The following is a 54,844-nucleotide window of genomic DNA, read 5'->3' as shown; positions in this document are numbered from 1 at the left end:
ATGATGAACAAGAGCGACAGGATCACGCCAAGGCCCAGGAAAAGGATCACTGGCAGATAGTCGAGAGCAAACTGTTCAATCTCGGTCATGGAAGTCATGCTCCTCGAAGGACGGGGCGTCGAAAGCGTCGGGTTAGGACGCTTTCAGCGCGATGGCAACATGCCATGCCCATCATAACTAACCCGGATTGCGGAAATTTCTGCCCCCTCGTCTGCGGCGAGGCGACGCGCCGGCTGCAAAGCGCTTCCAGTTGAAAATGCGAGCAATTCGCAGGTGCAGCATTCGCCACCCGAGGCAGGCCTTAAAAACACCGCCCATGCACCCCGGATGCACCGCCGGAACACCGTGCCTGCACTGGCTTTGCACCAATAGTTTCCGCCCCCGCTCGCGCCCGGCCTAGTCTTGGCCCATGATCGCCCGCGACTGGATCCTCGATGTGCTCGCAAAGCTGGAGCTTCGCTACTGGCCGGTCTTCCTGTGGCAGCTCTGGTGGCTGGACCGCTATATGAAGGCCCGGCGCGCAGAGCATAGCTCCGGCCTCATCGGCTACAGCGTCTGCGCAAGAGGCCGCATCTACATCACCCTCCAGGCCTTCGGCGACAAACCGGACCCCAATGACTGGACAAGGTTCGCGCCGCGAACGCCCTGGGAAAAGCTCGCGCCCGGACGCGCGATGAACATGCTCGCTTCTGAGGGCCCTTCACATCGGGATGAAGAGCCTTCCGTCTCCACTCGCTTCGTATGGGGCGACACTGCCCTTGCCTCGCACGCTGCCCTTCATCCACCCTGAAGCTCTGAACCGCACAGCTCAAAGCGCTCATCCTGAGCGAAGTCGAAGGACGAGCGCGGGCACACAAGAGGCCCTTCTCCGAAAACGCCTGAAAAAGCTGGTCTTCAATAAACCGGGATCATGACCGCAGCCCCACCGGGCCTGCGGCCGCACCTGCTGGCTTTAGTCTTCTCGAGAGTCCCGGCCTCATCCTGAGCCTGTCGAAGGATGAAGCCCCAGCGCCCAAGCCCCCCCCACAAGCGCGATACGTCCGGCGCAGCCCTGAGCCCGATCCATCGCGCAGCAAAGCGAAGCGGGGATCAAAACGAAAAGCCCTGAGCACGCTTCATGTGAGGCGCGCAGCGACGATACGGAAGCAAGGAAAATGGTGCCCGGGGGCGGATTTGAACCACCGACACGCGGATTTTCAATCCGCTGCTCTACCCCTGAGCTACCCGGGCGGGTCACTGGGGAAACGGCGTCATAACGCCCAGTCCCTTTATTGTCCAATCCCCTGTTTGATCTTTTTGCAGCAGGGATGCGCGCGCCTCAGTTATAGCGCGGCTGGACGCTCTCTTTCGCCTCGCCGGCGGATGCGCGGACCGCCTCGCAGGCGGCATCGAGATCGCGCAGATAGGCGTCGATCATCTCGGCATGTTTGGGCGAAAGCATAAGGTGAAGGCTGCGCGGTTCCTTGGTGACCGACGTGAACCAGCCGCGCTTGTAGAGTTCGCCATAGACGGCGAAGGAATGAAGCTCGGGATGGCGAAAGGCGATGAGCCCCAGAAGCGGCTGGCCCAGAATCTCGAACCCGCGTGCGCGAAGGCCTGCCTCGACCTCCTCCCGCGCCGCGCAGACCTTGCCCTGCAGCCGCCGGTATCCCTCGATGCCAAGGTGATTCATCACCGCCCAGGCCGCAGAGATTGCCCCGCCAGGCCGCGTCCCCGCCAGCGTCGGCGTCTTCATCGGCGCGCCCGACCAGCCGGCAAATTCAAACGGCATATGCCGATAGAGATCGTCTGAACGAAACAGCACCGTCGAGGCGCCCTTTGCAGCATAGCCATATTTGTGAAGGTCCGCGCTCATCGACTGCACGCCCGGCAGCTCGAAATCGAAAGCCGGCACCGGCACGCCATTCATGCGGGCAAACGGCGCAAGAAAACCGCCGACACAGGCATCGACATGCAGCCAGACACCTTTTTCCAGGGCCACATCCGACAGCGCCGCGATCGGGTCTATAATGCCATGTGGGAAATTCGGGGCTGAGCCGACCATCATGACCGTATTCGAATCGAGCCGGCCCGCCATGGCGTCCGGATCGGCCTCAAAACTACCATCCGTTTTCAGCGGCACACGGCGCACCTCGATGTCCATCAGATGCGCAGCCTTGTCGAACGCCAGATGGGCCGATTGCGGAAGGACGATATTGGCTTGTCCCGACTGGCCTTTGGAGCGCGCATGATCGCGTGCGGTCTTCAGCGCCATCGTGATCGAATCGGTTCCGCCCGAGGTCATGGCACCGGTCGCGCCTTCAGGCCCGTGAAGGATATCCAGCGCCATGGAGATGACGTCCTTCTCCATCTGGGCCAGAGAGGGAAAGGCAAGCGGGCCGAGCCCATTCTCCGACATGAAGGCGGTAAAGGCTTCCTTCTGGACCTGCTCAACCTCGGGACCAGCATTGAAGACATAGACGGCCGTCTTGCCGTCACGCCATTTTGCGTCCCCTGCCCCGCGCTCGGACATCTCGGCTTTCAGCTGCGGCCACGGCGTTCCATTTTCCGGTAGTTTCATGCCTGTCTCCCTGACAGGCAGCATAATCGGTTCACCGGCTATGGCGACCCCTACAGGACTTGAACCTGTAACCGTCGGATTAGAAGTCCGGTGCTCTATCCAGTTGAGCTAAGGGGCCGAAGCAAGCGGGACTAATGCGTCCAGGGTTGTTTGCGGTCCGGTGAGAAATTCTGCGCGTAGGATTTCACCAGACGCTTGGGTTCGCGCGGCTCATCGACCGTAAACGTCAGCTTCTCGCGCTTTGCAAAATCGATGGCCTGCTCGCGGGTCTCGAAATGCATCCGGACCTGGCCCGTCGTATCATTGATACTTGTCCAGCCCATCAGCGGATCGGCAAAGCGGGCATTTTCAGAGCGAAACTCCAGAACCCATTCACGCGTCTTGCCACGGCCCGACTGCATCGCAGTCTTTCTTGGCTTGTAGATACGCGCGTCCATGTTCGCCTCCGTATTATCCGATGGTCGGAGCGAGAGGATTCGAACCTCCGACCCTCTGGTCCCAAACCAGATGCGCTACCAGGCTGCGCCACGCTCCGACATCGGAGTGCCCTTCTATGCAGAGCTGCTTTTCCCCGCAAGCCCTATTTCGCGGTTCGACGCAGCACGCGAAAAGTTGCGTCCGCCCTGGCGGCCAGCGTGGTATCAACTGTCATGTCGGCAGAGACATGAACAACACCATTATCGGCAGAAATAACGCGCGGATGGGCCTCCAGCCAGTTGCCGGGCCGGATCGTCCCATAGAAGCTGGTCGTCAGCTTCAGCGTCACGGACATCTTGCGGGTTTCATACCAGACAGCCCAGGCCAGCGCGCCATCGGCAAAGGAGCTCACCATGCCGCCATGCATGAAGCCCATACTGTTGCAGTGCCGCTCCAGGACCCAGATGCCGCTGCGAAGGTCCCCCTTGGCGGTGGCGCGGCAGACAGGGCCGTTGCGTGTCGTGAACGGACCTCTGGAACTGGAAACCTCAAAGCCTGGCGGTGGGTCGCGGTGGACGTCGCTACTCTGCGTCATCATTCCCGAAGATCTCATGCTGCACCGTATCGCCCGGCTCAATGCCGAGCTCGGCGGCCCGGCCGCCATTGATCTCGAGCACGCCCTTGACGGCTGTGCCCGGAGAAATGGTGCGAAGCGAGCCCGGCACGGTGTTGCGGGCAATCATGAGAACGGTCCCGTCACTGGTGATGAACAACATGTCCAGCGGGATGAGCGTATTCTTCATATACATGCCAGGTTCGCGCGGATTGCCGAAATCGAACAGCATGCCGGCATTCTCCCCCAGCGAGTCCCGGTTCATCAGGCCGTAGGAGATCTCATCGGCCTCATCGGCGATCTCGATATCGAAGGCATGACTTCCATTTGCCGACTGGATGGTCAGGCTGGAGGTTTCCAGCGCGTCACTGGGCGCGGACTGCGCGAAAACGGGCACAGGCGCCGAAATGAGCGAAACCGTGCTGAAGGCGACAATGGCGAGAAGTTTTTTCATGCAAAGTCCTCTAGCCCGCGCACCCGGCGCAGACAACAGGTCATGCATCATCGCGCTGGGCGATCCCCCTCCACGACCGCGCTGACATATTCGCCGCGTGTGCCATTTGATATTTTCGCGCACAAGGTCTCTCCGGGCTCCACGACCGACAGCCCGCTCTTTCGCAGAACCGAGATATGGATGAAGACATCGGCGTCATCCTCCAGCCGGTTGACGAAGCCAAAGCCGCGATCTGCGCTGAACCATTTGACCACGACGTCTTCAGGCTCCGGCAGGGTGCCCTTCTCGCGCGCCACGACTTCACGCGGGCGGTCCATCTCGATGATGTGCTCGACCTGCCAGCCGCGCTCGCTCTCGACCGCGTCACAGACAATGCGCGCGCCTTCATCGGCATCGGATTCGCCATAGGCCCGCAACGCAGAGATATGGATCATGATGTCGCCCGACAGCTCAGCGGACGTCACCGAATCCGGAACGACGAAGCCATAGCCCTTGGCCGGATCGAACCATTTGATGACGCCGATTACCCTTGCCGACGCAGACGGTCCGGCCTGTTCTATCTTGGAAGTCAAAGCGCTCATATACCCACCATTCCCTTCGGGAATAGTACGAGCGGTGATTCGCAATGTCATCCCTCAAGGGGACAACAAATCGTGTTTTACGCGAAATTGTGAAAAAACTGGCACTCCCTAGGGGAATCGAACCCCTCTTTCCAGGTTGAAAACCTGGCGTCCTAACCGATAGACGAAGGGAGCGCTCGGTTTGGAACGCGCGATATAGCTGCCAGTCGCGCCGCTTGCAAGCGGGTGTGTGAACACAAGCTGGTTTTTTGCAGTTGGCTCGAAAAAACCCCGATAGATATTGGGCTTGCAGGCGCTCGCAATTGCAGCGACGCCTGTCCTACTCGGCGACAGGGGCAGCATCGACCAGTTCAAACTGCGCGCGGCGGCGCCCATTCCAGACATCGCATTTAAGCCGGCCCACCAGATGGAATCGCCCATGTGCCTGCAGCGCGTCGCCCAGAGGGGTCCCGACACTGCGCCAGCTCAGCGCCTCGACCCTGCCGCCCGAACTTTCTGCCGTCACCCGCAGGTGATTGGCCCCGATCGGGCGGGTATAGGTGACATGCATGTCGGTCAGCGCGAAATAAGGCTCTGGGGCGCCCTGGCCGAAGGGTCCGATCTTGGCGATCTCATCAAATGTTTCCGGCGTCACCGCCCCAGCATCGAGAAGCGCGTCCACACGAAGCTCGCGCGCAGCATCGCGCTCGTTCACGAATTCGCTGAGATGGGCGTTCAGCCAGGCTGAAAAAGCAGCGATCTGTTCCGGCTTGAGGCTAAGCCCGCCCGCCATCGCGTGGCCACCTCCGGAGAGGATATGTCCTTCGCGCGCCGCCGCCGCAATGGCGTCCCCTATATTGACGCCATGAACCGAACGCGCCGACCCCTTGGCGACAGGACCCAGCTCATCGCCCCACCCGATGACGATGCTCGGCCTGTGAAATCGGTCTTTGATGCGCCCCGCCACGATCCCGATCACGCCGGGGTGCCAGCCCTCACCCGAGACGACGAGCACATGCCGATTCGGATCGGCTTCCAGCTGGCGCTCTGCCTGCGCCGTTGCGATTTCCAGTATGTGCGCCTCGACGGCCTTGCGCTCATCATTGAGGCCATGCAGCCGCTCAGCGAGTTCTATGGCTTCAGCCCGGTCATCGGTCGCCAGCAGCTTTGCCGCAAGCCAGGGATCTCCAACGCGGCCGCCCGCATTTAGCCGCGGACCCAGCACAAAAGTGGCGTGATAAACGCTTTCGACCCGGCCGATCCCGGCCACATCCGCCAGCGCCCGAAGCCCCGGATTGCCGTCCCGCGCCATGATCTTGAGCCCTTGGTGGACAAAGGCCCGGTTCGCATCGCGCAGAGGCGACATATCGCAAAGCGTGCCCAGCGCACAAAGATCGAGCCAGTCAAGAATGTTCGGCAAGCCGCTAGCGGGCGCGATACCGCGCCGGCGCGCCTCTGCATTCAGGGCAGCCAGCATCACATAGACGACACCGGCGGCGGCCAGATGGCCATGGCCTGACGTGTCATCGGGACGGTTCGGATTAACGAGGGCCGCGACCTCCGGCCACTCATGTCCCATGAGGTGGTGATCGATCACGATGACCGGCAGGCCGATCCGGCCGGCTTCTTCCAGCGCCTCGGTCGCCGCTGCGCCGCAGTCCACTGTCACAACGAGGTCAGCGCCCTGCTCTTTCAGATAACGGAAGGCGGCCGGCGAGGGGCCATAACCTTCGGTCAGGCGGTCGGGAACATAAAGGCCGAGGTCCCGGCCCCAGGCCCGGAAATACCTGGCCAGCAAGGCAGAGGAGGTTCCACCGTCAACATCATAGTCCGCGAAAACCGTAACTTTCCGCCCCTCGGCAATCGCGTCGAGAACAAGCCCTGCGGCCTTCTCCATATCCTGAAAGGCCGAAGGATCGGGAAAGGAGTCACGCAGTTTGGGCGACAGAAAACCCGGCGCCGCTTCAGCGTTCACGCCGCGAAGGGACAGAAGCCGTGAGATGAAGTCAGGCGTGCCGAGCGACAGGCTGAGCTGGCGGACGCTGTTTTCATCCGTGTCCGCCAGCGACCAGAACCGGCCACCAAGAGACTCACTGACATCAAACAGATATCTGCCCGGCATTGCCCTAGGCTGTGCGGTAGCGCGACTGGATTTTCCGCACCATGCCGTCTGCCGAACTCATGACGAGGGTGTCGGTTATTGTGACACCGGGGCGGACCACAACACCATCAACGAGGCCGCCCTTGGTGACACCGGTCGCACAGAAGACCGTCTCTCCGCTGGCAAGCTCATCGAGATCATATTTGCGGTCGAGTTCCGTCACGCCGACACGTTTGGCGCGGGCACGCTCATCATCATTGCGGAAGAAAAGACGGCCCTGCATCTGTCCGCCCACACATTTGAGCGCCGCGGCAGCAAGCACGCCCTCCGGGGCACCGCCCTGGCCGATATAAAGGTCAATACCGGTGTCCGGATTGGTCGTGTTGATGACACCGGCCACGTCGCCGTCGGAAATGAGGCTGACCCGCGCACCGGCGCTGCGGATGCTCTCAATGATGTCGGCATGGCGCGGACGATCAAGCACGCAGACCGTCATCGACTCGACTGGGCGGCCCGAAGCCTTGGCCATCGCCTTGATATTGTCGGCCGGACTCTCATCGAGATCGATGACGCCTTTTTCATAGCCCGGGCCAATGGCGATCTTGTCCATATAGGTGTCAGGCGCATGAAGCAGACCCCCGCGCGGCGCGATGGCGAGAACCGCCAGCGCGTTCGCCATGGCTTTCGCCGTGAGCGTGGTGCCTTCCAGCGGGTCCAGCGCAATATCGATTTCAGGCCCCTGGCCCGTGCCGACCTCCTCACCGATATAGAGCATGGGCGCTTCGTCGCGCTCGCCCTCACCGATCACGATGCGGCCCTGGAAGTCGACCGAGTTGAACGCGGTTCGCATGGCATCAACGGCCGCCTGGTCGGCGGCCTTCTCATCGCCGAGACCAGCAAGTTTCTGTGCCGCGATAGCAGCGACTTCGGTGACGCGAACCATCGCATCGGCCAGATGCGGTACGAGAATACTGTTGCTCATTCTAACTCCTCACGGCCGCAGAGGGCCTCCCCCTACTCCGATGACGCTTCAATCGCCATGATTTGCGGTGTTCCTACATTGGACTCCAGCGACTGCAAGCGCTCTCGTGCACGTCCGATTTCCCGGCGCGAACAGATATGCGTGACGATCGCAATAGGCGCAGCCCCTTCCTCATCTGCCGAATCCTGTAGCAGCTTGTCGATCGAAACGTCAGCGTCAGCGAGCGCTTCGGTCAGTTCGGCAAGGGAGCCTGCCTTATCCATGAGCTTGATTCGCAGAAAATAGGCGGAGGTCTCTTCAGGCTCGGCGACAACGAATTTGCGGATTTCATGGTGATCGGCATGGCCGAACGCCGGCCGCGCAATCGGATTGAAGAGCTTGGCGACATCGCCCATCACCGCACTAGCGGTCGGTCCGGCCCCTGCGCCGGGCCCAGTCAGGGTCACAGCGCCCAGCGGCTCGCCTTCCACGCGGACGGTGTTCAGGCTGCCATTGATGCGGGCCAGCGGGTGGTGCTTTGGCAGTGCATAGGGCTCGACGCGGCACACAACGCCGTCGGGCGTCAACTTGCCTTCCGCGATCAGCTTGATGCGAAGCCCCAGGCGGTCGGCAAGGTCGAGATCGAGGAGTTCGACCCCATCAACACCGGAGACCGATACTTTGGAAAAGTCGAGATCCGCCGAGAAGGCAATCGCCGCGAGGATGGCCGCCTTGTGGGCGGCATCCATGCCCGACACGTCGAGCGTCGGGTCGGCTTCGGCGAAGCCGAGGCGCTGGGCTTCGGCCAGAACGGTCTCATACGGCTTGCCGGTATCGAGCATCTCGCTCAGCAGGAAATTGCAGGTGCCGTTAAGAATACCTGTCACGCGCTGGATTTCCACGCCGGCCAGCGAATCGCGAAGGACACGCACGATCGGCACACCGCCCGCCACAGCCGCTTCGAACAGAAGGTCAACACCGTGGTCGCGCGCAAGCTTTGCCAGCGCCTGACCATGCATGGCGATCAGGGCCTTGTTGGCGGTCACGACGGACTTGCCTGCCTTGATGGCCGTTTCGACAGCCACCTTGGCGGGGCCATCGGAGCCACCGATCAGCTCGACAAAGACATCGACCGACTCATCTTCAGCAAGACGCGCGGCATCGTCGAACCAGCGATAGGAGGAGGTATCGACCGGGCGGTTCTGGCTCTTGTTACGAGCTGTCACCCCGGCAATCTCAACCTTGCCAGGCAGACGAAGATTTTCCTGGCGCTGGACCAGATCAACCAGCCCGCACCCGACATTGCCGAGCCCTGCGATCCCGAGTTTCAACGTATTCAATTTGCCGCTCCTCCTGCCTGCATGGCGTCACCAGCGCTCCTGCTATCAGCTTCGCGGTTTTGAAGAAACCTCTTGATATTGCGCGCGGCCTGGCGAATGCGCTGCTCGTTTTCCACAAGCGCGATACGCACATAGCCTTCGCCGCGCTCGCCAAAGCCGGATCCCGGCGCAACGGCGACGCCAGCCTGATTGATGAGCGCCAACGAGAAATCGAGACTGCTCATGCCATTGCACTGCGGCGGGACGGGTGCCCAGCAGAACATGGAAGCAGACGGAACCGGCATATCCCATCCAGCACGCCCAAAGCTCTCGATCAGCGTATCGCGCCTTGCCCGATAGATACGCCGGGTGTCTTCAACACAGTCCTGCGGCCCGTCCAGCGCAGCCGTCGCAGCCACCTGGATCGGGGTATAGGCGCCATAGTCGAGATAGGATTTCACCCGGCCGAGCGCGGCAATCAGACGCTCATTGCCTGCGGCAAAACCAATGCGCCAGCCAGCCATCGAATAGGTCTTGGACATCGTCGTCGTCTCGATGGCGATATCGCGTGCCCCCTCGACCTGCAGGATGGAGGGCGGCGGGGCATCGAAATAGATCTCATTGTAGGCAAGATCCGACAGGATCCAGATATCGTGCTTCTTCGCGATGCGGACGGCTTCCTTATAGAAGTCGAGATCAGCCGTCGCCGCCGTCGGGTTTGATGGATAGCAAAGCACCATCGCGGTCGGTGGCGGCACGCTGTAACGGATCGCATGATCGATATTGGCAAGGTACTGTTCGGGCGTCTGCGCCGGCACACCCCGGATGGAGGCGCCTGCAATGATAAACCCGAAGGAATGAAGCGGATAGGACGGGTCAGGCGCGAGGATGACATCGCCCGGCGCTGAAATGGCCTGAGCCAGATTCGCAAAGCCTTCCTTTGAGCCCAGCGTGACGATGACTTCCCGGTCCTTGTCGAGCGTCACGTCAAATCGGCGCTTGTAATAATTGACCAGCGACCGGCGCAGACCGGCAATCCCGCGCGAGGCCGAATAGCCGTTCACGTCCGGCTTGCGGGCCGTTTCGCAAAGCTTGTCCACAATGTGCTTGGGCGTCGGCAGGTCCGGATTGCCCATGCCGAGATCGATAATGTCCGCGCCGTCCGCCCGCAGCGCGGCCTTGCGCCGGTTCACCTGCTCAAAAACATAGGGGGGCAAACGCCTGATCTTGTAAAACTCTCCGGCCATAACCGAACTCCACACGGGAAAATTGACACTGGACTGAACTCTTATTCTAGGCTCAACGACGCGCGCGCGGTCTGTCAAACCTGGCGCGCAGGGAGGCGACTTCCTGATCGGTCAGGAAATCCGCCTCGACATTGCGCGCCTCGATTCCCGCTCGCATCTTCTCGCCCCATGCCGCGATCTCCTGCGGCGTAAGATAAGTCGGCTCCGCGCGCGGATCGTTGAGGAGGGCCTTTTTCAGACCCACATTCTGCTTGGCGGTCGTCGCAAGCGCCGCGCGATTGCGTGCCGGATCTATCTGACTGCGCACTTCGCCGAGTTCAGGAAAGCCCTGACGGCGCAGCTCTGCGCGTCTTTCCTTGAACCATTCAGGCGGCGCGTCGGCACCCTTGCCCGCCCCGCCGGACATACATCCAGCCAGCGTGAGGACCGCAAACGCAAATGACCAGGCTTTTGCCAACACATCAGAACTCATCATTCTTCCAGAAACATTTCTTCCCTAACTAGGTTTGTGTAGAATGGCGATAGAGGGTGATGAAAAGCGACAGTCATGAATGAACCCGAACACCGCACCTTGAACGCGATCCTCGCCGAGCAATCGCCCGAGCAGCTGCATGCCATTGGCAAGGCGCTGGCCGAAGCTGCCGCGGAGTCGCAGGCGCTGCTGAGTGAGGTGATCTCGACCAGCCAGCCGGGCGAAGAGCTGGCCGGCAATCCCGACCCGTTCAACGTGACCGGTGTCTATGGACGGGTCGGCCAGTCGCTTGCCACGAACCCACAGGCCCTTCTGAATGCCAATCTGGAACTTTGGAGCGGCTGGATCAGCCTCTGGAAGGATTTCACGCTCGGCAATATCAGCGAGGCCAAGGACAAGCGGTTCTCAGACCCGGAATGGTCGTCCAACCCGGCGTTTGAGTTCATGCGCAAGGCTTATGAGCTTAATTCCACCTGGATGATGTCGCTGCTGGAGGCAGCCCCCGATCTCAGTCCCTCGGACAAGCGCAAGGCCCAGTTCTATACCCGCCAGACCATCGATGCGCTGTCTCCGACGAATTTCTTCGCGACCAACCCTGCTGCGCTGCGCGCCATGCTGAAGACGGGTGGCCAGAGCCTGGTAGACGGCCTTCGTAATGCCAGAGCCGATATCGCCAGGGGCGGTGGCAGACTGTCGATCAGCCAGTCCGACGAGTCGCCTTTCGAGATCGGCAAGAATATCGCCACGGCACCCGGCAAGGTGGTTTTCCGCAACAAGCTCATCGAGCTCCTTCAGTTCGAACCGTCCACGGAAAAGGTCCATGAGCGGCCGCTGCTCATCTTCCCGCCATGGATCAATAAATATTACATCATGGATCTTCGCGAGGAGAACTCGCTGATCCGCTGGCTCGTGGATAAGGGACTTACGGTCTTCGTCGTGTCCTGGCGGTCGGCCGACGAGGTCACCCGGAACTTTACCTGGGACGATTATGTCGAGCAGGGTATCTTCGCCGCCCTCAACGAAGTCCTCGCCCAGACTGGCGCCGACAAGGCCAATACGATCGGCTATTGTATCGGCGGCACGCTGCTGACCGGAGCGCTCGCCCATATGGCGAAGACAGGCGATGACCGTATCGCCTCCTCGACGTTCTTTGCCTCCCAGTCCGATTTCTCTGACGCCGGTGACCTCATGGTGTTCACCGACCCGGAGTCGCTGGACAGTATCGACGAGATCATCGAGCAGAATGACGGCATCATGCCGGGCGAGATGATGGGACAGACTTTCAACTGGCTTCGCCCGGTCGATCTGGTCTGGCGCTATGTGGTCGACAATTACATGCTGGGCAAGAAGCCGCGCCCGTTCGATCTTCTGTTCTGGAATGCCGACCAGACAAATATCCCCGGCAGGACTCATCTCACCTATCTGAAAAACCTCTATGGCAGGAACGAGCTTTCCGAAGGCCGGTTCGAGATTTTCGGCGCGCCGGTCTCAATGGGCGATATCAAGATTCCCGTCACCATTCAGGCCAGCCGGGAAGACCATATCTGCCCGTGGCATTCCATCTATCGCGGCGCCAAGAAATATGGCGGCGAGGTCAATTTCATCCTTGCGGGATCCGGACATATCGCAGGCGTGATCAATCACCCGCGCGCGGAGAAATACCAGCACTGGACGAAGGACGGCCTGGCCGAGACGCCCGAGAAATGGCTCTCGGGCGCCAAGGAGACAAAGGGGTCCTGGTGGCCAAGCTGGTGGGGATGGCTTGAGCCGAAGGCGGGCGACCTCAAGGACGCGGCGCCTGTGCCGGATAAGGGCCTGGGCGATGCGCCGGGAACATATGTGAAGATGCGGCTGTCGGACATCGCCAAGGGCGCCAAGCCGGCCGACACCTATTCCACCCCCTCGAAACCGGCAAAAGCCACCGCGGAAGGTAAGCCGGTCGCAAAAACCCCGGCCCCAGGGAAGAAAACGACGCCGAAGAAACCTGCCGCTTCTGCGGCGAAAAAGGCTTCGGCGAAGTCCTCAAAGCCTCAGGGGAAAGCCGGCAAGAGCACATCCAGTCCCAAGGCCTGATCCCAGCCCATCATCAGGTTGAGGTTCTGGATGGCCTGTCCGCTGGAGCCTTTGACCAGATTGTCGATGACACCGAGAATAACCACCCGGCCCGAAGCGCGGTCCGGATAGACGGCGATCCGGCAATCATTGGTCCCGCGCACATGCCGCGTATCGGGCGGCGGAGAGCCCAGGGGCAGAACATGCACGAAGGGCTGGTCCGCATAAGCGGCTTCAAGGGCGCCGTGGATAGCATCGACATCGCCGCGCACATGACAGGTAACGAGCTCACCGCGCGTCATCGGCAGGAGGTGCGGGGTGAAGGTCACCTCGATTGAGTCGTTGCCTGACTTGAGACGCAGCTCCTGTTCGATCTCCGGCGTGTGCCGGTGGGTCCCGATTCCATAGGCGTGCACCCCTTCGGCCGCCTCGCAGAAGAGATTGCCTTCCTTGAGGCCGCGCCCTGCCCCGGACACGCCAGTCTTGGCATCAATAATGATGGCATCCGGGTCGAGAAGCTGCGGGTTCATCAACGGCAGCAAGACAAGGAGCACGGCTGTCGGATAGCAGCCGGGACAGGCCACGAGATCTGCGCCTTTCATCTGGTCTGCATAGATTTCGCTGAGCCCGTAGACGGCATTTGCCGTTCGCTCCGGCGAGAGATGGTCGCGGCCATAGGCGCCAGCATAGGTTTTCGCATCGCGGAAGCGATAATCGGCCGACAGGTCCACGACCTTTACATGAGAGGGCAGCGTCTCGATCAGATCCTGGCTGGTGCCGTGCGGCAGGCAGCCAAAGGCGACATCGACGTCGTCCCAATTCACGTCTTCCGCCTTGATCACGTCGAGATCATACTTGCCGCGAAGATGGGGAAAGATGTCAGACAGCGTCTTTCCGGCGAGCGAGTTACCGGTCGCCGCGACGGGGGTCACCCGCGGATGATTGCGAAGAAGTCGGACGGTCTCTGCGCCCGTATAGCCGGAGGCACCGAGGACGGCGGCTTTGAGGATATGGTCTGTCATAACGCCTATTCTTTCATGGCGGCAGGCAAAGAAAAAGGGCGCCTCGAACCCGAAGCGCCCTTTCGAAAATAGATTCTGATCGCGAACCTAGCGCTTCGAGAACTGGAAGCTGCGGCGTGCTTTTGCACGGCCATACTTCTTACGCTCAACCGTACGCGGGTCGCGGGTCAGGTAGCCGAACGGCTTCAGAACAGAGCGAAGGCCCGGCTCATAGTTGACGAGTGCGCGCGCAATGCCGTGACGCACAGCACCGGCCTGACCGGAGAGGCCAGAGCCCTTTACGGTGCAGATCACGTCGAATTCGGTGCGGCGGTCAGCCTCGATGAGCGGCTGCTCGATCACCATGCGAAGAACCGGGCGAGCAAAGTACTGCTCCTGATCCTTGCCGTTGACGGTGATCTTGCCGGTGCCCGGCTTGACCCAGACGCGGGCCGTGGCCGACTTACGGCGGCCGGTGCCATAGGCGCGGCCAAGCTCGTCGATCTTCGGCTCTACGGTGATGACCTCTTCAGCAGCGGTTTCACCACTGGTGACGGTCTTCAGGTCTTCGAGGGAATTGGCGGTATCGGACATATGATCAGTCGTCTCTCAGATTCTTGACGTTCATCGACGCGAAATCGACGGTTTCCGGCTTCTGTGCCTCATGCGGGTGCTCGGACCCGGCATAGACGCGAAGCTTGGAGAATTGCTGGCGGGCGAGCGGGCTTTCGCCCGGCATCATCCGCTTGACGGCGAGTTCAATGGCACGCTCTGGAAAGCGTCCGCCGAGAATTTTCTCAGCGGTGGTGTGCTTGATGCCGCCTGGGTATCCGGTGTGACGGTAATAGGTCTTGTCACGCAGCTTGTTGCCGGTGAATCGAGCCTTTTCCGCATTAATCACAACGATATGGTCGCCCGTATCGATGTGCGGAGTGTAATCAGCGCGGTGCTTGCCGCGCAGGCGTTTGGCGACATATGAAGCAAGGCGACCGACCACAACATCTGTTGCGTCGATAACGATCCATTTGTTCTCCACGTCAGCAGGTGCGTTATAAGTCTTCATTTGCTCCCCTGGAGCCTCTCAATCGGAGTGTTGGAATATGTTCAAGCGCCCGCGTTTAAGCGCGCAGACCTTCCCTGTCAACGCAGGGATCGCCGGTTTCCTGCTATTCTATGCTGCATCCTGTTCTGGTCCGCAAGAGCCCGCAGAAGAAGGTGAACCCGCCCCTGAAGAAGCCGTAGAGGAAGCAGAGCGCGCCGATCCCCTGCCAGCGAACGTTCTGCCAGCGGTCTGGTCGACACGCCAGCTCGATTCGGCGGTGACCAGTATCGGCATCGCAGGCGGCGCAGGCTCCACCTTTGCCGTGGCCTATGAAGGCGGCGGCGTCCAGATCTTCGACTTCGACGGCGAACGCATCACGGCCGAATCGGATGACGAGGCCATGGCCCTCGCCGAGGGCCGCTATGCGATGCTGTCAGGCACGCCTGTCACCTTCTTTCCCGGCCTCGACATGAATGGCAGCCTGAAGCTCTGGATCTATGGCGGCGGCGTCGCCGAGCCGCTCCAGTATGACCTGCAGGGTGAGCAGGCCGGAGCAGCAGCTGGCCTGTGCGCAGGTCCACCCCTGAGCGACGAAGACGGCCTGCACCGGATCGCCTACTGGACCGAGACCGAACCGTCCGTGCTCTATAGTGGCATTATAGAGGAGAGCGGCGGCGAGCTAGAATTTGTCTCCAGGGTCCGCGAGGATACTGGTGAGCCGATCCATGCCTGCGTGATCAGTGGAGAAGACGCGATCGCCTTCACCGATCCCGTCGATGGGGCCGCGAGCCTGCGGCGGCTTGGCCGCGAAACGCTGATTCTCTCCGAAGGCGACGGACGGCTCAGCCTTCAGATGGGTGATGATGAGGCGGCGGGCTATGAGATCCGTCGGGGTATCACCGTCGAAGTGCCGACCTCGTTCACATCACTGGCAGCAACTGGCGACGCCCGCGGCGGCGGCTATCCAGGTGGTGTCATCATTGTCGGCGGCACGATTGGCGCAGACGATCACCGCGCCGTTCTGATCGACCCGAGCATCGTTACGATGACGCCAATCCCGGTGCCCGCGGCGACCGAGTAATCCAGACCAGACGCACCGCGGCAATGAAGACGACGACGCCGAGGGCCTGATGGATGATGGCCAGCTCCAGCGGCGCAGTGTTCATCAGGGTCATGATGCCCCAGGCGGCCTGCAGCGTGACGAGTGTTGCCAGGATGGCAAAGTCTCGCGCTGCGGGTTTGCCGCGTGCAAGGAAAAGTGCGCCCAGTGAGACAGCCCAGAGGATATAGGCCAGAGAGCGGTGGTTGAACTGGGTGGCTGCCCTGCCCTCAAAAAGACTGCGCAGGCCAAGGCCCGGTTCGACATAGTCTGACGGGAAGGCTTCACCCGCCATGAGGGGCCAGTCGGTATAGCTGCGCCCGGCATCAAGCCCCGCCACAAGCGCACCTGATGCCATCTGGACAAAGACCAGGGCGAAGATGAGGACCGCGGCCATGCGCAAGAGTGCGGGCGTATCGACCCTCCGGCCGCGCCCGAGATCCAGCCAGAGCCACACCGTGTAGCCAATAATGACAAGCGCCAGCATGAAGTGCGTCATGAGCCGGTAAGGCGCGACGTCGATCCGGTCGGTCTCACCGATGCCGCTGGCGACCATCCACCAGCCGATTGCGCCCTGGAGTCCACCGAGGAGGATGAGGACTACAAGTCTGAGCGCAAGGGTGCGGCCCACCCATCTGCGTATCAGAAAGACAGCAAGCCCGCCCATCGCAACGAGGCCTATCAGTCGGCCAAACAGGCGATGGCCCCATTCCCACCAGTAGATGTACTGGAACTCCCCCATCGTCATATTGTAGTTCTGCTGCTGGAACTCGGCTGTCTGCTGGTATTTGCGGAACTCTTCAGCCCAGGCGTCTGCACCCAGCGGCGGCAGGGCCCCGCTGATGACATTCCATTCCGTGATCGACAGGCCGGAATCGGTCAGACGGGTCATCCCGCCGATCAGGATCATCGCATAGACCATAAGCCCGATCACGACGAGCCAGCGCCGGATCCAGGTGTTAGCGCTATCTGACTTTGCCATCTGTCTCATGGCGCCCTATCTGAAGCGGCACGCCAAAACCGCAAGTCGCCATGCGGTCGCAGGCACAGCTGAGGAATTGAGGACAAGGATATGCGCAAGGGGCTCGCAGCCATCGCCATTCTCGCTTTCATAGCGATCTGGATCTTCCTCATCGGCACGATTGGCAGCTACATCACCGATCAGCCGATCTGGATCCAGCTGCCCTTCTACATCTTCGCCGGTATCGCATGGATCCTGCCGCTTCGGCCTGTCCTGCGCTGGATGAACCGTCAGCCGGAGCGCCCTTAGCGGTTCTCGCTATCGTCATCCTCATCACCGGCCAGCCGGCGGGCCTGCTGACGCAGACGCTCAAACATGGAAGCGGGGTCACTATCCTCTTCCGGTGAGGCGGAAGATGGCGTGCTCTCGGGGCCCGGATGAGCCGTCTCTTCAGCCACTTCTGGCGGGAGATTGTCTGTAATTGGCGGCTGCTCACTTTCCGGCGCCAGCCCACCAATTTCAGTTTCGACTTCCTCTTCGACTGAGGGCGGCACGACTTCAGGTGTCGGCTGCGGCTCGACCGGGTCGATACCAGAGAAATCAGTTGTCTCCGCTGCGCCGGTTGTCTCGCCGCTCGCGACCTCCGGCGGCATCGGATCGGGCGTAACCGCTGTTGCTGCGACAGCGGGCGCGGCAGGTTCCAGATCTGAGTATTGCGGCGCGGTAGGTTCAGGCTCACGTAAGTCATCCCTGGAAGGTTCAAACGGTGCCTCGGCCGCATTCATGTGAAGATCCCAGAGGATCGTCTCGCCGCCCACAAGGGTCCGGCCTGGCTCAACGACGGCGGCCCCCGGCGATCGTGCAGGCACATAGACGTCGCACCAGCCGCCCAGACGCCGGGTCGCCACGGTCTTGCCTTTCAGAATCCGATCGCCAGCGTCGGCTTTCACATCGAGACGAGGGCCGAGGGCGCCGGTCGCCAGCACGAAGCCGGTACGAAGCACATCACTGCTAAAGACCATGGAGAGACGCTCCAGCCCTTCGGTCTCAGCCTTCATGGCGGCAAAGGACTTGGGATCGCCTTCTTCGCGCTCGATCCGGTCAATGGCGCCGGCAATTGGCGCGTGGATATTGTTTGCCACAAAGGGAGAGGACGAAATCCTGATCCGGATCGCTGGGCCGGCCATGCGCAGGGCCGCAGGCGCTTCGGTCTCCACCATGGACACCACGACGCCATCACAGGGCGTCACCACGTGTTCTTCGGTCTGCGGCGTAACGCGCTCCACCGTGCGCGTGGCAAACAGAATCAGGATGCCCGGAATGAAGGCCAGCCAGAATAGCGGCTCCCACACCATGGCGAGCAGGATGCCGAGCAGCCAGGCTGCGAGGAACCCGACCACGCCCTCGAGATCGAAACCGCTGCGGAACCATGGGAATGTCTTGTGCGAAAGCGAAGTATCCCGGTCAGCCATGTTCATACCTTCCTATTCAGCCGCTGCTGCGAGCCGGTCTCGCGCAACCTGACGCGCCCACATCTGTGCATACTTGCCATCAGAGCGCAAAAGGTCTCCGTGCGTTCCGCGTTCCACGATCCGCCCATGCTCAAGCACGATGATTTCATCGGCGTTCTGCACAGTCGAGAGGCGGTGGGCGACCATAAGTGTCGTGCGCCCTTTCGAAGCTTCATCGAGGGCGTCCTGCACAGCCGCCTCAGTGGCACTGTCGAGGGCGGAAGTTGCCTCATCGAGAACCAGAATAGCCGGATTTGCGAGGATGACGCGCGCGATCCCCACACGCTGTTTCTCACCGCCCGAGAGTTTCAGGCCGCGTTCGCCGACGGGTGTATCCCAGCCATCCGGAAGCGCTTCGATGAACGGCAGAAGCTGGGCCCGGCGGGCCGCATCCTCCAGCGCCTCAAACGGGGCCTCGGGATTCGCATAGGCAATGTTCGCAGCGATCGTGTCATTGAACAGGACCACATCCTGGGGGACGAGGCCGAGCGATTTCCGGAGAGAGGCCTGCGTCAGGTCACGCACATCATGGCCGTCGACAAGCACCCGTCCGGAATCGACATCATAGAAACGGAAAAGAAGTTTCAGGAGGGTCGATTTGCCGGCCCCTGAAGTGCCCACGAAGGCCACCTTGCGGCCGGGCTCTACCTCGAAGTCGATATCCGCCACGCCGACAGTTCGCGCATCATGGGTGAAGCTCACCTTCTCAAAGGCGACCGCGCCCTGCGTCCCCTCAAGCAAGATGGCATCCGGCTTGTCAGCGACTTCCGGAGACATGGACAGAAGCCCATGGAGCTTCTCCAGATCGACGGCGCCCTGTTTGATCTCCCGCCAGGCCCAGCCAAGAATATTGAGCGGCGCGTAAAGGCTCAGCAGGACGAGCATGACGGCGGTGAGGTCACCGATCTCCATCGTGCCCTGGCTGTAATTCCAGGCTGAAAGGGCAAGCACAGCGAGAAGGCCGCCATTCATGATGAGCGCCTGAACACCGTTCAGGAGGTACATACTGCGCACCGCCTGCACGTACCGCTTGTTATAGCGGCGCATGGCCGTGTTGTAGCGGCCCGTCTCGCGCTCTTCTGCGGCAAAGGCCTTCACCGTTTCGAAGTTGGTAAGCGTATCGATACTGACCGCCCGCAATTCAGTGTCCGCCTTGTTCATCCGGCGGCGCTGGCGCACGCGCCATTCGGTGATGATCACCGTCGCAATGACATAGAGAATGATGGTGGCGATCGCGATAAGCGCGAGGCGATAGTCATACGCCGTACCAAGCGCGATGGAGGCCAGCGCAAGGCGCACAAACGTGGGACCTATATTGAAGGCGAGAAACCGGATGAGATAGTCGATGGCACTGGCACCGCGCTCGATCACGCGGTTGAGCGCACCCGAGCGACGCGTCTGATGAAAGCCGAGCGAGAGCGACTGGGCATGACCGAACGCATCGACACAGGCGATGCGCTGGGCATCCTGGCTGACGGGGCTGAACAGGGCGTCCCGCCCCTGTGGCAGCGCGGCCGCGAGGAACCTCAACCCGATTGCAAAAGCAATCCAGAGGATGGCCACACCGATGGGGGCCGCCTCAAAGCCCTCCTGTCCGGCAACCCGGTTGATCGCATTGCCGAGGATAATGGGCGAGAGCACTTCCAGGACCGCCGCACCGAGGGTCAGCACGATGGCGACCGCCATGACGGGCCGCCACTTCTTCATTTCATCTCTCGCCAGCAGTTTGAGGATCTTGATGATCGCGCCGCCGAGCCCGCCATCGGCGCTTTCGATCGTATCGCGGTCTGGTTTTGCTGTGGTTGCACCCTTCATGCACGCCATATGGGGCAAAATCTGTGCGGGCAACAGGGCAAGGCTGGAACGAATCCTCTCACTGCTCTAAACGCCGTCCCAAAGTCGAGAACGAGACCCCTATGGCGAAGCTGAAATCTATCTGTGTCTATTGCGGATCATCTGATGATGTACGCCCGGGCTATCTGACGCTGGCGCGCAATCTCGGCCGCACGCTCGCCGAGCAGGACCTTAAGCTGGTCTATGGCGGCGGCGGCGTGGGCCTGATGGGGGCCTGCGCCCGCGCGGCTCATGAAGCCGGTGGTGAAGTCCTGGGCATCATGCCGAGATTTCTGCTTCAGAAAGAACGCGTCTTTCAGGATGTCGAACACCGCCTGGTCGACGACATGCATACGCGGAAGCAGATGATGTTCGATGAGAGCGATGCCTTTATCGTCCTGCCGGGCGGCATTGGCACGCTCGAAGAAGCTGTGGAAATGCTGAGCTGGGCACGCCTCGGCCTCCATGCCAAGCCGATGGCGTTTCTGGACGAAGATGGCTTCTGGGCGCCCTTCTTCGAACTCATGGAGCACATCATCGAGGGCAAGTTCACACCGCAGAGCTTCCGCGCCAGCCTTGTGCATCAGAACACGCCGGAACTCGCCATCGCCGAGCTGCGTGACCGAATCGTCTCGATTTCAGAAAGCGACTAGGCGCGCGACAGCCGACGCGCTGCTACCTCGCGGCCAATCAGCGGGAAGAGCACCGCCATGTCGGGCCCGTGCTCCTGACCGGTCAGGGCCTTTCTCAGCGGCATGAAGAGACCCTTGCCCTTGCGGCCCGTCGCCTCTTTCAGCTCGGACGTCCAGGCCTTCCAGCTTTCGCTCGTCAGCTCGCCTTCCGGCAGGCGCTTTTGAGCCTCCGCAATGAAATCGGCATCTTCGTCATCAATGACTGATTTTATCGAGCCATAGGCAATGTCGGCAAAGGGCTTGGCGTCGTGAACGGTTTCGCAATTCTCACGAACCGCCAGCCAGAACGCCTCATTGGCCGCATCGGGAGCGATACGCTCAAGGTCGTCGCGCACGGCACTGAAGGAAAGATCGTGGACAAGCACGGCGTTGAGGCTGAGCAGGTCCTTCTCATCGAACTTGGCCGGCGCACGGCCGATCTTGGAGAAATCGAATTCCTTTGCCAGCATTCCCAGATCCTCACGGACCTCAATATTGTCGCTGGTGCCGAGCTTGGCGAGAAGCGACAGGATCGCCATGGGCAAAATGCCCCGCGCTTCCAGGGTGTCCATGCTGAGCGAACCGAGCCGTTTTGAGAAGGCGCCGCCTTCTGCATCGACCAGAAGCGGCGTGTGCGCCATGTCAGGGGCAGAACCGCCTAGCGCCTTGAAAATCTCGATCTGGGCGCCGGAATTGGTGACGTGATCCTCACCGCGCACAACATGGGTGATACCGGCCTCGACATCGTCGACCACAGACGGCAACGTGTAGAGATAGGACCCGTCCTCACGGATCAGCACCGGATCGGAGACGCTCGACGTGTCGATACTTTGCGGTCCGCGAACGAGGTCAGTCCACTCGACGCGGTCGCCCGACAGCTTGAAACGCCAGTGCGGCTTGCGGCCCTCGGCTTCGAGCTTTGCCTTTTCCTCATCGGTGAGGTTCAGGGCCGATCTGTCATAGACAGGCGGACGCCCGCGCGAGAGTGCGATCTTGCGCTTGCGGTCAAGTTCATCGGCCGTCTCGTAACAGGCATAGAGAAGCCCCATCTCGCGCAGCTTCGCCGCGGCTGCATCATATTTCTCGAAGCGGTGAGACTGGTTGAAGGAGTCGTCCCAGACGAGGCCCAGCCATTTTAGGTCGGCCCGGATCTGGTCTTCATATTCCTGCGTCGAACGCTCAGTGTCGGTGTCATCGACGCGCAGGATGAAACGGCCGCCCTGCCCTTTGGCGAACAACCAGTTGATAAGAGCTGTGCGGACATTGCCGACATGAAGCTTGCCAGTTGGCGAAGGCGCGAAACGGACGACAGGTGAGGTCATCAATCATCCCTGAAACGGTTGGTAATCGGATAGCGACGGTCGCGGCCGAAATTCTTGCCGCCGACTTTGACGCCGGGCGGCGCCTGCCTACGCTTGTACTCGGCAATGTACAAGAGATGCTCGATACGTCTTACAGTTGCTTCGTCATGACCGCGCCCCACGATGTCATCGATGTCTTCCTCCGCATCGACCAGTCCGCGCAGGATATCGTCAAGATCATCATAGGACGGCAGGGAGTCCTCATCCTTCTGGTCTTCACGCAATTCAGCCGAGGGCGGCTTGGTGATGATGCGTTCCGGGATCACCTCACCTGACGGACCAAGGGCGCCCTTTGGCAAATTGGCGTTGCGCCAGCGCGAAAGCTCAAAGACTTCGGTCTTGTAGAAGTCCTTGAGGGCATTGTAGCCCCCGCACATATCGCCATAGAGCGTTGCGTAGCCCACAGCCATCTCGGACTTGTTGCCCGTGGTTACGACCATATGACCGAACTTGTTGGACAGAGCCATAAGGGTCAGCCCGCGCAGGCGGGACTGGATGTTCTCTTCAGTTGTATCGCTCTCACGGCCTGCAAAGAGGTCTGCCAGCATCTCATCCATGGCGCCCACGCCAGGTGCGATATTGATGATGTCATAGCGTACACCGAGGGCCTCAGCGCATTTCTTCGCGTCCTCAAGGCTTTCCGAGGAGGTGTATCTGGACGGCATCATCACACACCAGACGCGGTCAGGTCCAAGGGCATCCACGGCAATCGCCGCAGTCAGTGCGCTGTCGATACCTCCGGACATGCCAAGGACCACGCCCGGGAACCTGTTCTTGTTCACATAGTCGCCAAGCGCCAAGGTCGCAGCGCGGTATTCCATATGCCAGCCGTCGGGATCCAGCTCGCACCCGGCATCAGGCAGACGCAGCTTCCGGCTTTCGAGATCGAACTCTACCACGGCCGTCCCGGTCTCAAACTGACCGACAAGTCCGCAACGTTCGGCATGGATGGAATTTGTCGCATACGACCCGCCATCGAAGACGAGCTCGTCCTGACCGCCAACCTGATTGATAAAGATATAAGGCAGGCCAAGCCGGCTCCACCGGTCGAATGCACCAGCGCGTTCGGCATGAATGCTGCGGCGCCAGGGTGAGCCGTTCGGGATCACCAGAAGCTCGGCGCCGGCTGCCTTCGCGGCATTCGGCACCCGGTCAAACCAGACATCTTCGCATATGGCGAGCGCGAGCTTGGCGCCCTTTACCTCGATGATGCAGGCGGGGGACTCGCCCCGGTCGAACAGTCGCTGTTCATCGAACACACCGTAATTGGGCAGTTCCTGCTTGTCATAACGCGCTTCAATGGCGCCGTTGCGGCAGAACAGGATGGAATTGAAGAGCTTGCCGTCTTCGCGCCAGGGCGCGCCGATGACAAAGGAGGGACCATCCGCCGCATCCCGGGCAAGCGTCTCGACCGCCTTCATGCAGAGCTCGACCGCACTTGGCTTGAGCACGAGGTCTTCGGGCGGATAGCCGAGAATGAACATTTCCGCGAACACGACAAGATCTGCGCCTTCATCGGCGCCGGTCTTCAAGGTGTCGCGGGCAAGGGCTGCATTCCCGTCGATGTCACCAACGACGGGGTTGAGCTGGGCAGCCAGTATTTTCAGGACGTCTGACATGGCGCTGACTTAAGACGAGTTGTCAGCGCTGCAAAGCCTTCAGAAGCGCATCGCAGACCCGATGGATCTGATTTTCCGACAGATAGGGGTGCATGGGCAGGCTGAGGACTTCGCGCGAAGCCTTTTCACATTCCGGCAAACCGCCGGGAGGCGCGAACTGGTCGAAGGCCGGCATCTGGTGGAGGGGGGTGTCGTAATAGATGGAGGTCGGGATGGCGCTCTCCTGAAGGCTGGCGCGCACCGCGTCCCGGTCCGGCACCCGCACGGTGTAGAGGCCAAAAGCAGATTCCTCGTCTGACCTGCCCTGCTGGCATTCCACCTTTCCAGACAGACGTTCATTATAGACCTCTGCGGCAGCGATGCGGCGTTTGCGCTCTTCCTCGAATATACCGAGTTTTTCAGAAACGACCGCGCACTGAATGGAATCGCAACGTCCATTGATACCAACGCGAATGGATTCCTTGCGATTGTCGCCCGTCCCATGCCACCGGATGGAACGCAGCAGGTCTCCGACTTCCTTGTCCCGCACGAGAATTGCCCCGCCATCGCCATAACCGCCCAGCGTCTTGGTCGGATAGAAGCTGGTGGCGGTGATCTCGGCGAGCGTTCCGACCCACTTGCCGTCCTGGCGTCCACCAAAGGACTGGGCCGCATCGGAGACGATGCGAAGCCCGTGAGCGTCGGCGACATCCTGAATACCGGCATAGTCGGCTGGCAGGCCATAAAGGTCTACAGGAATGACGGCGCGAGCACGAAGATTGCGATTGCCTTTGACCCGCTGGATTTTCCGCTCAAGATCTGCGGGATCCATGTTGAAGGTCTTCGGGTCGATGTCGACAAATACAGGCGTTGCACCCGCCAGAAGAACTGCGTTCGCCGTCGCATTATAGGTGAACCCAGGGATGAAAACCGCATCGCCATGGCCATAGCCAAGCGCGATGAGCGGCATGACCAGAGCCTGCGTGCCCGACCCCACAACGACAGCATCGGCGGCGCCTGTGAACTCACAGAGCTTATGTTCGCACTCATCGACCTCCGGTCCGCCGATATAGCGGCCATGATCGAGAATGGTTGACCAGCGGGCCTCAAGCGCGCTGCGAAGGGAAGCCTGCTGGGATTTCAGGTCAAAGAACTGGATCGGGGCGTCTTCTGCCAGATGCGTCAGGGTTTCTGCAGCGGCCATGGTCAGGCTCCGTTCGTTTTCTTTATTGTGGTTTCAAGGGCTTCTGCGACGCGAACAGCTTCGGCTGCTTCGTGGCCTGGTACAAGTACAGGGCCCTCGCCCGCACAAGCGGCAAAGAAGGCATGATCGGCGGCGCCGAGTGGATCGGGCAATGCCTGCGAGACGTCGGCACGCACCTCAAAAGGCGTGGAGTTTTTCACGTGACGCGTGAGGAAGTCGATGTCTATTTCGCCGTTTTCAAAGACTAGCCGCATGGAGCGGCGGCGTTCGTCCGCGGCGCGGCTCGCGGAGACGGTGGCGCGGGCGCCATCCGGGAAACCGAGCAAGGCCTTCGCCTCATCGATATGGCCGGAATGGACGATGGCGCCCTCTCCATCCACGGTGGCAGCCTTGCCCATAAGGCACGCCACCATGTCCAGATCGTGGATCATGAGGTCAAATATGACGGACACGTCGCCGGCCCGCCCGGTCGGTGCTGGGGGGCTTTCGCGCCAGGCTTCAATTTTGACCGGCGTTTCGGGCAGATCAAACAGGCCCATGGCTTTCAGGACAAGCCGTTCCTGGTGCCCGACCTGCAACACGCGCTTGGCCGCGTCAGCAGCGCGCGCAAGGCTGCTCGCTTCATCACCGGTCAGCGCCAGAGGCTTCTCGACCAGAACATGACACCCCGCCGCGATTGCCTCGCGAACGGTTTCAGCGTGATATGTGGCTGGGCAGGCGATGATCACGGCGTCTGCTTCGGCAAGTAAGGAAGCCTGTGTGCCGAACGCCTCAACGCCATACTTGCTGGCAAGCTCCTTCGCGCGAGCAGGGTCTGGATCGAACACGCCGGTAAATTCAGCGATCTCCGACTCAGCAATTTTCCCGGCATGATAGCCGCCGAAGACACCCGCTCCGATCAAGCCTGTTTTGAGGGCCATATTAAACGCTCCAATCTGGCTGCCCCATCGCACTCAGGTGCATCCGATGGCAAGCTGGCGCCACATAAGGAGCGGTCAAAGAGTCTTGCGAATTCTTTCGCAGCTGCCTTCACAGGACACTTTGAGCGACCCATGTTGCAGTCACAAACCTATCAGAAACATGAGGAAGCGCGACATGGCAGATCTGAACGGAACGGGCTGGGCCCTTGCAAAACGCCCGGTCGGCATGCCGAAGATGGACGATTTCAAGAAGGTGGACATCACCGCGCCTGCCCCGAAGGAGGGCGAAATCCAGGTCCGTAACAGCTGGATGTCGGTCGATCCCTATATGCGCGGCCGGATGTATGACCGTGAAAGCTATGTGCCCCCCTTCCAGATCGGCGAGGTGCTGACCGGGACGGCGGTCGGGCGCGTGACGGCCTCTGGTCATCCCGACTATTCTGAAGGCGATCTTGTGACCTCCATGGCGGGCTGGCGCGATGTCTGGACCGGCAAGCCTGAAGAGCTGATGGTCAACAAGATACCGGACACCGGTCTTCCCGACTCAGCCCTTCTCGGCGTTGCAGGCATGCCAGGTCTGACGGCCTATGCCGGGCTCCTGAAAGTCGCAGAGCTCAAGGAAGGCGATACCGTCTTTGTGTCTGGCGCCGCAGGCGCTGTGGGCTCAACTGTCGTGCAGATTGCCAAGATAAAGAACTGCACGGTCATCGGGTCTGCGGGCGGCGAAGAAAAATGCAAACTTCTCAAGGAGATAGGCGCTGATCATGTGATCGATTACAAGGCTCATACGGACTATGAAAGCCTTCTCGGCGCGCTGAAGAAAGCAGCCCCCAAGGGGATCGATGTCTATTTCGATAATGTCGGCGGAGACCATCTCGAAGCGGCCATTGAGTGCGCACGCCCGATGGCGCGTTTTGCCGAGTGCGGCATGATCAGCCAGTACAATGCGACCGAGCCCCAGCCCGGCCCCCGCAACATTATACAGGTCGTAGGCAAACAGCTTTCACTGAAGGGCTTTATTGTCTCGACCTACGCCGATATGCAGCCGCAATTCCTGAAAGACATGGCCGCCTGGATCAAGAATGGCGACATGAAGTTCGAGGAAACAGTCATGGAAGGTATCGAGACCGCGCCCGAAGCGTTTCTCGGACTTTTCCAGGGTCGCAATACCGGGAAGATGCTCGTCAAACTCGCCTGAGCATGCCCCGTATGGAGGTAAGTCATGGCGCGTCTGTTCGACGCTTATATCATTGTTGACTGGAGCGCGGCGAGCAAACCTGCGCTCGGGGCCAATTCCATCTGGGTTGGCGCCCTCGCGCGGGATGCCCGCCTGAAATTCCAGTTCCAGTCTGCAAACCCGTCCACCCGAAAGAAGGCACGCGAGCTCATCCAGGGCCTCACGGAACGCTTCGTGAAGCGCGGCGACAAGGTCTTGATCGGCTTCGACTTCAGCCTGGGTTATCCCGCTGGCACAGCCGCGCTTGCCGGTCTGGCGAGTGATCGTCCTGCCTGGCAGGCCATGCACGAATATCTCGCAACGAAGGTCAAGGAGACCGAGGACAACAGCAATACCCGCTTCGCCGTCGCTGCCAGCCTGAACTATGCGATGAGCAAAGGCCCAGTCCCCTTCTGGGGCGCCCCGGCAAAAGACAGGCTGACGACACTTGCCTCCACCAGAGGCAATTTCGATGAAGTCGGTCTCAACGAATACAGGCGCGTCGAACGCTGGGTACGAGAGGCCTACAAGGCGAAACCAAAATCGGGCTGGCAGCTCTATGGCGCCGGATCGGTCGGCAGCCAGTCGCTGCTTGGCATTCCCACCGTTCATGCGCTCGGCCAGTCACTGCCGAACAGCAAGATCTGGCCATTTGAGACAGGTTTCGGGCCGATGGATGCCGAAAGTCTGGAAGGTACCGACGTCGTCTTCGCCGAGGTCTACCCCTCTCTCATCGAAGCGAAACCGCGCACCGGCGAAGTCCTGGATCAGGCTCAGGTCGAGGCGATGGCCCGCCACTATTACAGTCTGGACGAGGCAGGACGCCTCGGCGCCCTGTTTGGGCTGCCAGAGGGCCTGTCGGGTGATGAAATTGCGCAAATTGAGGGGGAAGAGGGGTGGATTCTGCTGAAATAGCCCGCCGTTATTGGGAATTCGGCATATTCACCCCATTCGAATCGTGTAGAAAACATTCACGGCACATGATCGCCGTTAACAAAGAGGAGTGCCCAATGAATAAGGGTGAACTTACAAAAGCCGTCGCAGAATCTGCTGGCATGTCACAAGCAGACGCCGGCAAGGCGGTGGACGCAGTCTTCGACACCATTTCCGGCGCAGTGAAGGACCGCAAGCAGGTCGCGATCGCTGGCTTTGGTACCTTCCACGCCAAGACCCGCGGCGCTCGCGAAGGCCGTAACCCGGCAACGGGTGAAACGATCCAGATTCCGGAAAAGACGTCGGGCGCTTTCAAGCCTGCGTCGGCTCTGAAAGACATCTAGGTCCTGCTACACAGCAGAATGCCGAGGGCGGCGCGCTGGTTTCAACCGGCGCGCCGCTTTTCTTTCAAGCAGCAAGGTCTGCAGCACGCCAGCAACCACAGACGCGACAAGCACCCCAAACATCATCCCCATGGCGCCCTGCCCCTGCACCAGGCCGAAATACCAGGTCCCCGGGATCATGATCAGGAAGTAGGAGCCCATGTGAATGAAGGTGGGCGGCCAGATGACGTTCTGGGCCCGAAGCGCCATTGAAGCGACGTTCTGGAGACCGTCGAACACGATGACGAAAGCGGTAAAGCCGATCACCGGAATAAGCTCAGGGCGTATCGCAACGTCGGCCACTTCCGCATCCGACCTGACCAGTAGCGTCGCCAGAGGCGCCTGGAAAAACCAGACCAACGCGCCCAGGATGAGCCCGAGCAGACCGCAGGCGACCACGCCCAGGCGGGAGGCTTCCTTCACCTGCTCGGAATTCTTGCGTCCGTACGCTTCCGCCACCCGCACACTCGTGGCGGTTCCAAGCCCGAGAAAGGCCATGAAGCAGAAGCCGATGACGTGGACGGCCATGCCATAGATCGTCGTCGCTGCCGTGCTGATCCAGGTCGCAACGACAAAGGTGAAATTGAAACCGCCCCATTCGGCGACATTCGATACGGCCATGCCATAGCCGACCGAGAACTGGCGCCCGTACTCATCTGGCGGGGCCTGCGGCGAGGGCCTGAAGGCCGGCGTAAAACGCCAGACCGCCAAGAGGAAGAGAAGGACAAGGAACCAGCGCGTTCCGGTGGTGGCGATAGCGACACCGTCGGCGCCAAGCTGGGGCATCCCCCACCATCCGGCAACGACCGCAAGGTCGATAATGAGGTTCACCAGCACGCCGAAATACATCATGCAGGTCACGACGAGCGGCCGGCGCAGGGCTTCCAGATAGGAGCCGGCAACATGGGTCAGCATGTGGCCGATAAGGCCAAGCGCCAGGATCTTCGAGACCGAGGTGGTGCCGGATGCCACTGCATCGTCAAAGCCGAGCGCGCGGAACATGGGACCGACAAACAAGACGATGGCCGCTGTGAGCAAGGCACCGAACCAGAGCGAGAACCAGATGCCGCGCCGGAAAATCCGGCCGGTTTCAGACGCTTTTCCAACCCCCGCAAGCTCTGCAGTAAGAACAGACACACCAAGGAGCAGACCCATGGTCAGCCCCAGCGACACCCCGATAGGCAGCCAGGAATTCAGCACATAGGGAAGCTCACTCGGCGCATTCTGGCCAAGCACGATCACATCCGTCAGCCCCATCAGCATCGTCGCGGCGCGCGAGACGGCGATTGGGCCAGACAGCCTCAACAGGTCCGTGATGTCGGATGGCCGCGCCCAGGCGGGCCAGACCCGCCTGCGGTGCATGGCGATCTCCCTCGAACTAGCTCGCCTGACGAGCCCCGGCGTTGACCGCCTGTTTCATGAGCTGGAGCTTTTCTGCGATCAGAAACGCCAGTTCAAGCGCTTGTTCGCCATTCAGGCGAGGATCGCAATGTGTGTGGTATCGTGATGACAGGTCGGCTTCGGAGATGGCCTGAGCCCCCCCAATGCACTCCGTGACGTCCTGGCCGGTCATCTCGAAGTGAACCCCGCCCGGATAGCAGCCCTCACTCGAGACGACGTCGATGAACTGGCCCACCTCGGACAGAATGCGATCGACCGGACGCGTCTTGAAGCCACTATTGGTCTTCAGCGTGTTGCCATGCATCGGGTCGCAGGACCAGATGACATTGCGCCCGCTCTTCTTCACCGCGCGCACCAGCGGAGGCAGACCTTCCTTGACACCCTCGGACCCAAAGCGGGTGATCAGCGTGATGCGGCCCGGCTCATCCTTCGGGTTGAGCGTCTCGATAAGGCGAAGAAGCTCATCGGTCTCAAGGCCCGGTCCGCATTTGATGCCGAGCGGATTATGAATGCCCTTGCAGAACTCAACATGGCCATGATCGATCTGGCGCGTACGGTGGCCGATCCAGAGCATATGGGCCGAGGTGTCGTACCAGTCGCCCGACGTGGAATCGACGCGTGTCATCGCTTCTTCGAAGCCAAGAAGCAGAGCCTCGTGTGAGGTATAGACATCGACCTGCGCCATCTGCGGCACGGTCTGGGAACTTACGCCACACGCCTCCATGAAGGAGAGCGCATCCGTGATCCGTTCGGCCAGCGCCTTGTAGCGTTCGCCCTGAGGCGAGCGATCCACGAAACCGAGCATCCAGCGATGGACATTTGCCAGGTCGGCATAGCCGCCATGGGAAAAGGCACGAACAAGGTTCAGTGTGGACGCGGCCTGCGAATAGCCCTGGATGAGACGCTCCGGATTGGGCATCCGGGACTCCTCGGTGAAATCCATCCCGTTGATATTATCGCCGCGATAGGATGGCAGAGTCACCCCATCAATCGTCTCCGTCGGAGAGGAGCGCGGCTTGCCGAACTGCCCCGCAAGACGCCCGACTTTCACGACAGGCTTCGAGGCCGCAAACGTCAGGACCACGGCCATCTGCAGCATGACACGAAGAGTGTCGCGGATATTATCGGCACTGAATTCCTTGAAGCTTTCGGCGCAATCGCCGCCCTGCAGCAGAAAGGCTTCTCCAGCAGAAACACTGGCAAGCTGCTTCTTCAGGCGCCGCACTTCACCGGCAAAGACAAGCGGTGGAAACGCCTTCAGGCGCGACTCGACATCAGTGAGCGCGGCGGCATCCGGATAGTCTTCCGGAATATGTTTGGCGGGCTTTGCCCTCCAGCTGTTTGGCGTCCAGGTCATAATCTCATCTCCAGAGCGGGGCGTCTTAGCCGCCTCCCATCGAATGGGCAAGTTTTACCACACATAAAGGGCAGGTGTCGCAATCACTGCAGCTTGCCGGCGTTCAGCGGCGCTCTACAGGCAAATTCTGCCAAAAGGCCGCGGTCGCCGGTCAGGCGGGTTCAGTGTCTGGCACCCATTTTTGCCTGAGGGTCACGATCTCCTCGGCAATGGTCGGGTGGACCGCACAGGTCGCGTCGAACTGGGCCTTGGTCGCGCCCATCTTCACGGCAACACCGATCATCTGAATCATCTCGCCGGCGTCGGGACTGACAATATGAACGCCGACCACCCGGTCATCCTCAGCATTCACGACGAGCTTTATCATCACGCGTTCGGGGTCGTTGAGGAGCATGGTCTTCATCGGCCGGAAACGGGTCTTGTAGATATCGACCTTCTTGAAGGCCTTGCGCGCCTCCGCTTCCGTCATGCCAACGGTGCCCACTTCCGGCTGCGTGAACACAGCCGACGCGACATTGTCGTGTTCGAAGCTCCACGGCTTGTCGCCAAAGATCGTGTCGGCAAAGGCGTGACCTTCGCGGATGGCAACCGGCGTCAGCTGGATGCGGTCGGTTACATCGCCCACGGCAAAGATATTCGGTACACTGGTGCGCGACTCGTCATCTACGATTATGGCGCCGAGGTCTGACAGGTTCACACCGGCCGCATCGCAACCAAGACCTTCCGTGGCTGCCCGGCGGCCCACGGCCATCAGGATTGTATCGGCGTTGATTTCCATCCCATTGCTAAGCTTGACGCAATAGGGACATTCCTCGCCCTCGACTTCGCGGATCTCCTCAAAGACGGCAGAGGTCACGACGCGCACGCCGGCCTCCTTAAGACCTTCATGCACGGCTGTCCGCACGTCCCAGTCGAAGCCATTCAGCACAGTATCGCCGCGATAGACCAGGCAGGTCTCCACGCCGAGACCGGCAAATATGTGGGCGAACTCGCAAGCGATATAGCCGCCTCCCGCGATCACAATGTGCTTGGGCAAGCTCTCCAGCTGGAAGACCTCATTCGAGGTGATGGTATGCTCCACGCCGGGCAGGTCTTCCGGTGCGGGCCGCCACGGCGTACCGCCGGTTGCAATCAGCACCTTGTCGACGGTGAAAGTCTTGCCGCTTTCCTTCAGAACCACGGTGTGCGCATCGGAGAGCTCCGCCCGCTCCTCAAAGACATCCACACCGGCATTGGCGAGGTTCTTCAGATATATACCCGAAAGGCGGTCGACCTCTGCGTGCATGGCAGACATGAAGGTCTCAAAGTCGAAGCCCTTCTCCTCAATCTGCCAGCCATAATCGCGCGCTTCCTTGAGCTTGCGGCCATAATCGCTGGCATAGACCATGAACTTCTTGGGCACGCAGCCACGAATGACGCAGGTCCCGCCGATGCGGTATTCCTCTGCAATCGCGACACGCGCGCCGGACTGGGCGGCGATCCGCGCGGCACGCACACCGCCGGACCCGGCTCCAATCACGAACAGATCATAGTCATAAGCGGCATCGGCCATTTCGAAATCCTTTTGGTCGCGGCAAGTCTGCGGGCCTAGGTGGCGCCGGCGGCCTCAATATTCAAATATGGATGCACCATCATCGCCGCCGATGATCACAGTCCGGGCGATGCCGATGAACAGACCATGCTCCACAACGCCGGGAATCGCGGCGAGAAGCTGGGCGGTGTAGGGCGCGTCGGGAATGACCGAGCAGGCGCAATCCAGAATATAATTGCCGCCATCGGTGACCAGCGGTTGGCCGTCACGACCTTTTCTAACATCGATCTTTGGACGGTTTACACCGGCTTCGCGGAGCGCGTCATAGACTTTTTTCGCCGTGATCGTGAACCCGAATGGCGTCACCTCGACAGGGAGAGGAAACGCGCCAAGCACGTCGACCTGTTTGGACGGATCCGCGATCACAACCATGAGATCACTGGCATTCGCGATAATCTTCTCTCTGAGAAGCGCCGCGCCGCCCCCCTTGATCAGCTGGGCGTTCTCATCGACCTCGTCCGCGCCATCGACGGTGAGGTGAATACGGTCGACCTGCTCGACGGGGATCAGCGGTACGCCAAGGGATTCTGCGAGGCGGCGGGTGTCCTCACTCGTCGGCACCCCGCGCACCACGAGGCCATCGGCAACTTCATCGGCCAGGGCTTCGACAAAAAACTTCGCCGTCGACCCGGTGCCGAGACCGATGGTCATGCCATCTTCGACGAACTCCAGGGCCGCTGTGGCCGCGTTCTCTTTCTCGCGTTCAAATGCCACTGGGGCTCTCCTTATTTTCCTGAAGACTTTTCAGCCTGTTTTTTCGTCCGGAAGTCATCTGCCCATCCGGCTTTTTCGGTCTGCCGACCGCGTCCGATTGCAAGGGCATCAGGCGAAACATCCTGCGTGATGACAGATCCCGATCCCACATAGGCGCCCTCTCCTATCGATACAGGTGCGACAAGTGCGCTATTGGAGCCGACGAATGCGTTCGCCCCGACCACCGTCTTGTACTTCAGGAACCCATCATAATTGCAGAAGATCGTTCCTGCACCGATATTTGCGCCAGCACCTATGGCGCCGTCGCCGAGATAGGCAAGATGGTTGGCCTTCGCGCCCTGCCCGACTGCAGTGTTTTTCACTTCCACAAAATTGCCAATTCTGGCCTGTTCGCCAATCTCGGCGCCTGGTCTCAGCCGCGCATAGGGACCGATTTCGGCACCCGAATGTACCACGGCACCCTCAAGATGTGAGAAGGCCCGGATCGTCGCGCCAGAATGGACCTTCACACCCGGGCCGAAGACGACGTTCGGTTCAATCAGGACATCCTCTTCAATCTCCGTATCGAAGGTGAAGAAGACCGTTTCCGGTGCTATGAGCGTGACGCCCGAATGCATGAGCGCCTGGCGGCGCTTGCGCTGGAAGACGGCTTCGGCTTCAGCAAGTTCCACTCTGGAATTAACGCCGAGGACATCTTCCTCATCGCACCGTACCGCCCGGCAGCTGGAGCCCTCATCACGCGCGATAGAGACGAGGTCGGTGAGATAGTATTCACCCTTGGCATTGTCGTTGGTGACCTTTGAGAGAAGGGCGAACATCTTCTTGGAACTACCCGCCATAACTCCGGAATTACAGAGCGTTATCGCAAGTTCTTCAGGGCTGGCCTCCTTTGCCTCAACGATCCGTTGCAGGTTTCCTGCGCCGTCTTCGACAAGCCGCCCATATGCGCCGGGGTCCGCCGCTTCGAAACCGAGGACCCCAAGATCGGCGCCACGGTCCAGTTCCTCAAAAAGCGCGCTGACGGCCTCCTCCGGAATGAGTGGGCAATCGCCATAAAGGACGATCAGATCACCCTCAAAGCCCTGCAGCGCGTCTTCAGCCGCCATGACCGCGTGCCCTGTCCCCAGCGGCGGGTCCTGAATAACGAAAGCGTCCTCGCCAAGCACATCCGTCACGTGGGCCTGCAACCGGTCAGAGCCCGCGCTCACCACAGTTATTATGCGCTCGCAGCCGGCTTTCCGGGCAAGATCGATTGACCAGTCGAGCATGGCGCGCCCGCCAACCTTGTGAAGCACTTTGGGAAGCTGCGACTTCATTCGCGTGCCCTGGCCTGCCGCCAGTATGAGGGCTGCACGATCTTTCATGTTCTAAAAGCCTCGTTCTGCATTGGCGAGTCGCCTAAACCATTCAACGACTCGATGCGAGAGGTTAGCCTAAGCTCTTATGACTTCTAACACCCTATCCGGCTGGACAATCGTCTTCGATCTGGACGGAACACTTGTTGACACAGCGCCCGATCTGCATCTGGCCCTGAACCATTGTCTGCGCGAGGCAGGACATGGCGAAGTCCCCTTCGACAGCGTCCGGCACATGATCGGTCAAGGTGCGAAGGCGATGATCGAAAAAGGGCTCGCCTTTCAGAACGTAGAGCTGGAGGCAGATCAGATTGACGCGCTGTGGCGGTCATTTCTGACTTACTATGAAGCGAATATCTGTGAGCAGAGCACACCTTTCAGCGGCATGAACGAGACGCTCGACGCACTTGAACAGGCCGGTGGTCGCCTTGCGGTATGTACGAACAAGACGCAGGCACTGGCTGAAACCCTGATTGCCGCACTTCAGCTGACCGACCGCTTCGGCTCGATCTGCGGCGCCGACGCGGTTCCGCACAAGAAGCCGTCTGGCGACCATATCGTTCAGGCTGTGAAGCGAGCAGGCGGCGATCCACACAGAGCGATCATGGTGGGCGACAGCCAGACAGACGAAAAGGCAGCCCGGAACGCCGGACTGCCTTTCGTATTCGTGACGTTTGGATACGGCCCTCAGCCAGACCCTCGGGATGAAAGCATCTATCGCATTTCATCCTATGGGCAGCTTGAACAAGCCGTCCTGTCTATCGTGACAGCCTAGGCCGCTTCGACGACAGCTTCGTTCGGACGATAGGTCGTGCGAACTTCTTCCTGGGTCTTCGCGATACGGCGACGCGGCATGCCGTTCACCATATTGCTGCGAAGATCCGTGCGGGCACTGCGCATGGCCGGCACGAAGCCAGCATCGACCAGGTCGACGTCGACTTCATAGCCGCGCTCTGCCCAGTACTCACGAATCTTCTCGCGAAGGCGCTTTGCACCTTCATTGTTGCACCAATCTTTCATTTCAATCTCTCCAGACTATCTTTGAAGGCTGAGAGGGTGACCTCCAGCCAGTCTGTCCTTCTGTTTGCTCGTTTTATTCCAACGGAGGACATCTGTGTGTCATACCCCGCTCGTGACGCTTAAATGACAACTTCAGCGCCGATTCACAACCCTCATCGAATATGAAATTCGATTTAGGTTTGAATATGAACAACTGTTCAGTTTGAACATCTGTTCATATTTCTCACCCCTAGGTAAACTGGATGTGCGCATACCGTTTCAAATACAACTATTGCGCTCTTTAGAGGGCAAATTCTGCCTGTCACCGGCGATTTGGCCAAACGTCAATGGCGAAAACTGGCCTGCCATAAAGTGTCGCACCTGGATAAATTTCAATCTATTGGTCCGCATATATGCATGCCTGCACTGCGCTATCGATGTGGGGAAAGAGCTTGTACACCCCTTGATGTGTTCACGCGTTGACCCTTCGAGGCGGCCAATATAAGACCGCGCTCTGGCTTTCCGGGCGATTAGCTCAGCGGTAGAGCACTGCCTTCACACGGCAGGGGTCACTGGTTCGATCCCAGTATCGCCCACCACCGGAAAACAAGGGGCGCAATTTCGATGAAATCGGTCCTGCGGTCCGCTATCGGCTCTTCATTTCTCGGCTATCTGATCTGGGCCTATATGGTCCTCTGCGCCCGCACCATTCGCTGGACTGTCGAAGGCGAGGAAGGCTTCAGAGAAGCCTGGGCCGATGACGAAGGCCTGATTGTCGCCGCCTGGCATTCGCGTGTGCTCTTGCTGCCGACGATCTGGAGCCGGATTGCACGCAAGCTTCCCGGCAAGACATATCCCACTTCCATGCTGATTTCGCTCTCTCGCGACGGGGAGCCGGTGGCAAAGGCCATAGAACATCTTGGTCTGGACGCCGTTCGGGGCTCATCCGCCCACAAGCGCAAACGCAAGGACAAGGGGGGCACCGCGGCAATTGCAGAGGTAAGCCGGAGACTGCGTGCGGGCAGCGTCGTCTGCATCACGCCCGATGGCCCCAGAGGCCCCGCCGAAACCGTTCAACCGGGCACCCTCATCATGGCGGCCCGCACCGGCGCGCGGATCATCCCCTACGCCCTCGACTGCAAACCCGTCTTCCGGCTGGACACCTGGGACAGATTCATGATCCCCCTGCCCTTCTCCAGAGGCGCAATGGTGATCGGCGCCCCCGTGAGCAGCGATGAGAGCGCATCCAAGGAGCAGCGGATAAGCGACACCGAAGAGGCCATGAGCGCTGCTTATGCGCGTGCTGCGGCCATCCTCGCGAAGCGGTGACAGTCAATCGCTCTAGCGATTGCCAGAGAGCAGATTATCTTTCGTCACATGAGTATGGGCCAAACCCTCTACAGGACTGCCACACGGGCCGCTGAACCCTTTCTGGGGATATGGCTGCGCCACAGGGCCCGGACCGGCAAGGAAGACGGTGACCGCCTGCCCGAGCGGTTCGCGCGAAGCAAGGTCGATCTGACGCCCTCTCGCCTGGTCTGGATGCATGGGGCAAGCATTGGCGAAACGCGCCTTCTGATCGAAGTAGCGCGCCAGCTCAGCCAGGAGCGCCCGGAACTCCACTTCCTTTTCACCAGCCAGACACGTACGGCAGGCGAGCTGATCAGCCGGGCCATCGAAAACACGCCTGAGCTGACCACGCGAAGCCGCTACCAGCTGGCCCCCATAGACACACCCGCTGTCGCTGCCCGTTTTATCGACAACTGGCAGCCAAGGCTTTGCGTTTTTGCCGAAGGCGATGTCTGGCCAAACCTCGTGTCTGAGGCCCACAGCCGGAGCATTCCGACAGCTCTGATCAATGCGCGGATGACGTCCCGCAGCATCAATGGCTGGCGCAGATGGCGCAGCTTCGCAGCCGAAGTGTTCTCCAAATTCGATATCCTGCTCGCAGCGGACAGTCAGACAGCTGCCGGCCTCTCCGATCTTGCACAGCGGCCCGTGGTCTCGGCCGGAAACCTCAAACTCTCCCTTTCCGTCAGCCCGCCCTCGCCTGAAGACGTCCAGGCTGTGCGCTCAGCCTTTACCGGCGGCCGCGCCTGCCTGGTTGCCGTCTCCACCCATGAAGGTGAAGAAGCGTGGGTCCTCGATGCGATTGAAGGAATCGAGCCGCGCCCCTGCCTGATCCTCATCCCACGCCATCCGGAACGTCGAAGCGAGATCATCGAGATCCTGGATCAGCGCTCGCTCAGCTACTCGGTGCGGTCGCGCGGCGAGGTGCCTTCGGTTAGTGACGAGGTCCTTCTCTGCGACACGCTCGGCGAAGTCAGCCTGTTTGCTAGCGTGGCCGACAGCGTCTATCTCGGCGGGGGGCACGCGGAGGGGGTCGGTGGTCATAACCCGGTGGAAATATTGAGGCTTGGCAAGCCTGTCTTCAGCGGCCCCGATGTCTTTAACTTCGAGGATCTGGTGGAAGAGCTTCGCGGCGATCCTGCTTTCCGGATCGTAAGGACGCAGGAAGAACTGAGATCCAGTTTCCCGCTGCCAGACCCCTCTCAGGCGCTGCGTGCCAATCTTGAGGCGCAGGCCCATGCGCCGATGGCACAGACACTCTCTGCGCTGACCTCACTTCTGGAGCCCACGGCATGATGCGTGCCCCGCGCTTCTGGGACCGGGACGTCGATCCCAGTTCGCGTGAGGGGGCGCCCGTCACACGGCTGGTGCTGACGCCTTTGTCAGCCCTCTATGCGATGGCCACAGCACGACGGATCGCGAAAGCGGAACCACTCAAGCTTTCCATTCCGGTCATCTGTATCGGCAACCTCACCGCGGGCGGCAGCGGCAAGAGCCCCGTCGTTGCCGCCATTCGATCCAGGCTTTCAAACGGCCAACCCGGCCGCCGCTTCGCCTCGCTCTCCCGGGGCTATGGCGGGTCGCTGAAAGGGCCGTTGAAAGTCGATCCGGCAAAACACTCGGCCGCCGAAGTCGGTGATGAAGCGCTTATGCTGTCACAGAGCGGTGAAGCATGGATTGGCGCTGACCGCGCAGAAGCGGGCCTCGCCATGGAGGCGGACGGTGTTGACCTCATCATCATGGATGACGGCTTTCAGAACCCCTCCCTCGACAAGACGCTTTCAATCCTGGTCGTCGATGCCCAGGCTGGTTTCGGCAATGGATATGTGATCCCGAAAGGTCCCTTGCGAGAACCTGTCGAGGCTGGGCTCTCTCGCGCCGATGCGATTATTCTGATGGGAGACGGGGAGCCGCCGCTTGCGCTGGCTGATTTTGGCGGGCCGATTCTTCGCGCGGCCATCCAGCCCCTCTCGTCTCCGCCGCCGAAGACATATCTTGCCTTTGCCGGTATCGGACGGCCGGAAAAATTCTTCGATACGTTGAACACCTGCGGGACACCGCCAGTGGACGCTGTGCCATTTGCCGATCACCATAGATATAGCGCCCGCGATATACGCTACCTGCACACGCTGGCAGCCGATCACCAAGCGCAGCTCATCACTACCGAGAAGGATTTCGTGCGCCTCTCCCCCGAACAGCGCGAAGGCATCGTCACGCTTCCAGTTGGGGCGCATTTCGCCAATGAAGCAGAGCTGGACAGCTTGCTCTCCTCCGTTACGGAACACCTAGCCTCATGAGTAGCAGTGAACCGACCCAGTATGTGAGACCGCGGGACATCGATGACCGGTCGACCTGGCGCCAGCGCCTAGCCTGGCGGCTGGAAGCCGTTGCGTGGGACGTGCTCTACTGGTGGCCGATGAAGGCGCTTGGGCCAGAGACGGCCTCGAACTTTGCCGGCTGGCTTGTCAAAAGCCTCGCGCCGCTTTTTAGCCAGAACAAGACGGTGAAGCGAAACCTGCGCATGGCCTTCCCTGACTGGGATGAGGAGACGGTTGACCGCGTTGCAAAAGAAAGCTGGGAGAGTGTCGGGCGCACAGCTGGCGAACTGCCCCACCTTCCGAAGATACATCCCTATCAGGGAGACCGCGTTGAAGTCGTCCATCCGGAACGTCTCGACGCCGTGGAGAAGAGCCAAAAAGGTGCGGTCTTCGTCTCGGGCCATCTTGCAAATTGGGAGATCATGGCCGCGGTCATCTGCCGGCGGCCTGTCGATTGCCTCGTCACCTACCGCGCCCTCAACAATCCGCATATCGACCGGCGCATCAACAAGGTTCGCCACGACTATGGGATCGGCGTGCTGACACCAAAGGGCCTTGGCACGCGAGAGCTCATGCGCGCACTCTCTGCGGGTCGGTCAGTCGCGCTCATGAACGATCAGAAGTTCAACAAGGGCCTCGCCGTTCCTTTTTTCGGGCATGAGGCAATGACCGCACCCGGCCCTGCACGGCTGGCGCTGAAATACAATGTTCCGATCATTCCGGTCTCAACTGTCCGAACCGGCCCCGCGCGTTTTCGGACCACGATCCACGATCCGATCCGCCCGCGCGAGGGCCTCAGCGGCGAGGATGCCGTTCGAGATTGCGTCGAGCAGATCACCCGCTTCATTGAAGACCAGATCCGCGCGCATCCGGAGCAATGGTTCTGGCAGCATAGACGCTGGCCGAAATCTGCCTGGAAGGACGCAGGCGTCTAGCTAGTTCAAGGGTATCACAAGGCCGGGCCCGGCCATTATGGAGAGACCTCATGTCCGCCTATGTCCTCATTTCCGCTGCCGCACTTACCTTTTGCGCCTTGATCGGTCTCGGCGCGCTGTTTGCGCCAAAATGGGCACAGGGCGTGGTCCGCCTCGTTCCAGACCCAGCTCCCGAGCGCCCTGGCGGATTTTCAGAGTTTCGCGCCACCTATGGCGGCCTCCTCTTCATGCTGCATATTACGGCCCTGATCATTCTTTTGCGGGTCAATAACCCGGTCGTTCTGCTCGCTATCATGCCGATATCCGCTGGATGGTTTGGCGCGGGACTTGGCCGGACAGTGTCCTATCTGGCAGACGGTCCGGACAATCGCGCGCCGGGCATGATCCCTATCTGGATTGCCGTGGAGTTCGCACTAGCCCTTGCAATTGCCGCCCCGGTTCTTCACCTAGGCTGATGCCTTCTTAGAGGAACAGCACATGACGGATCGTCGAGAGACGCCCCGGCCCGGCAGACGGACCAGACCCCAATCTTCATCCCATACCGATCCCGACTGGTCGGAGGGCGAGCGAATCGCGAAATGGCTCGCACGCGCGGGCGTCGCCTCCCGCCGCGAGAGCGAGACGCTGATCGAGGCGGGCAAAGTCACCGTCAATGGCAGAAAGCTCACCTCGCCAGCCTTCAAGGTGACCGGCAAGGAAACCATCAAGGTCAATGGAAAACCGGTGAAGGCCCCGGAGGCCACACGGCTCTGGCGTTATCACAAGCCGTCAGGCCTTATCACCACGACGCAGGACCCCGCGGGCCGACGCACCATTTTCGATGAACTGCCCAAACACCTTCCACGCACTGTGACAGTCGGCCGGCTCGACCTGACAACCGAAGGCCTGCTCCTGCTGACAAATGATGGAGAGCTCGCCCGCACGCTGGAGCTGCCGATAAACGAATTCCGGCGCCGCTACCGGGCACGTGCACACGGGCGGGTCACACCGGAGAAGATTGCTGCGCTTCGCGACGGGGTAACGGTCGATGGCGTTACCTATGCGCCCATTATCGCTGAGCTGGAACGGGAAACGGGCGCCAATAACTGGATCAAGGTGGAACTGACAGAAGGAAAGAAACGCGAGGTGCGCCGCGCCCTGGAGTCAGTCGGCCTGGAGGTGAACCGGCTTATCCGGACCGAATACGGGCCGTTCGAGCTCGGTGACCTTGCCCCCGGCGCCGTGGAAGAAGTCCCCTATCAGACGTTGGCGGAAACGCTGGGGTCAATGCTTCCGAGCCAGCCTGCCAGGCGCAAGACCGACCCGAAAAAGCGCAGACCTGACGCTAAGAAAGGCCTTAACAGACGTTGATTGTCCGATAATGCTGCTTCCCAGATCATAACCACAAGTCGGGAGGCCTCCTATGTCAGACGCAGCCATTGCCCAGCCGCCGGAGACCAAGAAAGATCCATCTCGCCAGATGAGCGAGGCCGCTCGCGCAACAAGCGATCTCATCGTCAATCCGGAAGTCTATGCGCACATGGACCAACTGGATGCCGCGTTCGCGCGGCTTCGCGCCGAAGACCCGGTCGCCTGGTGCGAACCTGAAGCCTTCCGGCCCTTCTGGGCGGTTACCAAACACGCCGACATCATGGAAGTCAGCCGCCAGAACAAGCTGTTCACCAATGGCGAGCGCGAAATGCTGAGCTATGAGAGCGCCGAAGAACGCGTCTACGCCCAGACGGGCGGGCCGCACCTTCTCAAGACGCTCGTCCAGCTCGATGATCCAATGCACTACAAGCTGCGTCACCTGACGCAGGACTGGTTCATGCCGCACAAGGTGAAAACGCGCGAAGACGCCATCCGCACGATTGCGAAGGAATTCGTGGACCGTATGGAGGATATGGGCGGAGAGTGCGACTTCCAGCAGGACATTGCACTCTACTATCCGTTGCGCATTATCATGCAGATCCTGGGCGTGCCCGTCGATGATGAGCCGATGATGCTGAAACTGACCCAGGAAATCTTCGGCGCGCAGGATCCGGACCTGATGCGCGACAAGGAGCTGGCCGGAGGCGGCGATGCGGACAAGGGCCTGTCCTCCATCCAGGAAACCCTCGCCCAGTTCTTCATGTACTTCACCAACATCACGCAGGACCGGCGGGAGAACCCGAAAGACGACGTGTCGACAGTGATCGCCAACGGCACCGTCGACGGCGAGCCGATCGGCCAGCTCGAAGCGATGAGCTATTACATCATCGTCGCCGCAGCCGGCCATGACACGACCAGCGCCTCGACCGGCGGCGGTGTGCTCGGCATGCTCAACAATCCGGCCCAGCTCAAGAAGATGATGGACGATCCGAAAGGCATGTCCCGCACGGCCGTCGATGAAGCGATCCGCTGGACGACACCGGTCAAACACTTCATGCGCACCGCCCAGGACGACTATGAACTACGGGGCCGCAAGATACTGAAAGGGGAGAGCCTTCTTCTCTGCTATCCGTCCGGCAATCGGGACGAAGAGGTCTTTGACGACCCGTTCGAATTCCGCGTCGACCGTAGCCCGAACAAGATCATCTCATTCGGTCATGGCGGACATATGTGTCTCGGAATGCACCTCGCCCGCCTGGAAATGCAGGCGATCTATGAAGAGCTGTTTTCCAGGGTCAAATCTATTGAGCTGGCCGGCGATCCGACCTTCATCCGGGCAAACTTCGTCGGTGGCCCGAAGAGCATTCCGGTGCGCTACAAGTTCTGATTGCTAGTCGCCGCGGCTGGATTCATTGTTGCTCAATGTGAATTCGACGCGGCGATTGCGCGCATAGGCCTCTGTTGTCTGCGAGGTGTCGATCGGCTGGCTTTCGCCATAACCGACAGCACTAAGCGCGTCTGCGCGCACCCCACGCTCGACAAGATAGTCGCGGAGCGTGTTCGCACGCGTCTGGGAGAGGCGTTCATTGAACGACTCTGCCCCGCGTGCGTCCGTATGGCCGCCCACTTCAATTCGATAGCGGTCGCAGATGAGCGCCACGCCAGTGAGCGCATCCGCAATCGGAAGCGAGTCGTCCCCGATTGCCTCATTATTGGCGGAGAATTCGAGAGTGCGCCCGTCCAGCACACCGCTGAATGCTGCGTCGCAAGCCGCAAGCGAGGGTGCAGGCGGAAGGCTGGCGACAGGCGCCCCCATAGGTGCGGGCGCCTCGTCGACATCGATATTGTCGAGAACAATTATGCCGGTATCGCTTGCCTGCCGCTCTTCCTCTATCGCTGATCTTGCAGCGTCGAGAGCCGCCACTTTTGTGTCCTGGTCCGGCGAAGTACCCTCAACAAAGGCAATCGATCCGCGTGCCCTGACAGTCAGCCAGTCATAACCGTCCTGCTGCAAACGCTCCTCGACCGATACCGACCATTGGCGTGAAGGCGGGGCAGTCTCAGGCTCCTCCTGCTCGTCCCAGTCTTCTGGAATGCCGGACGCAGGAATGAACATGCCGTCCGCAAACTGATAGGTGCCCTCTGGCAGGTCGACGCAGCTGCTCGTCGCCCCCAAGTCTGGCTCTGTGGCCATTACGGCGCCGTCACAGCCTGCCAGGCCAGCCGCAAGGACCGCGCCGATCATGCTCATCCTGCTTGTTGCCAAACCCATTCGTTTTTACTCTCCTCGATCATGGCCCGCTGCTTATAGGAACAAGCCCATCATCATGGCAATCAAGCTACCCCGTTTTGCGCTGTTGCCCATGGCCGCGCTTGTGATCGCTTCTGGCGCAAACGCACAAACCACATCCGACGCTCCAGTCTTCGACAAGAATGATCCTGAACTGGATGTGCTGGTGGAAGCATGTCTCGGTATGGAGGGCGTGGGCTTCATCGGTGAGACTGATACGATCTGCTACAATGCGCCTATCTTCCCAGAGCAGTTCCTGGCCCTGGCAGAGCTTCGCCCGGCCGACCAGATCATCATTTCCAGTCCCGGCGGAAATGTTGCCACCGCCCGGATCATGAGCCGGATCCTGGATGAACGCGGTGAGCCTCTTGTGATTGCCGGTCAGTGCATGTCTGCCTGCGCCATGGTCCTCCTGCCCGGCGCTGACGAGCTTGTCATAGATAATACGGCGCATATCGCGGTGCACGGCATCATCATGCTGAGTTTCGCGGACTGGTATGGCTGGCTTCGTGACGGTGAAGAGCCGGGTACCGCCGATCTCATGACGGCAGCGATGGGCTATAACTTTCCGTACACGATGTATCGAAGCGGACAGGATCATATGGTCGACCACCTCAAGGGCCAACACGTCGACCAGGACTATATCGAGCTTCTCAACGACCGTATGCGGACGGACGCAGACGCCCACGACTGCCGCGTTGCACCCGATAATTACTGGGGCATGATCGACGCCGCTCACCTGGACGCCTATCTGGGCGAGCGCATCACCCATATGGAGCGCTTCATCCAGTCCTGGGATGACCCGGCAAATAACATCTACAAGGATATTACCACGCCCATCGGGGCGCAGACCTACATATTCGATTCAGACTACGCTGCCGCGAAGTGCGGATAAAACCGTCGACTTGCTAGGGAAGCAGATCCTTTGGATAGTCTGGATAGCTCGCTTTCATGACCCCATGATTGAGGAGCATTTCAGCTTTGAGGTCAGCCCCCGCCTCATCGAAGAATGAAGTACGCACCCAATAATTCTCGACCCGGCGGCTCTGGGACAGTGCAACCACCTCGCGCCGGAGCAGGTAGGTTTCGCCCACCAGAAGCGGCCCGTTCACCATCTTGATCTCGAGGTCAGCGAACAGACCGATAGAGGGCCGTTTCACCGGCCACTTCACCATCCCGCCCGTATAATTACCCAGCACCGAAACCATCTCTGTCGGCACGATCGCCCTGCCCCAAGGCGAGGCGTCTGCGTCGCGGTACCAGTCATTGGGTTCGGTAATCTTTTCGAGCTTCTGATTAAGCGAAAAGGGGTAAAGCTCGCCCATATGCTGGTCGGGGTCCATGCGAACGAGCTCATTGTCAGGCCCGGTCATGCCGACCTTCATATCTTCAAGGATGACCAGATCGCCCGCCGGGCGAAGCTTGCCCATGCGTTCTGCAAGAAGGGTCTCGTCATGGTCCGGGCCAAGAGTGGCGCTCGCCTCGAGGACGGGCGTGCCGTCAGCTTTCTCCGCCCGGCAATAGGCGTAGGTTTCCGACTTCGGCTCGATAAGGACACGGACCTCTTCGCCCTCAACCACCATGTTCTGGAAGTGCGCCGATAAACAGCCGCGCTCAAACCAGGCCTTCCCGAACAGATCGACGAGGTATGGCGTGAACTGGCTGAAATGCGTCGGCCCCTCGATTGGCCCGGCCTTGATACCCAGCTTCTCGGCCTCTGCATCGTCATGGATGGAGCTGTGACCATCATAGGATTGGTCGGCCAGCATCTGGGCAGGCTTTCTGAGCGGCCCTTCAATCACATCTGACATTAGACTTACCCTTCCATGCCGGCCATGCGCGCCCGCTCGGCCGCGAATTTGGCAAGCGGGACGACGCGCTCTGCATTTGCGGCGGCATTTGCATTCGAGGCCGTTCCATCGCGCACCCGCCCGACAATACCCTGCAGAATGCCAGCCAGACGGAACGCATTATACGCGAAGTAATAGTTCAGATCCGGCATGCCGTCGCGGCCTGTATGCTGACAGTAAAGATCGACATATTCTTCCAGCGTCGGGATGCCCCACGCCTTCAGGTCGTCGATCTTCGCAATCGAGCCACGCGATTCGTCATTGCTGGGCATGACCCAGTTCATGAGGTGATACGAAAAGTCAGCCAGCGGATCGCCGAGCGTGGAAAGCTCCCAGTCCAGAACGGCAATCACCTTCGGCTCGGTCGGATGCAGAACCATATTGTCCAGGCGGTAGTCGCCGTGGACGATGGTCACGTCTTCCTTGGCGGGCAGGTTCTTTGGCAGCCAGTCGATAAGCTGCTCCATCTCAGGAATGTGCATGGTCTCGGAAGCCTTGTACTGCTTCGTCCACCGATGAATCTGGCGGGCGCAATAGTCGCCCTCCTTGCCGAAATCCTGCAGGCCGACTTTCTTGTAGTCGGTATTATGAAGGTCGGCGAAGGTCTTGACCTTGGCTTCATAGATCGCGCGGCGCTGGGCAGGTTCATAATCAGGCAGCGTCTGGTCCCACAGGATGCGGCCATCGACATTGTCCATGACGTAGAAAATGGTGCCGATCACGTCCTCATCCATGCAGAGCCCATATGGCCGCGCCACCGGAAAACCTGTCGGATAGAGCGCGTTGATGACCTTGAATTCGCGGTCGACGGCATGCGCCGAGGGAAGCAGCTTGCCCGGCGGCTTTCGGCGCATGACGTAGATCTTGTTGGGGGTGAACAGTTTATAGGTCGGGTTCGACTGCCCGCCCTTGAACTGTTTTACCGTCAGAGGGCCTTCATATCCTTCAACATTCGCCTCCATCCAGGCGGCGAGCCTGGACTCGTCGAACCTGTGAGATTCGACCACTTCTTTTGTGCCGCTGAACATTTCCTGCGCATTGTCGGCTTCGGACATGGCTCTGCTCCCTGATCATCTTGTCTGGCGGCAACCTAGCCAAATGCCCGCAGCGGACAAGCGTCTCGCAGGGGAATATCTGTCACACAGAGCGACAGAGCCAAAAAAGAAGGGACCGGCTTGGCCGGTCCCTTCAGGAAGCAATGATATTGGGCTAGCCCTATTACGTGTTCGCGTCGGCGAATTTCTCGCCATGGCGTGCGGAGCCATGGGCCCGTCTCAGCAATTCGACCGTTTCGGTGTCGAGCTCCTTTTCCTTCAGCCGCGACTCAGCGCGTTCGGCAAGGTACTCCTCACCATCATCAACCGCTTCAAGGGCCGCTTTCTCATCCTTGGTAAAAAGGGAGGTGAAATCGGCCCAGGCGCGGTGCATCGCACCCGCCGCGCCGCCGTCGGTCACAGGCTCACCACCAAGGTCGCGGACGCGGGCCTGGAATGCCGTCACAAGCTCGCTGCGCTCATGTGCGAGCGTCTGGAACTGGTTTCTCAGAGCGTGATTGTCATCTGCGACTTCCGCCACCTTCTCATAGCCTTTCTGGCTATCGATCAGTGTCTTCGTCACGTCGTTCAGGGCATCAATATTGGGATTGGACATTCTGTCATCTCCTTGGCGAGTTGGATGCCTAAGAAACAACCTGAACGGGCATGCGGTTTCCCGCCACATGCATTTATAACGCTTATTTTAGGATGCGGTGGCCGATGTCTTTCCGGCAGAAGCCGCCCGGCCAGTCAATCGCCGCGACGCCTTCATACGCCCGGCCGACGGCCGACTTCAGGTCATCGCCCGTCGCCGTTACGCCAAGCACCCTTCCGCCTGCAGCAATGAGCTGGTTCTGGTCGTTTACATCCGTCCCGGCATGGAAGACCTGGACGCCATCAAGGGCGTCGGCCCTGTCGACCCCATCTATAATAGTACCCTTCGTGGCCTGTCCGGGATAGCCTTCTGCGGCCATGACCACGACCGCACTGGGGCGAAACTCCGACAGCCCCATCATGTCGCAAAGCGAGGCATGGCTGCTGACCAGCCCACCTGTCGCGCAGACAAGAAGCGCCGGGACGATGTCGCCGGGAAGGCCGGCCATCAGCGCCTGACATTCAGGGTCGCCAAACCGGGCATTGAACTCGACGACCTTCGGGCCGCTTTCGGTCACCATGATACCGACATAAAGGACGCCCTGATAGGGCATTCCGTCTTCGGCCATGCCCGAGAGCATCGGCTCCACGATAAGCGTCTGCACCAGCTCCATGACGCGTGTATCGACGACCGGGGCGGGCGCATAGGCGCCCATGCCGCCGGTATTTGGGCCAACATCCCCATCACCCACGCGCTTATGGTCCTGCGCGGCCGGAAGGTAGATTGCGCCTTCCCCATCGGTCATGACAAAGATCGAGGCTTCCTCGCCTGTCATGAATTCCTCGATGACGATCTCAGAAGAGGCGTCCCCGAACTTGCCGGTCATGAATTCCTCGACCGTATTCTCCGCCTCTTCCAGGGTCTCTACGATGACGACACCCTTGCCCGCCGCAAGGCCGTCGGCCTTGATCACATAGGGCCCGTCAATCGTCTCCAGATAGTCGAGCGCCTCGGAGAGATCGCTGAAGCGGCCATAGGCGGCGGTGGGCACACCGTATTTGGTCATCAGGTCCTTTGCGAACCCCTTCGAGCTTTCAAGCTGGGCGGCCTGCTGGCTCGGGCCGAAGACATCGAAGCCCCGCGCGCGCAGCGCATCGGATGCCCCCGCAGCCAGCGGAGCTTCCGGACCGATAATAATAAGGTCAGGTGTGATCTGCAGCGCGAGTTCCTGCACCGCCTTCAGGTCGGTCGGGTCGAGATCAAAGCACGGGCCGATCTTGTCCATGCCGGGGTTTCCCGGCGCGCTGAAGACTTCGTCGACAAGCGGCGACTGAGCGATTTTCCAGGCCAGAGCGTGTTCACGCCCGCCGGAGCCAAGGATGAGAATTTTCATGAGTGGGGTGATGGACGCGAATCCGGCGCCAATCAAGGCTTCGTCGCCTGCATGAAGCATCTGCCCTGCGCCCGAATAAATTGTGGGCTGACTGGACATCGGCCCTTGATGTCCGCAGCCTTGGCAAGGCAAGCTTCGCTCCAGATGACCAAGCCTTACTCATCCCGTACGCCCCTGCACGACCTCAGCGGATTGTGGACAGGTTTCTATGCCTATGACCTGACCGATGACGCGGTTCCTTTCACCGCCTGGCTGTCAGAGGATGAGGGCACCATTACGGGGTCCGTTCTCGAGGAGGACATCACCTCACCGGAGCCGGACGGCGAGTGCACCTCCGAAATTATCGGTGAGCGGCACGGCCTTGATGTCCGCTTCACAAAGATTGAAACCGCCGGCCCGGACGGGTCCCTGCGTCTCCTTCGTTATCAGGGGGACACAGACCCTGAATGCTGCGTTATCAGCGGCGTATGGTTCTTCGACGACCCAGCCGAAAGCTCCGGCACATTCATGATGACCCGTATTTCCGGAGAGCTGAAAGCGCTCGTGCAGCCGGCTGCCGCGCGTCAGGGATTGGCCGGCCGCAGCAATGAGGACTGAGAACAGTGAGTGAGGCGTCTTCGTCCAATATCACTGAGTTCTCGGTCTCCGAACTCGCCGGCGAGCTCAAGCGGACCATCGAGACCTCCTTTGACCATGTCAGGGTGCGAGGCGAGCTTGGCCGCGTCACCATTGCGAGGTCGGGCCACATGTATGCTGACATCAAGGACGACAAGGCGGTCCTGAACACGGTGATGTGGAAGGGATCGGTGCAGCGTCTGCCCTTCAAGCCAGAGGAAGGCCTTGAAGTCGTCGCCGAAGGCCGGCTGTCCATCTATCAGGGCCGCTCCAACTATCAGCTCATCGCCGACTTCATGCGCCCGGCAGGGGCTGGTGCGCTCATGGCCCTGCTGGAGGAGCGCAAGAAGAAGCTCTCGGCCGAAGGTCTTTTCGACGAGCACCACAAGAAACGCCTGCCTTACCTCCCCAGGACGGTTGGCGTCGTCACAAGCCCGACCGGCGCGGTGATACGGGATATCCTACACCGTATACGGGAGCGTTTCCCGGTCCGCGTCATTCTCTGGCCGGCGCTCGTTCAGGGCGATCTGGCAGCTACCCAGATCGAGGCAGGCATCAGGGGCTTCAACGCAATGACCGGTGAGGACCGGCCCGACGTCCTCATTGTAGGGCGCGGTGGCGGCTCCATTGAGGATCTCTGGCCGTTCAATGAGGAAAACGTCGTCCGCGCCGCGTTTGAAAGCGATATCCCGATCATTTCAGCCGTTGGGCACGAAACTGATACGACGTTGATCGACTTTGTCTCCGACGCACGCGCGCCCACCCCTACCGGGGCGGCCGAAATTGCCGTGCCTGTTCGTTCAGAGCTGCTTGTCGCCATCGAAGACCGGGCTCAAAGCATGACCCGCGCCCTTACCAGGGTCATCCGCCATGACAAGGAACGGCTGCGCGCGTCCCGCCTGCCCCGGCTTGAAACGCTGATCGCACAGAAGCGCCAGAGCCTCGACTACCTCGATGCAGGTCTTCGCGGCGGACTTTCGAGCGCGATCAAGTCGAAGCACATCCACCTTGCGCGCAGCGGAAGTCGCCTGCGCCCCGATCCGCTCAACAAGGATGCGCGCGAAGCGCGCCGCAGGCTGATAGATACGACCAAGCGCGCCCGTCCCGCCCTGCAACGCCTGATCGATACGCAAAGGCAACAACTCACCGCACAAGGGAATTTGCTGCGCACGCTCTCCTATCAGGCGACCCTGGAGCGCGGCTTTGCCGTCGTGCGAGACGATAAGGGCAAGGTCTTGCGCTCAGCGGCAGCGGCAAGCCCGGGCGACAAGCTTCAGATCATGTTGGGCGATGGCGAAATCGGAGCCGATGTCGCGGGAAAATCAGCCACGGCACAACCGGTAAAGCCCACGCCGGCTAAGCCGCAGCGGGCAGCAAACTCAGAGAAAAAGGACGAGCCTCCTCAAGGCGACCTCTTCTAGCTCTAGCTGGGTTTAACCTTCAGGCCGTTTCCTTCTGTGCCATCGACAATGACATGGCTGCCACTTTCCGGATTGCTGCCATCGACGGTCTCGGCCGGCCATTCGGTGTCGCCCAGACGCACCCGGCCGCGCCCAGCAGCAAAACTCGAAATGACAGTGGCCCGTTTTCCGACGGTTCGGGCCATCAGACGGTTAAGCGTTGGATGATCGCCTGCTGCGGCGCGCATATCGGCGAACACCGTCCGGCCAAGAATCACGAGGCCAACGGCAGCGACCGCGAAGAAGAGAAGCTGGCCCTGCCAGCTATGGCTGCCGACAATCGCAAAGACGGAAAAGAGCGACGTTGCCCCTGCTGCGATTGATACCCAGAGCAGGTCAAACGTACCGAGCATCATCTCGATAGCTATGAGGACCAGCGCCAGAACCAGCCAGTGCCAAGCACCGAGCGGCCATAAAAGACCCAGGACACCGTCCATCACCTTTCCTCCCGTCTGGATGTTGCGGGCACAGCCCCGCCCAAATCAGACCGCGCTTTACCCGCGCTTTCCGTCAGGCCGCGTATCCCCTCAATCGTGCCCAGAATGGAACTGAACTCGGCAGGAATGATGACCGTCTTGTTGCTTTGAGACGTCGCGAGCTTCTCAAACGCCATCACATATTGCTGTCCAAGGAAGTAATTGATGGCGTTCACATCGCCCTTGGCAATGGCTTCAGAGACCATGGCAGTGGCCTTGGCTTCAGCTTCGGCTTCGCGTTCGCGTGCTTCAGCGTCCCGAAAAGCTGCCTCGCGGCGGCCTTCCGCTTCAAGGATTTGCGACTGTTTCTGGCCTTCAGCTTTCAGGATGGCCGATTGCTTGTCGCCTTCGGCCGTGAGTATCTCGGCGCGTTTCAGGCGTTCTGCCTTCATCTGCCGCGCCATGGCTTCCGTAATGTCTGCAGGCGGCGTCAGATCTGCGATCTCGATCCGTGTCACCTTTACCCCCCAGGGGTTTGTCGCGGCATCGACAACAGACAGGAGCCGGGCATTGATTTCATCGCGGTTGGACAGCACCTCATCGAGATCCATCGAGCCAACGACAGTCCGGATGTTCGTGAGGGAGAGGTTCTGGATCGCATTCTGGAGGTTATTGACCTCATAGGCGGCTGAGACCGGGTCGATCACCTGGATAAAGACGACTGCGTCGCAGGACACCATTGCATTGTCCTTGGTGATCACCTCCTGCGTTGGGATATCCAGAACACTTTCCATCATGTTCATCCGGCGGCCAATGCGCTGATAGAACGGAATGATGAAATGCAGGCCCGGTGAAAGCGTTGTCGTATAGCGGCCAAAATTCTCGACCGTGAAATTGTATCCCTGCGGGACAACTTTAACGGCAGAAACAAGAAGGACGAGCGCCACAATGGCGATCACAATGACAACGATAAATGACGGCTCCATCAGGTTTCCTCCTTGACCTCAAACCTATATCGGAGAGCGCACATCGTTATTCAATAAAAACCGAACGAAAAACGGCGCACATCCGCTTGGACATGCGCCGCTTATAGAATGAGTCAGGACTTCGGGTGACCTAAATCTGGCCGAGGAGGTAATCGGCGGAAGAAACCTTGAACTCGCCGCCATCCTCGACATTCAGCTCTTCCACGACACCGTCTTTTACCAGCATCGAATAGCGCTTGGACCGCTCGCCCATGCCGAAGCCGCTAGCGTCCATATCCAGCCCCATCGCCTTTGCGAAAGCGCCATTGCCGTCAGCCAGCATACGGACCTTGTTACCAGTACCGGCCTGCTCGCCCCACGCATTCATGACGAACACGTCGTTGACCGAGGTGCAGACGATATCGTCTACGCCCTTGCCGTGAAGCTCCTCCGCCTTGTCGATAAAGCCCGGCAGATGTTTGGCCGAGCAGGTCGGCGTAAAGGCCCCCGGCACGGCGAAAAGGGCAACTGTCTTGCCCTTGAAGATGTCATCGGTCTTGCGCGGTTCCGGACCATTGCCGGTCATCTCCATAAGAACGGCATCTGGCAGCTTATCGCCTGGCTTGATTGTCATTGGAATCTCCTGTGAATCTGCTCGGTACTTATGCAACTGTCAGGAGAGTTTCAATCAAGCCTTGATAATTCCCAAGCCGTGAGTCAGCTTTCCCGTACGAAAGGTGACTGGTGCATGCTGAGCGACCTGACAGGTAAACTTCTCATCGCCATGCCAGGGATCGGAGATTCCAGGTTTTCCCGTTCCCTTGTCCTGATTTGCGCCCACGAGCCGGAATATGCGATGGGCATCGTGCTGAACAAGCCGATGGACGATCTGACGCTCCCTCAGCTTCTGTCCCAGCTTGGCATCGAACAGGATATCAAGCTCCCGGACGATGCCGTGCTGAGCGGCGGGCCGGTCGGCACAGATCGGGGGTTCGTTGTCCACACCGGCGATTTCCACTGCGAGGGCGCCACGCTGGATATCAGTCACGACTTCTGCCTGACCGCGACGCGCGATGTCCTCGTGGCGATCGCATCGGACGAGCCTCCGCGTGAATCGATCATGGCGCTCGGTTATTCCGGCTGGGGCGCAGGGCAGCTCGAGAATGAGATTGCGGAGAATTCCTGGATCATCAGCGATCCGGTTCCTGATCTCGTCTATGGCGACCGTCATGATGCAAAGTGGACCAAAGCGCTTGAGCTGATCGGCATCGATGCGGCGCGCCTCCATTCTGCCGGCGGAACGGCCTGACGGCTCAGCTCAGCAATAATTCGCCAGCCTCTTCTGCAGGCAGCGGAACAGAGAACGCAAAACCCTGAACGAAGTCAAAGCCAAGCGACTTCAACAGGCTCAGGCTTTCAAGGCGTTCCACCCCTTCAGCGGTTGTGCTCATTCCCAGATCGTGCGCGAGCGAGGTAACAGACCTCAAGATTGTCTGCATGCGAGAGCGCTCCGCTTTTGCCACAAGATCGGAGTCCACCTTGAGCCCGTCCGCCGGAAGCGCCTCGAGCCATTCAAAGGAGGAATGGCCTGTACCGAAATCGTCGAGTATGAGCCCTGCCCGCGCCGCCTTCAGCGACTCGACCGTCCGAAGGACCTGGCCGGGGTCCCTGAGCGCCGCCTGCTCGGTCAGCTCGATACGGAGTTGGCCCGTTGAGTAGCCATGGTTCGACATGATCTCCCTTACGATGTCGGTAAGCATTTCGCTGGCAAGATCAGGGGCCGTCACATTGACGTTCACGAAAAGGTCTCGCCGGCCGCTCGTCTTCATCCAGCCGGAAAGGGCATCGCTGGCACGCTGCAACATGGTCGGTGCGAGCCCCCGCACTTCGGGCGCCTGCCGGTTACCTCCTGCACCCCCTGGCCAGCGTGCCAAGGCTTCAAAGCCGGCGATCTGGCCCGTCTTGAGCGAAACAATCGGCTGAAAGACGGCTTCCAGTCCCGAGAGGGCCAAGGCTTGAAGCTCGCCCACATCCACGCTTCGCATGAGAACACCCCGCGCGGAGCCGGTGGCATCAAAAGTGCCCGCGAGTGTCAGCGACCGCCCCGTTGAGAGCTCGAGGGGGCAGGACACCGTCTCGCCTTCCTGATGCGACGCATGGAAGAGGTTTTCCAGTCTCTGCTGGCTCAGACCATCCAGGACTTTCGTCACCGACCGGAGCGTCCAGATACCGTCGATCTCATCCAGCCCCTTCCCCGGATCCGCGCGCACGCTGAGCCGGTCGGACGTCGTGTCCCAGGACCATTCCCCAAGAGTAAGCGGGTCTGCAGAAGCCATGCCGGAGATTAGCCTGCGCCGCGCGGTGTGG

General features: G+C 60.3%; 56 protein-coding genes and 5 tRNA genes (1 of these 61 cut by a window edge). 21 read left to right on the top strand and 40 right to left on the bottom strand.

The genetic code is table 11. The annotated features are described in order from the left end of the window. Nucleotides 1-89, bottom strand: partial view of an NADH-quinone oxidoreductase subunit A gene (locus ABNU55_RS07115; protein ID WP_290748699.1) — the 5' end (the start) only. Its footprint begins 286 nt before the window's first position; 89 of the gene's 375 nt are visible here — the first part of the coding sequence; the start codon lies at nt 87-89; its stop codon lies off the left edge, out of view. 320 nt (nt 90-409) lie between these two features. Here ABNU55_RS07115 and ABNU55_RS07110 point away from each other — a divergent pair, with 320 nt between their 5' ends. Next, nucleotides 410-790 carry a hypothetical protein gene (locus ABNU55_RS07110; RefSeq protein WP_348764278.1) on the top strand — a complete coding sequence of 127 codons (381 nt, stop codon included), beginning with the start codon at nt 410-412 and terminating at the stop codon, nt 788-790. A 365-nt stretch (nt 791-1,155) separates the two neighbouring features. On the opposite strand, the gene ABNU55_RS07105 is transcribed toward ABNU55_RS07110, so the two are convergent. The 14 genes from ABNU55_RS07105 to ABNU55_RS07040 form a co-directional block, all read right to left on the bottom strand. Then, nucleotides 1,156-1,230, bottom strand: a tRNA-Phe gene (locus ABNU55_RS07105). An 88-nt stretch (nt 1,231-1,318) separates the two neighbouring features. Continuing rightward, nucleotides 1,319-2,560 carry an aspartate aminotransferase family protein gene (locus ABNU55_RS07100; protein ID WP_290748600.1) on the bottom strand — a complete coding sequence of 414 codons (1,242 nt, stop codon included), beginning with the start codon at nt 2,558-2,560 and terminating at the stop codon, nt 1,319-1,321. A 41-nt stretch (nt 2,561-2,601) separates the two neighbouring features. Then, nucleotides 2,602-2,678 (bottom strand) — tRNA-Arg (locus tag ABNU55_RS07095). Nucleotides 2,679-2,691: 13 nt separating this feature from the next. After that, nucleotides 2,692-2,997, bottom strand: coding sequence for an ETC complex I subunit (locus ABNU55_RS07090; RefSeq protein WP_290748598.1), 306 nt, complete (start codon nt 2,995-2,997; stop codon nt 2,692-2,694). Between the two features lie 21 nt (nt 2,998-3,018). After that, a tRNA-Pro gene (locus ABNU55_RS07085) sits at nt 3,019-3,095 on the bottom strand. A gap of 45 nt (nt 3,096-3,140) precedes the next feature. After that, the gene (locus ABNU55_RS07080) at nt 3,141-3,575 is read right to left on the bottom strand and encodes a PaaI family thioesterase (RefSeq protein ID WP_290748596.1); all 435 of its coding nucleotides are present in this window, start codon (nt 3,573-3,575) and stop codon (nt 3,141-3,143) included. Next, nucleotides 3,559-4,044: a DUF192 domain-containing protein gene (locus ABNU55_RS07075; RefSeq protein WP_290748594.1), complete on the bottom strand. Its 486-nt coding sequence runs from the start codon at nt 4,042-4,044 to the stop codon at nt 3,559-3,561. Before ABNU55_RS07075 ends, ABNU55_RS07080 begins: the two co-directional genes overlap by 17 nt. A gap of 47 nt (nt 4,045-4,091) precedes the next feature. Further along, a complete protein-coding gene (locus ABNU55_RS07070; protein ID WP_290748592.1) occupies nt 4,092-4,625 on the bottom strand; it encodes a cold shock domain-containing protein in 534 nt (177 codons plus the stop codon). Between the two features lie 99 nt (nt 4,626-4,724). Further along, nucleotides 4,725-4,799, bottom strand: a tRNA-Glu gene (locus ABNU55_RS07065). Between the two features lie 145 nt (nt 4,800-4,944). After that, entirely contained in the window at nt 4,945-6,726 is a 1,782-nt protein-coding gene (gene recJ, locus ABNU55_RS07060) for a single-stranded-DNA-specific exonuclease RecJ (RefSeq protein ID WP_290748590.1), read from the bottom strand. 4 nt (nt 6,727-6,730) lie between these two features. Further along, complete coding sequence (gene glpX / locus ABNU55_RS07055; RefSeq protein ID WP_290748586.1) at nt 6,731-7,687, bottom strand: class II fructose-bisphosphatase; 957 nt, start codon at nt 7,685-7,687, stop codon at nt 6,731-6,733. A 32-nt stretch (nt 7,688-7,719) separates the two neighbouring features. Beyond that, nucleotides 7,720-9,006 (bottom strand): homoserine dehydrogenase, encoded by a 1,287-nt coding sequence (locus ABNU55_RS07050; RefSeq protein WP_290748583.1) that lies wholly within the window; start codon nt 9,004-9,006, stop codon nt 7,720-7,722. Beyond that, complete coding sequence (locus tag ABNU55_RS07045; RefSeq protein ID WP_348764277.1) at nt 9,003-10,232, bottom strand: LL-diaminopimelate aminotransferase; 1,230 nt, start codon at nt 10,230-10,232, stop codon at nt 9,003-9,005. Before ABNU55_RS07045 ends, ABNU55_RS07050 begins: the two co-directional genes overlap by 4 nt. 52 nt (nt 10,233-10,284) lie before the next feature. After that, nucleotides 10,285-10,707, bottom strand: a complete 423-nt coding sequence (locus ABNU55_RS07040; protein WP_290748579.1) for a hypothetical protein — start codon at nt 10,705-10,707, stop codon at nt 10,285-10,287. Between the two features lie 72 nt (nt 10,708-10,779). Here ABNU55_RS07040 and phaC point away from each other — a divergent pair, with 72 nt between their 5' ends. Next, a complete protein-coding gene (phaC, locus tag ABNU55_RS07035; RefSeq protein WP_290748576.1) occupies nt 10,780-12,777 on the top strand; it encodes a class I poly(R)-hydroxyalkanoic acid synthase in 1,998 nt (665 codons plus the stop codon). Here phaC and argC read toward each other — a convergent pair. From argC to rplM, 3 genes are all read right to left on the bottom strand, one after another. Next, the gene (gene argC / locus ABNU55_RS07030; RefSeq protein ID WP_290748574.1) at nt 12,735-13,778 is read right to left on the bottom strand and encodes an N-acetyl-gamma-glutamyl-phosphate reductase; all 1,044 of its coding nucleotides are present in this window, start codon (nt 13,776-13,778) and stop codon (nt 12,735-12,737) included. The two genes, phaC and argC, sit on opposite strands and share 43 nt — an antisense overlap. Nucleotides 13,779-13,865: 87 nt before the next feature. After that, on the bottom strand, nt 13,866-14,351 hold the full coding sequence (rpsI, locus tag ABNU55_RS07025) for a 30S ribosomal protein S9 (RefSeq protein WP_290748570.1): 486 nt from the start codon (nt 14,349-14,351) through the stop codon (nt 13,866-13,868). A gap of 4 nt (nt 14,352-14,355) precedes the next feature. Further along, nucleotides 14,356-14,820 (bottom strand): 50S ribosomal protein L13, encoded by a 465-nt coding sequence (gene rplM / locus ABNU55_RS07020; protein ID WP_290748567.1) that lies wholly within the window; start codon nt 14,818-14,820, stop codon nt 14,356-14,358. Between the two features lie 37 nt (nt 14,821-14,857). On the opposite strand from rplM, the gene ABNU55_RS07015 reads away from it, so the two are divergent. Continuing rightward, nucleotides 14,858-15,880, top strand: coding sequence for a hypothetical protein (locus ABNU55_RS07015; RefSeq protein WP_290748565.1), 1,023 nt, complete (start codon nt 14,858-14,860; stop codon nt 15,878-15,880). Here the strand turns inward: ABNU55_RS07015 and ABNU55_RS07010 are convergent. After that, nucleotides 15,840-16,880 (bottom strand): COX15/CtaA family protein, encoded by a 1,041-nt coding sequence (locus tag ABNU55_RS07010; RefSeq protein ID WP_290748562.1) that lies wholly within the window; start codon nt 16,878-16,880, stop codon nt 15,840-15,842. The genes ABNU55_RS07015 and ABNU55_RS07010 overlap by 41 nt on opposite strands. Before the next feature lie 90 nt (nt 16,881-16,970). On the opposite strand from ABNU55_RS07010, the gene ABNU55_RS07005 reads away from it, so the two are divergent. Then, entirely contained in the window at nt 16,971-17,168 is a 198-nt protein-coding gene (locus tag ABNU55_RS07005) for a DUF2842 domain-containing protein (protein ID WP_290748560.1), read from the top strand. On the opposite strand, the gene ABNU55_RS07000 is transcribed toward ABNU55_RS07005, so the two are convergent. Continuing rightward, entirely contained in the window at nt 17,165-18,331 is a 1,167-nt protein-coding gene (locus ABNU55_RS07000) for a phosphatidylserine decarboxylase (protein WP_290748558.1), read from the bottom strand. The genes ABNU55_RS07005 and ABNU55_RS07000 overlap by 4 nt on opposite strands. A gap of 12 nt (nt 18,332-18,343) precedes the next feature. Further along, nucleotides 18,344-20,185 (bottom strand): ABC transporter ATP-binding protein/permease, encoded by a 1,842-nt coding sequence (locus ABNU55_RS06995; protein WP_290748555.1) that lies wholly within the window; start codon nt 20,183-20,185, stop codon nt 18,344-18,346. 101 nt (nt 20,186-20,286) lie between these two features. On the opposite strand from ABNU55_RS06995, the gene ABNU55_RS06990 reads away from it, so the two are divergent. After that, nucleotides 20,287-20,856, top strand: a complete 570-nt coding sequence (locus tag ABNU55_RS06990; RefSeq protein WP_290748552.1) for a TIGR00730 family Rossman fold protein — start codon at nt 20,287-20,289, stop codon at nt 20,854-20,856. On the opposite strand, the gene gltX is transcribed toward ABNU55_RS06990, so the two are convergent. From gltX to ABNU55_RS06970, 4 genes are read right to left on the bottom strand one after another with little or no spacing between them, the layout of a single operon-like run. Next, nucleotides 20,853-22,196, bottom strand: a complete 1,344-nt coding sequence (gene gltX, locus ABNU55_RS06985; RefSeq protein ID WP_290748550.1) for a glutamate--tRNA ligase — start codon at nt 22,194-22,196, stop codon at nt 20,853-20,855. The genes ABNU55_RS06990 and gltX overlap by 4 nt on opposite strands. Then, nucleotides 22,196-23,854, bottom strand: coding sequence for an NAD+ synthase (locus tag ABNU55_RS06980; RefSeq protein WP_290748547.1), 1,659 nt, complete (start codon nt 23,852-23,854; stop codon nt 22,196-22,198). The genes gltX and ABNU55_RS06980 overlap by 1 nt, the downstream gene beginning before the upstream one ends. 22 nt (nt 23,855-23,876) lie before the next feature. Further along, nucleotides 23,877-25,037 (bottom strand): DegT/DnrJ/EryC1/StrS family aminotransferase, encoded by a 1,161-nt coding sequence (locus ABNU55_RS06975; protein ID WP_290748545.1) that lies wholly within the window; start codon nt 25,035-25,037, stop codon nt 23,877-23,879. A gap of 2 nt (nt 25,038-25,039) precedes the next feature. Then, the gene (locus tag ABNU55_RS06970) at nt 25,040-25,957 is read right to left on the bottom strand and encodes a Gfo/Idh/MocA family oxidoreductase (RefSeq protein WP_290748543.1); all 918 of its coding nucleotides are present in this window, start codon (nt 25,955-25,957) and stop codon (nt 25,040-25,042) included. 175 nt (nt 25,958-26,132) lie between these two features. Between ABNU55_RS06970 and ABNU55_RS06965 the strand changes: the two genes are divergently transcribed. The 3 genes from ABNU55_RS06965 to ABNU55_RS06955 all read left to right on the top strand — a co-directional run bounded on the left by ABNU55_RS06965 (nt 26,133) and on the right by ABNU55_RS06955 (nt 28,450). Beyond that, complete coding sequence (locus tag ABNU55_RS06965) at nt 26,133-27,155, top strand: NADP-dependent oxidoreductase (RefSeq protein WP_290748541.1); 1,023 nt, start codon at nt 26,133-26,135, stop codon at nt 27,153-27,155. Nucleotides 27,156-27,179: 24 nt separating this feature from the next. After that, nucleotides 27,180-28,088, top strand: a complete 909-nt coding sequence (locus tag ABNU55_RS06960) for a hypothetical protein (RefSeq protein ID WP_290748539.1) — start codon at nt 27,180-27,182, stop codon at nt 28,086-28,088. Between the two features lie 95 nt (nt 28,089-28,183). After that, nucleotides 28,184-28,450 carry an HU family DNA-binding protein gene (locus ABNU55_RS06955; RefSeq protein ID WP_119454277.1) on the top strand — a complete coding sequence of 89 codons (267 nt, stop codon included), beginning with the start codon at nt 28,184-28,186 and terminating at the stop codon, nt 28,448-28,450. Between the two features lie 6 nt (nt 28,451-28,456). Here ABNU55_RS06955 and ABNU55_RS06950 read toward each other — a convergent pair whose 3' ends face one another. The 5 genes from ABNU55_RS06950 to glmU all read right to left on the bottom strand — a co-directional run bounded on the left by ABNU55_RS06950 (nt 28,457) and on the right by glmU (nt 34,916). After that, nucleotides 28,457-29,851, bottom strand: a complete 1,395-nt coding sequence (locus ABNU55_RS06950) for an MATE family efflux transporter (RefSeq protein WP_290748534.1) — start codon at nt 29,849-29,851, stop codon at nt 28,457-28,459. 16 nt (nt 29,852-29,867) lie between these two features. Next, a complete protein-coding gene (locus tag ABNU55_RS06945) occupies nt 29,868-31,247 on the bottom strand; it encodes a 3-deoxy-7-phosphoheptulonate synthase class II (protein WP_290748531.1) in 1,380 nt (459 codons plus the stop codon). Between the two features lie 151 nt (nt 31,248-31,398). After that, complete coding sequence (gene gor, locus ABNU55_RS06940) at nt 31,399-32,799, bottom strand: glutathione-disulfide reductase (protein ID WP_290748529.1); 1,401 nt, start codon at nt 32,797-32,799, stop codon at nt 31,399-31,401. A 54-nt stretch (nt 32,800-32,853) separates the two neighbouring features. After that, entirely contained in the window at nt 32,854-33,552 is a 699-nt protein-coding gene (gene rpiA / locus ABNU55_RS06935) for a ribose-5-phosphate isomerase RpiA (RefSeq protein WP_290748526.1), read from the bottom strand. 11 nt (nt 33,553-33,563) lie between these two features. Further along, nucleotides 33,564-34,916 carry a bifunctional UDP-N-acetylglucosamine diphosphorylase/glucosamine-1-phosphate N-acetyltransferase GlmU gene (gene glmU, locus ABNU55_RS06930; RefSeq protein WP_290748524.1) on the bottom strand — a complete coding sequence of 451 codons (1,353 nt, stop codon included), beginning with the start codon at nt 34,914-34,916 and terminating at the stop codon, nt 33,564-33,566. A 79-nt stretch (nt 34,917-34,995) separates the two neighbouring features. Between glmU and ABNU55_RS06925 the strand changes: the two genes are divergently transcribed. Next, entirely contained in the window at nt 34,996-35,682 is a 687-nt protein-coding gene (locus tag ABNU55_RS06925) for an HAD-IA family hydrolase (protein ID WP_290748522.1), read from the top strand. On the opposite strand, the gene ABNU55_RS06920 is transcribed toward ABNU55_RS06925, so the two are convergent. Beyond that, nucleotides 35,679-35,927 carry a hypothetical protein gene (locus ABNU55_RS06920; RefSeq protein WP_290748520.1) on the bottom strand — a complete coding sequence of 83 codons (249 nt, stop codon included), beginning with the start codon at nt 35,925-35,927 and terminating at the stop codon, nt 35,679-35,681. The two genes, ABNU55_RS06925 and ABNU55_RS06920, sit on opposite strands and share 4 nt — an antisense overlap. A 503-nt stretch (nt 35,928-36,430) precedes the next feature. Here ABNU55_RS06920 and ABNU55_RS06915 point away from each other — a divergent pair. The 8 genes from ABNU55_RS06915 (at nt 36,431) to ABNU55_RS06880 (ending at nt 43,246) form a co-directional block, all read left to right on the top strand. Continuing rightward, nucleotides 36,431-36,505 (top strand) — tRNA-Val (locus tag ABNU55_RS06915). A gap of 25 nt (nt 36,506-36,530) precedes the next feature. After that, complete coding sequence (locus ABNU55_RS06910; protein ID WP_290748518.1) at nt 36,531-37,235, top strand: lysophospholipid acyltransferase family protein; 705 nt, start codon at nt 36,531-36,533, stop codon at nt 37,233-37,235. Nucleotides 37,236-37,283: 48 nt separating this feature from the next. Continuing rightward, a complete protein-coding gene (locus ABNU55_RS06905; protein ID WP_290748516.1) occupies nt 37,284-38,552 on the top strand; it encodes a glycosyltransferase N-terminal domain-containing protein in 1,269 nt (422 codons plus the stop codon). Next, complete coding sequence (lpxK, locus tag ABNU55_RS06900) at nt 38,549-39,553, top strand: tetraacyldisaccharide 4'-kinase (RefSeq protein ID WP_290748513.1); 1,005 nt, start codon at nt 38,549-38,551, stop codon at nt 39,551-39,553. Before ABNU55_RS06905 ends, lpxK begins: the two co-directional genes overlap by 4 nt. Continuing rightward, entirely contained in the window at nt 39,550-40,509 is a 960-nt protein-coding gene (locus ABNU55_RS06895) for a lysophospholipid acyltransferase family protein (RefSeq protein WP_290748510.1), read from the top strand. The genes lpxK and ABNU55_RS06895 overlap by 4 nt, the downstream gene beginning before the upstream one ends. A gap of 50 nt (nt 40,510-40,559) precedes the next feature. After that, nucleotides 40,560-40,964 carry a DUF4345 family protein gene (locus ABNU55_RS06890; RefSeq protein ID WP_290748507.1) on the top strand — a complete coding sequence of 135 codons (405 nt, stop codon included), beginning with the start codon at nt 40,560-40,562 and terminating at the stop codon, nt 40,962-40,964. A 22-nt stretch (nt 40,965-40,986) separates the two neighbouring features. Then, nucleotides 40,987-41,859, top strand: a complete 873-nt coding sequence (locus ABNU55_RS06885) for a pseudouridine synthase (protein WP_290748505.1) — start codon at nt 40,987-40,989, stop codon at nt 41,857-41,859. A gap of 52 nt (nt 41,860-41,911) precedes the next feature. Next, nucleotides 41,912-43,246 carry a cytochrome P450 gene (locus ABNU55_RS06880; RefSeq protein WP_290748503.1) on the top strand — a complete coding sequence of 445 codons (1,335 nt, stop codon included), beginning with the start codon at nt 41,912-41,914 and terminating at the stop codon, nt 43,244-43,246. 3 nt (nt 43,247-43,249) lie between these two features. Here the strand turns inward: ABNU55_RS06880 and ABNU55_RS06875 are convergent, their stop codons facing one another. Beyond that, nucleotides 43,250-44,131, bottom strand: coding sequence for an OmpA family protein (locus ABNU55_RS06875; protein WP_348764276.1), 882 nt, complete (start codon nt 44,129-44,131; stop codon nt 43,250-43,252). A gap of 55 nt (nt 44,132-44,186) precedes the next feature. Between ABNU55_RS06875 and ABNU55_RS06870 the strand changes: the two genes are divergently transcribed. Continuing rightward, complete coding sequence (locus ABNU55_RS06870) at nt 44,187-45,044, top strand: hypothetical protein (RefSeq protein WP_290748498.1); 858 nt, start codon at nt 44,187-44,189, stop codon at nt 45,042-45,044. A gap of 13 nt (nt 45,045-45,057) precedes the next feature. On the opposite strand, the gene ABNU55_RS06865 is transcribed toward ABNU55_RS06870, so the two are convergent. From ABNU55_RS06865 to purD, 4 genes are all read right to left on the bottom strand, one after another. Then, nucleotides 45,058-45,960: a hypothetical protein gene (locus tag ABNU55_RS06865; protein WP_290748495.1), complete on the bottom strand. Its 903-nt coding sequence runs from the start codon at nt 45,958-45,960 to the stop codon at nt 45,058-45,060. Nucleotides 45,961-45,965: 5 nt separating this feature from the next. Further along, nucleotides 45,966-47,054, bottom strand: a complete 1,089-nt coding sequence (locus ABNU55_RS06860; RefSeq protein ID WP_290748491.1) for a phosphotransferase family protein — start codon at nt 47,052-47,054, stop codon at nt 45,966-45,968. A 163-nt stretch (nt 47,055-47,217) separates the two neighbouring features. Beyond that, the gene (locus ABNU55_RS06855; protein WP_290748488.1) at nt 47,218-47,649 is read right to left on the bottom strand and encodes a PA2169 family four-helix-bundle protein; all 432 of its coding nucleotides are present in this window, start codon (nt 47,647-47,649) and stop codon (nt 47,218-47,220) included. A gap of 82 nt (nt 47,650-47,731) precedes the next feature. Beyond that, nucleotides 47,732-49,021, bottom strand: coding sequence for a phosphoribosylamine--glycine ligase (purD, locus tag ABNU55_RS06850; RefSeq protein WP_290748484.1), 1,290 nt, complete (start codon nt 49,019-49,021; stop codon nt 47,732-47,734). Nucleotides 49,022-49,165: 144 nt separating this feature from the next. Here purD and ABNU55_RS06845 point away from each other — a divergent pair, with 144 nt between their 5' ends. Further along, on the top strand, nt 49,166-49,618 hold the full coding sequence (locus tag ABNU55_RS06845) for a hypothetical protein (protein WP_290748477.1): 453 nt from the start codon (nt 49,166-49,168) through the stop codon (nt 49,616-49,618). 5 nt (nt 49,619-49,623) lie between these two features. After that, complete coding sequence (xseA, locus tag ABNU55_RS06840) at nt 49,624-51,057, top strand: exodeoxyribonuclease VII large subunit (protein ID WP_290748474.1); 1,434 nt, start codon at nt 49,624-49,626, stop codon at nt 51,055-51,057. A gap of 2 nt (nt 51,058-51,059) precedes the next feature. Here the strand turns inward: xseA and ABNU55_RS06835 are convergent, their stop codons facing one another. From ABNU55_RS06835 to ABNU55_RS06825, 3 genes are all read right to left on the bottom strand, one after another. Beyond that, on the bottom strand, nt 51,060-51,533 hold the full coding sequence (locus ABNU55_RS06835; RefSeq protein ID WP_290748471.1) for an NfeD family protein: 474 nt from the start codon (nt 51,531-51,533) through the stop codon (nt 51,060-51,062). Then, nucleotides 51,533-52,498, bottom strand: coding sequence for an SPFH domain-containing protein (locus tag ABNU55_RS06830; RefSeq protein WP_290748469.1), 966 nt, complete (start codon nt 52,496-52,498; stop codon nt 51,533-51,535). The genes ABNU55_RS06835 and ABNU55_RS06830 overlap by 1 nt, the downstream gene beginning before the upstream one ends. A 130-nt stretch (nt 52,499-52,628) precedes the next feature. Beyond that, nucleotides 52,629-53,111, bottom strand: coding sequence for a peroxiredoxin (locus ABNU55_RS06825; protein ID WP_290748467.1), 483 nt, complete (start codon nt 53,109-53,111; stop codon nt 52,629-52,631). 114 nt (nt 53,112-53,225) lie between these two features. Between ABNU55_RS06825 and ABNU55_RS06820 the strand changes: the two genes are divergently transcribed. Continuing rightward, entirely contained in the window at nt 53,226-53,786 is a 561-nt protein-coding gene (locus tag ABNU55_RS06820) for a YqgE/AlgH family protein (RefSeq protein WP_290748464.1), read from the top strand. A gap of 4 nt (nt 53,787-53,790) precedes the next feature. Here the strand turns inward: ABNU55_RS06820 and ABNU55_RS06815 are convergent, their stop codons facing one another. After that, on the bottom strand, nt 53,791-54,813 hold the full coding sequence (locus ABNU55_RS06815) for an EAL domain-containing protein (RefSeq protein WP_290748461.1): 1,023 nt from the start codon (nt 54,811-54,813) through the stop codon (nt 53,791-53,793). Between the last annotated feature and the right edge of the window lie 31 nt (nt 54,814-54,844).

This window comes from uncultured Henriciella sp. (assembly GCF_964005855.1).
Classification (GTDB): Bacteria; Pseudomonadota; Alphaproteobacteria; order Caulobacterales; family Hyphomonadaceae; genus Henriciella.
This window is presented reverse-complemented; position numbering and strand designations above follow the sequence as displayed.

Excerpts from the sequence above, each read along its gene's own strand:
- ABNU55_RS06920 (WP_290748520.1), bottom strand. The coding sequence starts at position 35,927 with ATGAAAGATTGGTGCAACAATGAAGGTGCAAAGCGCCTTCGCGAGAAG.
- ABNU55_RS07040 (WP_290748579.1), bottom strand. The coding sequence starts at position 10,707 with ATGATGAGTTCTGATGTGTTGGCAAAAGCCTGGTCATTTGCGTTTGCG.
- lpxK (WP_290748513.1), top strand. The coding sequence starts at position 38,549 with ATGATGCGTGCCCCGCGCTTCTGGGACCGGGACGTCGATCCCAGTTCG.
- phaC (WP_290748576.1), top strand. The coding sequence starts at position 10,780 with ATGAATGAACCCGAACACCGCACCTTGAACGCGATCCTCGCCGAGCAA.
- ABNU55_RS06870 (WP_290748498.1), top strand. The coding sequence starts at position 44,187 with ATGGCAATCAAGCTACCCCGTTTTGCGCTGTTGCCCATGGCCGCGCTT.
- ABNU55_RS06945 (WP_290748531.1), bottom strand. The coding sequence starts at position 31,247 with ATGACCTGGACGCCAAACAGCTGGAGGGCAAAGCCCGCCAAACATATT.
- ABNU55_RS06895 (WP_290748510.1), top strand. The coding sequence starts at position 39,550 with ATGAGTAGCAGTGAACCGACCCAGTATGTGAGACCGCGGGACATCGAT.
- ABNU55_RS07005 (WP_290748560.1), top strand. The coding sequence starts at position 16,971 with ATGCGCAAGGGGCTCGCAGCCATCGCCATTCTCGCTTTCATAGCGATC.
- ABNU55_RS06860 (WP_290748491.1), bottom strand. The coding sequence starts at position 47,054 with ATGTCCGAAGCCGACAATGCGCAGGAAATGTTCAGCGGCACAAAAGAA.
- ABNU55_RS07045 (WP_348764277.1), bottom strand. The coding sequence starts at position 10,232 with ATGGCCGGAGAGTTTTACAAGATCAGGCGTTTGCCCCCCTATGTTTTT.
- ABNU55_RS06925 (WP_290748522.1), top strand. The coding sequence starts at position 34,996 with ATGACTTCTAACACCCTATCCGGCTGGACAATCGTCTTCGATCTGGAC.
- ABNU55_RS07080 (WP_290748596.1), bottom strand. The coding sequence starts at position 3,575 with ATGATGACGCAGAGTAGCGACGTCCACCGCGACCCACCGCCAGGCTTT.
- gor (WP_290748529.1), bottom strand. The coding sequence starts at position 32,799 with ATGGCCGATGCCGCTTATGACTATGATCTGTTCGTGATTGGAGCCGGG.
- ABNU55_RS07075 (WP_290748594.1), bottom strand. The coding sequence starts at position 4,044 with ATGAAAAAACTTCTCGCCATTGTCGCCTTCAGCACGGTTTCGCTCATT.
- ABNU55_RS06875 (WP_348764276.1), bottom strand. The coding sequence starts at position 44,131 with ATGGGTTTGGCAACAAGCAGGATGAGCATGATCGGCGCGGTCCTTGCG.
- ABNU55_RS06830 (WP_290748469.1), bottom strand. The coding sequence starts at position 52,498 with ATGGAGCCGTCATTTATCGTTGTCATTGTGATCGCCATTGTGGCGCTC.
- argC (WP_290748574.1), bottom strand. The coding sequence starts at position 13,778 with ATGACAGACCATATCCTCAAAGCCGCCGTCCTCGGTGCCTCCGGCTAT.
- ABNU55_RS06960 (WP_290748539.1), top strand. The coding sequence starts at position 27,180 with ATGGCGCGTCTGTTCGACGCTTATATCATTGTTGACTGGAGCGCGGCG.
- ABNU55_RS06885 (WP_290748505.1), top strand. The coding sequence starts at position 40,987 with ATGACGGATCGTCGAGAGACGCCCCGGCCCGGCAGACGGACCAGACCC.
- ABNU55_RS06865 (WP_290748495.1), bottom strand. The coding sequence starts at position 45,960 with ATGTCAGATGTGATTGAAGGGCCGCTCAGAAAGCCTGCCCAGATGCTG.
- ABNU55_RS06905 (WP_290748516.1), top strand. The coding sequence starts at position 37,284 with ATGAGTATGGGCCAAACCCTCTACAGGACTGCCACACGGGCCGCTGAA.
- ABNU55_RS06990 (WP_290748552.1), top strand. The coding sequence starts at position 20,287 with ATGGCGAAGCTGAAATCTATCTGTGTCTATTGCGGATCATCTGATGAT.
- ABNU55_RS06845 (WP_290748477.1), top strand. The coding sequence starts at position 49,166 with ATGACCAAGCCTTACTCATCCCGTACGCCCCTGCACGACCTCAGCGGA.
- rplM (WP_290748567.1), bottom strand. The coding sequence starts at position 14,820 with ATGAAGACTTATAACGCACCTGCTGACGTGGAGAACAAATGGATCGTT.
- ABNU55_RS06965 (WP_290748541.1), top strand. The coding sequence starts at position 26,133 with ATGGCAGATCTGAACGGAACGGGCTGGGCCCTTGCAAAACGCCCGGTC.
- ABNU55_RS06820 (WP_290748464.1), top strand. The coding sequence starts at position 53,226 with ATGCTGAGCGACCTGACAGGTAAACTTCTCATCGCCATGCCAGGGATC.
- ABNU55_RS06815 (WP_290748461.1), bottom strand. The coding sequence starts at position 54,813 with ATGGCTTCTGCAGACCCGCTTACTCTTGGGGAATGGTCCTGGGACACG.
- ABNU55_RS06910 (WP_290748518.1), top strand. The coding sequence starts at position 36,531 with ATGAAATCGGTCCTGCGGTCCGCTATCGGCTCTTCATTTCTCGGCTAT.
- ABNU55_RS06880 (WP_290748503.1), top strand. The coding sequence starts at position 41,912 with ATGTCAGACGCAGCCATTGCCCAGCCGCCGGAGACCAAGAAAGATCCA.
- glpX (WP_290748586.1), bottom strand. The coding sequence starts at position 7,687 with ATGAGCAACAGTATTCTCGTACCGCATCTGGCCGATGCGATGGTTCGC.
- ABNU55_RS06995 (WP_290748555.1), bottom strand. The coding sequence starts at position 20,185 with ATGAAGGGTGCAACCACAGCAAAACCAGACCGCGATACGATCGAAAGC.
- ABNU55_RS07100 (WP_290748600.1), bottom strand. The coding sequence starts at position 2,560 with ATGAAACTACCGGAAAATGGAACGCCGTGGCCGCAGCTGAAAGCCGAG.
- ABNU55_RS07110 (WP_348764278.1), top strand. The coding sequence starts at position 410 with ATGATCGCCCGCGACTGGATCCTCGATGTGCTCGCAAAGCTGGAGCTT.
- ABNU55_RS06855 (WP_290748488.1), bottom strand. The coding sequence starts at position 47,649 with ATGTCCAATCCCAATATTGATGCCCTGAACGACGTGACGAAGACACTG.
- purD (WP_290748484.1), bottom strand. The coding sequence starts at position 49,021 with ATGAAAATTCTCATCCTTGGCTCCGGCGGGCGTGAACACGCTCTGGCC.
- ABNU55_RS06950 (WP_290748534.1), bottom strand. The coding sequence starts at position 29,851 with ATGCACCGCAGGCGGGTCTGGCCCGCCTGGGCGCGGCCATCCGACATC.
- ABNU55_RS07000 (WP_290748558.1), bottom strand. The coding sequence starts at position 18,331 with ATGGCTGACCGGGATACTTCGCTTTCGCACAAGACATTCCCATGGTTC.
- ABNU55_RS06835 (WP_290748471.1), bottom strand. The coding sequence starts at position 51,533 with ATGGACGGTGTCCTGGGTCTTTTATGGCCGCTCGGTGCTTGGCACTGG.
- recJ (WP_290748590.1), bottom strand. The coding sequence starts at position 6,726 with ATGCCGGGCAGATATCTGTTTGATGTCAGTGAGTCTCTTGGTGGCCGG.
- ABNU55_RS06955 (WP_119454277.1), top strand. The coding sequence starts at position 28,184 with ATGAATAAGGGTGAACTTACAAAAGCCGTCGCAGAATCTGCTGGCATG.
- ABNU55_RS06975 (WP_290748545.1), bottom strand. The coding sequence starts at position 25,037 with ATGGCCGCTGCAGAAACCCTGACGCATCTGGCAGAAGACGCCCCGATC.
- ABNU55_RS07090 (WP_290748598.1), bottom strand. The coding sequence starts at position 2,997 with ATGGACGCGCGTATCTACAAGCCAAGAAAGACTGCGATGCAGTCGGGC.
- ABNU55_RS07015 (WP_290748565.1), top strand. The coding sequence starts at position 14,858 with ATGTTCAAGCGCCCGCGTTTAAGCGCGCAGACCTTCCCTGTCAACGCA.
- ABNU55_RS06980 (WP_290748547.1), bottom strand. The coding sequence starts at position 23,854 with ATGTCAGACGTCCTGAAAATACTGGCTGCCCAGCTCAACCCCGTCGTT.
- gltX (WP_290748550.1), bottom strand. The coding sequence starts at position 22,196 with ATGACCTCACCTGTCGTCCGTTTCGCGCCTTCGCCAACTGGCAAGCTT.
- ABNU55_RS07070 (WP_290748592.1), bottom strand. The coding sequence starts at position 4,625 with ATGAGCGCTTTGACTTCCAAGATAGAACAGGCCGGACCGTCTGCGTCG.
- ABNU55_RS06825 (WP_290748467.1), bottom strand. The coding sequence starts at position 53,111 with ATGACAATCAAGCCAGGCGATAAGCTGCCAGATGCCGTTCTTATGGAG.
- rpsI (WP_290748570.1), bottom strand. The coding sequence starts at position 14,351 with ATGTCCGATACCGCCAATTCCCTCGAAGACCTGAAGACCGTCACCAGT.
- glmU (WP_290748524.1), bottom strand. The coding sequence starts at position 34,916 with ATGAAAGATCGTGCAGCCCTCATACTGGCGGCAGGCCAGGGCACGCGA.
- ABNU55_RS06890 (WP_290748507.1), top strand. The coding sequence starts at position 40,560 with ATGTCCGCCTATGTCCTCATTTCCGCTGCCGCACTTACCTTTTGCGCC.
- ABNU55_RS06970 (WP_290748543.1), bottom strand. The coding sequence starts at position 25,957 with ATGGCCCTCAAAACAGGCTTGATCGGAGCGGGTGTCTTCGGCGGCTAT.
- ABNU55_RS07010 (WP_290748562.1), bottom strand. The coding sequence starts at position 16,880 with ATGGCAAAGTCAGATAGCGCTAACACCTGGATCCGGCGCTGGCTCGTC.